The 57,671-nt window shown below is 41.1% G+C and carries 55 protein-coding genes and 1 pseudogene (2 of these 56 cut by a window edge); 13 read left to right on the plus strand and 43 right to left on the minus strand.

Annotated features, from left to right (window positions below):
• The 8 genes from nuoI to ndhC all read right to left on the minus strand — a co-directional run.
• Positions 1-336 carry the 5' portion of an NADH-quinone oxidoreductase subunit NuoI gene (gene nuoI, locus FTV38_RS03340; protein WP_078191099.1) on the minus strand. The gene continues 207 nt to the left of window position 1, outside the view, so the window shows 336 of its 543 coding nt (coding positions 1-336); the start codon lies at positions 334-336; its stop codon lies beyond the left edge, outside the window.
• A gap of 18 nt (positions 337-354) precedes the next feature.
• Complete coding sequence (gene nuoH / locus FTV38_RS03345) at positions 355-1,371, minus strand: NADH-quinone oxidoreductase subunit NuoH (RefSeq protein ID WP_078191100.1); 1,017 nt, start codon at positions 1,369-1,371, stop codon at positions 355-357.
• Between the two features lie 3 nt (positions 1,372-1,374).
• A complete protein-coding gene (nuoG, locus tag FTV38_RS03350; protein ID WP_180021337.1) occupies positions 1,375-4,053 on the minus strand; it encodes an NADH-quinone oxidoreductase subunit NuoG in 2,679 nt (892 codons plus the stop codon).
• Between the two features lie 11 nt (positions 4,054-4,064).
• The gene (nuoF, locus tag FTV38_RS03355) at positions 4,065-5,396 is read right to left on the minus strand and encodes an NADH-quinone oxidoreductase subunit NuoF (protein ID WP_111884890.1); all 1,332 of its coding nucleotides are present in this window, start codon (positions 5,394-5,396) and stop codon (positions 4,065-4,067) included.
• Entirely contained in the window at positions 5,393-5,902 is a 510-nt protein-coding gene (nuoE, locus tag FTV38_RS03360; protein WP_078191103.1) for an NADH-quinone oxidoreductase subunit NuoE, read from the minus strand. Before nuoE ends, nuoF begins: the two co-directional genes overlap by 4 nt.
• 14 nt (positions 5,903-5,916) lie before the next feature.
• On the minus strand, positions 5,917-7,704 hold the full coding sequence (nuoC, locus tag FTV38_RS03365) for an NADH-quinone oxidoreductase subunit C/D (RefSeq protein ID WP_078191104.1): 1,788 nt from the start codon (positions 7,702-7,704) through the stop codon (positions 5,917-5,919).
• Between the two features lie 87 nt (positions 7,705-7,791).
• A complete protein-coding gene (locus FTV38_RS03370) occupies positions 7,792-8,469 on the minus strand; it encodes an NADH-quinone oxidoreductase subunit B family protein (protein ID WP_078191105.1) in 678 nt (225 codons plus the stop codon).
• A gap of 6 nt (positions 8,470-8,475) precedes the next feature.
• Positions 8,476-9,024, minus strand: a complete 549-nt coding sequence (gene ndhC, locus FTV38_RS03375; protein ID WP_078191106.1) for an NADH-quinone oxidoreductase subunit A — start codon at positions 9,022-9,024, stop codon at positions 8,476-8,478.
• Between the two features lie 567 nt (positions 9,025-9,591).
• Here ndhC and FTV38_RS03380 point away from each other — a divergent pair.
• Entirely contained in the window at positions 9,592-9,948 is a 357-nt protein-coding gene (locus FTV38_RS03380) for a hypothetical protein (RefSeq protein ID WP_168378563.1), read from the plus strand.
• 93 nt (positions 9,949-10,041) lie between these two features.
• Here the strand turns inward: FTV38_RS03380 and bfmS are convergent, their stop codons facing one another.
• Complete coding sequence (bfmS, locus tag FTV38_RS03385) at positions 10,042-11,703, minus strand: sensor histidine kinase BfmS (protein ID WP_180021339.1); 1,662 nt, start codon at positions 11,701-11,703, stop codon at positions 10,042-10,044.
• A 45-nt stretch (positions 11,704-11,748) separates the two neighbouring features.
• A complete protein-coding gene (bfmR, locus tag FTV38_RS03390) occupies positions 11,749-12,465 on the minus strand; it encodes a response regulator transcription factor BfmR (protein WP_067764711.1) in 717 nt (238 codons plus the stop codon).
• A gap of 588 nt (positions 12,466-13,053) precedes the next feature.
• On the opposite strand from bfmR, the gene FTV38_RS03395 reads away from it, so the two are divergent.
• From FTV38_RS03395 to FTV38_RS03410, 4 genes are all read left to right on the plus strand, one after another.
• Entirely contained in the window at positions 13,054-15,885 is a 2,832-nt protein-coding gene (locus FTV38_RS03395) for a ribonucleoside-diphosphate reductase subunit alpha (RefSeq protein WP_180021341.1), read from the plus strand.
• Between the two features lie 466 nt (positions 15,886-16,351).
• Entirely contained in the window at positions 16,352-17,635 is a 1,284-nt protein-coding gene (locus FTV38_RS03400) for a ribonucleotide-diphosphate reductase subunit beta (protein WP_078191110.1), read from the plus strand.
• A gap of 168 nt (positions 17,636-17,803) precedes the next feature.
• Positions 17,804-18,412 (plus strand): DUF805 domain-containing protein, encoded by a 609-nt coding sequence (locus FTV38_RS03405; RefSeq protein ID WP_180021343.1) that lies wholly within the window; start codon positions 17,804-17,806, stop codon positions 18,410-18,412.
• Positions 18,413-18,476: 64 nt separating this feature from the next.
• Positions 18,477-19,076 carry a DUF805 domain-containing protein gene (locus tag FTV38_RS03410; protein WP_168378560.1) on the plus strand — a complete coding sequence of 200 codons (600 nt, stop codon included), beginning with the start codon at positions 18,477-18,479 and terminating at the stop codon, positions 19,074-19,076.
• A 40-nt stretch (positions 19,077-19,116) separates the two neighbouring features.
• Here FTV38_RS03410 and FTV38_RS18025 read toward each other — a convergent pair whose 3' ends face one another.
• Both FTV38_RS18025 and FTV38_RS03420 read right to left on the minus strand, forming a co-directional pair.
• Positions 19,117-19,530 (minus strand): TM2 domain-containing protein, encoded by a 414-nt coding sequence (locus tag FTV38_RS18025; RefSeq protein ID WP_257220987.1) that lies wholly within the window; start codon positions 19,528-19,530, stop codon positions 19,117-19,119.
• 93 nt (positions 19,531-19,623) lie between these two features.
• A pseudogene (locus tag FTV38_RS03420) lies at positions 19,624-20,794 on the minus strand (low temperature requirement protein A).
• 297 nt (positions 20,795-21,091) lie between these two features.
• Between FTV38_RS03420 and FTV38_RS03425 the strand changes: the two are divergent.
• On the plus strand, positions 21,092-21,544 hold the full coding sequence (locus FTV38_RS03425; RefSeq protein ID WP_180021346.1) for a hypothetical protein: 453 nt from the start codon (positions 21,092-21,094) through the stop codon (positions 21,542-21,544).
• Between the two features lie 28 nt (positions 21,545-21,572).
• Here the strand turns inward: FTV38_RS03425 and FTV38_RS03430 are convergent, their stop codons facing one another.
• Complete coding sequence (locus FTV38_RS03430) at positions 21,573-22,244, minus strand: HAD-IA family hydrolase (protein ID WP_180021469.1); 672 nt, start codon at positions 22,242-22,244, stop codon at positions 21,573-21,575.
• Between the two features lie 98 nt (positions 22,245-22,342).
• Here FTV38_RS03430 and FTV38_RS03435 point away from each other — a divergent pair, with 98 nt between their 5' ends.
• Positions 22,343-23,110 (plus strand): hydroxymethylpyrimidine/phosphomethylpyrimidine kinase, encoded by a 768-nt coding sequence (locus tag FTV38_RS03435; RefSeq protein ID WP_180021348.1) that lies wholly within the window; start codon positions 22,343-22,345, stop codon positions 23,108-23,110.
• 79 nt (positions 23,111-23,189) lie between these two features.
• On the opposite strand, the gene FTV38_RS03440 is transcribed toward FTV38_RS03435, so the two are convergent.
• The 23 genes from FTV38_RS03440 to acnD all read right to left on the minus strand — a co-directional run bounded on the left by FTV38_RS03440 (position 23,190) and on the right by acnD (position 42,726).
• The gene (locus tag FTV38_RS03440) at positions 23,190-24,242 is read right to left on the minus strand and encodes a DUF1176 domain-containing protein (RefSeq protein WP_180021350.1); all 1,053 of its coding nucleotides are present in this window, start codon (positions 24,240-24,242) and stop codon (positions 23,190-23,192) included.
• 90 nt (positions 24,243-24,332) lie between these two features.
• Entirely contained in the window at positions 24,333-26,768 is a 2,436-nt protein-coding gene (locus FTV38_RS03445; RefSeq protein WP_257228636.1) for an AI-2E family transporter, read from the minus strand.
• A 137-nt stretch (positions 26,769-26,905) separates the two neighbouring features.
• Positions 26,906-27,352, minus strand: coding sequence for a nuclear transport factor 2 family protein (locus FTV38_RS03450; protein WP_218946117.1), 447 nt, complete (start codon positions 27,350-27,352; stop codon positions 26,906-26,908).
• Positions 27,353-27,377: 25 nt separating this feature from the next.
• On the minus strand, positions 27,378-28,061 hold the full coding sequence (locus FTV38_RS03455; RefSeq protein ID WP_180021352.1) for a DUF2939 domain-containing protein: 684 nt from the start codon (positions 28,059-28,061) through the stop codon (positions 27,378-27,380).
• A gap of 188 nt (positions 28,062-28,249) precedes the next feature.
• Positions 28,250-28,585: a YegP family protein gene (locus FTV38_RS03460; protein WP_168378556.1), complete on the minus strand. Its 336-nt coding sequence runs from the start codon at positions 28,583-28,585 to the stop codon at positions 28,250-28,252.
• A gap of 273 nt (positions 28,586-28,858) precedes the next feature.
• Positions 28,859-29,221, minus strand: a complete 363-nt coding sequence (locus FTV38_RS03465; RefSeq protein WP_180021354.1) for a 5-carboxymethyl-2-hydroxymuconate Delta-isomerase — start codon at positions 29,219-29,221, stop codon at positions 28,859-28,861.
• A 162-nt stretch (positions 29,222-29,383) separates the two neighbouring features.
• Positions 29,384-29,725 carry a zinc ribbon domain-containing protein YjdM gene (locus FTV38_RS03470; protein ID WP_180021356.1) on the minus strand — a complete coding sequence of 114 codons (342 nt, stop codon included), beginning with the start codon at positions 29,723-29,725 and terminating at the stop codon, positions 29,384-29,386.
• Positions 29,726-29,882: 157 nt separating this feature from the next.
• Entirely contained in the window at positions 29,883-30,251 is a 369-nt protein-coding gene (locus FTV38_RS03475; protein ID WP_111884822.1) for a DUF488 domain-containing protein, read from the minus strand.
• A gap of 45 nt (positions 30,252-30,296) precedes the next feature.
• Positions 30,297-30,743, minus strand: a complete 447-nt coding sequence (locus FTV38_RS03480) for an SRPBCC family protein (protein WP_180021473.1) — start codon at positions 30,741-30,743, stop codon at positions 30,297-30,299.
• Positions 30,744-31,073: 330 nt separating this feature from the next.
• Positions 31,074-31,460, minus strand: coding sequence for a ribonuclease E inhibitor RraB (locus FTV38_RS03485; RefSeq protein WP_180021358.1), 387 nt, complete (start codon positions 31,458-31,460; stop codon positions 31,074-31,076).
• Between the two features lie 133 nt (positions 31,461-31,593).
• A complete protein-coding gene (locus FTV38_RS03490; RefSeq protein ID WP_180021360.1) occupies positions 31,594-32,529 on the minus strand; it encodes a hypothetical protein in 936 nt (311 codons plus the stop codon).
• 497 nt (positions 32,530-33,026) lie between these two features.
• On the minus strand, positions 33,027-33,692 hold the full coding sequence (locus FTV38_RS03495; protein ID WP_111884818.1) for a pseudouridine synthase: 666 nt from the start codon (positions 33,690-33,692) through the stop codon (positions 33,027-33,029).
• 85 nt (positions 33,693-33,777) lie between these two features.
• A complete protein-coding gene (locus FTV38_RS03500) occupies positions 33,778-34,236 on the minus strand; it encodes a GIY-YIG nuclease family protein (RefSeq protein WP_180021362.1) in 459 nt (152 codons plus the stop codon).
• Positions 34,237-36,044: 1,808 nt separating this feature from the next.
• Entirely contained in the window at positions 36,045-36,302 is a 258-nt protein-coding gene (locus FTV38_RS03505; protein ID WP_180021364.1) for a hypothetical protein, read from the minus strand.
• Between the two features lie 105 nt (positions 36,303-36,407).
• Positions 36,408-36,617, minus strand: a complete 210-nt coding sequence (locus FTV38_RS03510; protein WP_180021366.1) for a hypothetical protein — start codon at positions 36,615-36,617, stop codon at positions 36,408-36,410.
• A gap of 218 nt (positions 36,618-36,835) precedes the next feature.
• Positions 36,836-36,976, minus strand: a complete 141-nt coding sequence (locus FTV38_RS18360) for a DUF2569 family protein (protein WP_180021475.1) — start codon at positions 36,974-36,976, stop codon at positions 36,836-36,838.
• A gap of 128 nt (positions 36,977-37,104) precedes the next feature.
• Positions 37,105-37,680 (minus strand): DUF4126 domain-containing protein, encoded by a 576-nt coding sequence (locus tag FTV38_RS03520; RefSeq protein ID WP_111884815.1) that lies wholly within the window; start codon positions 37,678-37,680, stop codon positions 37,105-37,107.
• A 127-nt stretch (positions 37,681-37,807) separates the two neighbouring features.
• Positions 37,808-38,044, minus strand: a complete 237-nt coding sequence (locus tag FTV38_RS03525) for a hypothetical protein (RefSeq protein ID WP_143221616.1) — start codon at positions 38,042-38,044, stop codon at positions 37,808-37,810.
• A 39-nt stretch (positions 38,045-38,083) separates the two neighbouring features.
• Entirely contained in the window at positions 38,084-38,503 is a 420-nt protein-coding gene (locus FTV38_RS03530; protein ID WP_180021368.1) for a type II toxin-antitoxin system VapC family toxin, read from the minus strand.
• Positions 38,503-38,733, minus strand: coding sequence for an antitoxin (locus FTV38_RS03535; protein WP_078191134.1), 231 nt, complete (start codon positions 38,731-38,733; stop codon positions 38,503-38,505). Before FTV38_RS03535 ends, FTV38_RS03530 begins: the two co-directional genes overlap by 1 nt.
• Positions 38,734-38,830: 97 nt before the next feature.
• Positions 38,831-39,712 carry a hypothetical protein gene (locus tag FTV38_RS03540; protein ID WP_180021370.1) on the minus strand — a complete coding sequence of 294 codons (882 nt, stop codon included), beginning with the start codon at positions 39,710-39,712 and terminating at the stop codon, positions 38,831-38,833.
• A 20-nt stretch (positions 39,713-39,732) separates the two neighbouring features.
• Positions 39,733-39,954 (minus strand): hypothetical protein, encoded by a 222-nt coding sequence (locus FTV38_RS03545; RefSeq protein WP_180021372.1) that lies wholly within the window; start codon positions 39,952-39,954, stop codon positions 39,733-39,735.
• 153 nt (positions 39,955-40,107) lie between these two features.
• Positions 40,108-42,726: a Fe/S-dependent 2-methylisocitrate dehydratase AcnD gene (gene acnD / locus FTV38_RS03550; protein WP_180021374.1), complete on the minus strand. Its 2,619-nt coding sequence runs from the start codon at positions 42,724-42,726 to the stop codon at positions 40,108-40,110.
• Positions 42,727-43,317: 591 nt separating this feature from the next.
• Between acnD and FTV38_RS03555 the strand changes: the two genes are divergently transcribed.
• The 3 genes from FTV38_RS03555 to FTV38_RS03565 all read left to right on the plus strand — a co-directional run bounded on the left by FTV38_RS03555 (position 43,318) and on the right by FTV38_RS03565 (position 47,612).
• Positions 43,318-45,417 (plus strand): multicopper oxidase family protein, encoded by a 2,100-nt coding sequence (locus FTV38_RS03555; RefSeq protein ID WP_180021376.1) that lies wholly within the window; start codon positions 43,318-43,320, stop codon positions 45,415-45,417.
• Between the two features lie 117 nt (positions 45,418-45,534).
• Complete coding sequence (locus FTV38_RS03560; protein WP_257228637.1) at positions 45,535-46,260, plus strand: folate-binding protein YgfZ; 726 nt, start codon at positions 45,535-45,537, stop codon at positions 46,258-46,260.
• Positions 46,261-46,358: 98 nt separating this feature from the next.
• A complete protein-coding gene (locus FTV38_RS03565; RefSeq protein WP_180021378.1) occupies positions 46,359-47,612 on the plus strand; it encodes a YgcG family protein in 1,254 nt (417 codons plus the stop codon).
• Positions 47,613-47,692: 80 nt separating this feature from the next.
• Here FTV38_RS03565 and FTV38_RS03570 read toward each other — a convergent pair whose 3' ends face one another.
• A complete protein-coding gene (locus FTV38_RS03570) occupies positions 47,693-48,877 on the minus strand; it encodes a sorbosone dehydrogenase family protein (RefSeq protein ID WP_180021381.1) in 1,185 nt (394 codons plus the stop codon).
• 207 nt (positions 48,878-49,084) lie between these two features.
• Positions 49,085-49,330 carry a hypothetical protein gene (locus FTV38_RS03575; protein WP_078191141.1) on the minus strand — a complete coding sequence of 82 codons (246 nt, stop codon included), beginning with the start codon at positions 49,328-49,330 and terminating at the stop codon, positions 49,085-49,087.
• A gap of 249 nt (positions 49,331-49,579) precedes the next feature.
• On the opposite strand from FTV38_RS03575, the gene FTV38_RS03580 reads away from it, so the two are divergent.
• The gene (locus FTV38_RS03580) at positions 49,580-50,386 is read left to right on the plus strand and encodes a tetratricopeptide repeat protein (protein ID WP_180021383.1); all 807 of its coding nucleotides are present in this window, start codon (positions 49,580-49,582) and stop codon (positions 50,384-50,386) included.
• Between the two features lie 72 nt (positions 50,387-50,458).
• On the opposite strand, the gene FTV38_RS03585 is transcribed toward FTV38_RS03580, so the two are convergent.
• The 4 genes from FTV38_RS03585 to FTV38_RS03600 form a co-directional block, all read right to left on the minus strand.
• Positions 50,459-51,388: an AEC family transporter gene (locus FTV38_RS03585; RefSeq protein WP_180021386.1), complete on the minus strand. Its 930-nt coding sequence runs from the start codon at positions 51,386-51,388 to the stop codon at positions 50,459-50,461.
• 81 nt (positions 51,389-51,469) lie between these two features.
• A complete protein-coding gene (locus FTV38_RS03590) occupies positions 51,470-52,585 on the minus strand; it encodes an NADH:flavin oxidoreductase/NADH oxidase (RefSeq protein ID WP_180021388.1) in 1,116 nt (371 codons plus the stop codon).
• Positions 52,586-52,596: 11 nt separating this feature from the next.
• Positions 52,597-54,738: a TonB-dependent receptor gene (locus FTV38_RS03595; RefSeq protein WP_180021389.1), complete on the minus strand. Its 2,142-nt coding sequence runs from the start codon at positions 54,736-54,738 to the stop codon at positions 52,597-52,599.
• A gap of 18 nt (positions 54,739-54,756) precedes the next feature.
• Positions 54,757-56,019, minus strand: a complete 1,263-nt coding sequence (locus FTV38_RS03600; protein ID WP_180021391.1) for a carbohydrate porin — start codon at positions 56,017-56,019, stop codon at positions 54,757-54,759.
• Positions 56,020-56,408: 389 nt separating this feature from the next.
• Here FTV38_RS03600 and mutM point away from each other — a divergent pair, with 389 nt between their 5' ends.
• Positions 56,409-57,263 (plus strand): bifunctional DNA-formamidopyrimidine glycosylase/DNA-(apurinic or apyrimidinic site) lyase, encoded by an 855-nt coding sequence (gene mutM, locus FTV38_RS03605; protein WP_180021393.1) that lies wholly within the window; start codon positions 56,409-56,411, stop codon positions 57,261-57,263.
• The gene (locus tag FTV38_RS03610; protein ID WP_180021395.1) at positions 57,260-57,544 is read left to right on the plus strand and encodes a peptidylprolyl isomerase; all 285 of its coding nucleotides are present in this window, start codon (positions 57,260-57,262) and stop codon (positions 57,542-57,544) included. The genes mutM and FTV38_RS03610 overlap by 4 nt, the downstream gene beginning before the upstream one ends.
• A gap of 113 nt (positions 57,545-57,657) precedes the next feature.
• On the opposite strand, the gene mscL is transcribed toward FTV38_RS03610, so the two are convergent.
• Positions 57,658-57,671 carry the end of a large conductance mechanosensitive channel protein MscL gene (gene mscL / locus FTV38_RS03615; RefSeq protein WP_180021397.1) on the minus strand. It continues 418 nt past the right edge of the window, so the window shows 14 of its 432 coding nt (coding positions 419-432); its start codon lies off the right edge, out of view; the stop codon is at positions 57,658-57,660.

Genomic DNA, 57,671 nt, shown 5'->3' on the forward strand with positions numbered 1-57,671 from the left:
AGTCGTAGGACATGCTTCTTCACACATACCGCAGAAAATACAACGTGAGAAGTTGATACGGAAAAATTCCGGATACCAACGACCATCTTCTTTTTCAGCTTTTTGTAGTGAAATACAGCCGACTGGACATGCAACCGCACAAAGGTTACATGCAACGCAGCGCTCTTCACCATCAGGGTCACGCGTTAACACGATACGACCACGGAAACGTGGTGGTACGATGTCTTCCGCTTTAACCTCTGGATATAAAATGGTGTCACGTTTACGTGTCGCGTGTGAGAATACCATCCACAACGAACGTACAATTGACCCAAATCCAGCTAGAAATTTAAACATTTTATTCTCCCTGCTGTCTTAGGCCTGATTCATCAGAATCACAGCACCAGTTACCAGAAGGTTAACCAACGCCAATGGCAAGCAAATTTTCCAACCAAAGTTCATGACTTGGTCATAACGTGGACGCATTAAAGAACCACGAGCCAAGACAAACATCATGACAAAGAATGCTGTTTTAATAATGAACCAGAACGCAGCTGGAATGAATGGAATATCTAGGTTGAAAGGCGCTAACCAACCACCGAAGAATAAAGTCACGATTAATGCAGAGATCAGTACGACGTTGACGTATTCCGCAACGAAGAACATACCCCATTTCATACCGCCGTATTCGACATGGTAACCTTCCGCCAATTCTTGTTCTGCTTCTGGTTGGTCAAATGGATGACGGTGAGTTACCGCAACACCCGCAACCACGAAGATCAAGAAACCTAAGAACTGAGGAATAACAAACCAAACATCACGTTGAGCTTCAACAATTTCACGCATGTTGAATGAGCCTGCAATCGCAACCACACCCATCAGTGAAATACCCAAGAACACTTCATAAGAAATGGTTTGAGCAGCAGAACGTAAACCACCAAGTAATGCGTATTTGTTATTTGATGACCAACCACCGAACAATACTGCGTATACCGCAATACCAGCCATTGCCATGAAGAACAATAGACCGATGCTCATGTCTGAAACACCTAGATAAGGTGAAACAGGAATAACCATGAACGATAGCACCGCAGTTGCCATCGCAACTGCTGGAGCCATACGGAAAGTCAATTTGTCAGCAAATTTTGGTGTCCAGTCTTCTTTGAACATGATTTTCAGCATGTCGGCAACAATCTGGAACATACCGCCCGGACCTACACGGTTCGGACCGTAACGGTCTTGCCACAAGCCGAGTAAACGACGTTCAATAAAAGACATCAACGCAGCGATCAATACCACAACCAGTAAGATCACAATTGCTTGAAGAACTGAATAGGCGATTGGCCAGTTTTCAGCCCACAGCGGCGTTTGACGGATTAATTCTTGTTCCATGAATTACACTCCTACCGCGACTGAAACAGGTTCTGCAAGCGATACTGTAGGTGCTAGACCCACTGGGTAACCGATATAACCTGTAGGTAAGTATTCAATCACTTGAACTGGAAGGACGATTTCAGCATCCCCTGCTTTCACAGCGATACGTTGACCATCTTGAATATTTAAGCGTGCTGCATCTTGTTCACCCACAGCAAACATTGCTTCAGGAATACGTGATTCCATCGCAGGTGTTTTCACTGTAAATTCACCAGAAGCGAAGATGTGATGCATCGGTACAAGACGGAAGCTCTCACCATTAACCGCAACAGGTGCAGGTGCAACGAATGTACGTGCTGGACGTTTCGCTAAACGATCGAATAAACGAACGCCTGCATCACCACCTTTTAAGTGACCACCCACGTTGTCTTGGAATTTGTTCCAAGCTTGTGGAGAGTTCCAACCCGCAGACCAAGCAAATGGTACAAGTGAAGCTGGAGTTTGGTTACCTACATAACCTTCCATAGAGAACGTCAACGCAGAGTCTTTATCGACTGGTTGTTTTGGTTCATGAATAGAAAGTGGTGCGCGCATTGCCGTACGACCTGAGTAACGACGTGGTTCACGTGCCACTTTCAGACCATGTACACGGAAGCCAGCATCTGGTGCTACTTCTTGAATCGCTTCAAGTGCAGGAACGTTTTTCGCCACTGACTCGATCACGTCATCAAGAAGTGTCCAAGAAATGGCTTTGCCTTTCACGCCAGTTTCAATGGCATGTAACCAGCGCCAAGATTCTTTGATCGCAAGTTCTGGTTTGTAGTAGCTTGGGTCATACACTTGGTAGAAACGTTGTGCACGGCCTTCTTGAGAGACAACAGTACCGTCACCTTCAGCAAATGAAGCAGCAGAAAGTACGATGTTGGCTTTCTTCACAGTTTCAGTTTCAGAATGATCAAGTACAATCACTTCTTTACCAGAAAGTGCAGCATTCACCTGAGCGGCTGGTAAACGACGATAAAGGTCATTTTCCACCACGATCACGGTATCGTAATCTTGTGCAAATGCTTGTTCTAAGCTTTGACCACCAAAGATCGCTAAGCCCATTGAGTTCACTTCAGGAACAGTCAATGTTAAGCCCGCATTACCAAGGTTCTGTGCAACTTGTGCAGCAGCTTCCATGATTGATGCGTCTTGCAAGCTTGTACCAGAGATGATTAATGGTTTTTTCGCAGCTTTTAAAGTGTCAGCAATGGTTTGTGCAAATGCTTTTGCATCGTCATCCAAACCTAAGATCACTTCACCTTTGACAGCAGCAGCGACCGCAAAACCTAAACGTGCAATGTCGTTAGGTGATGCAACAACTTCACCTGTTGCAACATCAGCTAAACGTGTTTGAGTTGCAGCAAGGATGTAAATCGGAGATTTGGCATCTTGAGCAATACGTTGTACAGGTTCAGCCAACCACTCTTGCGTACGGCGCTCTGCAGCCATTTCTTTAGCTTTATTTTTCGCAGCTTGGCGAACAGATAGAGCCATACGAGGCGCAGTTTGAGTCAGATCTTCACCCAAAATCAACACAGCATCGTAGCTTTCGATTTCACGCATACCAGGGTTATAAACACCTTCGGTTTGCATAATAGAAGCTGCAAGTTCAACAAGTTTTTGCTCTTTTTGAGACATACCCGTTGAGAAGTTGTCTTGACCTACAAGTTCGCGAAGCGCGAAGTTTGATTCAAGTGATGCACGTGGTGAACCGATACCCAATACTTTTTTGCCTTGGATATTTTCAATTACGGTATCCAATGCTTGGTCTACAGAAACTGTAGTTACATTTGCACCAGAACGGAATTGTGGTTGACGTGGACGATCTTCACGGTTCACATAACCTGTACCGAAACGACCTTTATCGCAAAGGAAGTATTGGTTCACGTCACCGTTAAAGCGGTTTTCTACACGACGTAGTTCGCCATAACGTTCACCTGGAGAGATGTTACAACCTGAAGAACAGCCTTGGCATACGCTTGGCGCATACTGCATGTCCCATTTACGGTTATAGCGTTCAGAGTGAGTTTTATCTGTGAATACACCTGTTGGGCACACTTCAGTCAAGTTACCAGAGAATTCAGATTCTAAAGTACCTGATTCTGGACGACCAAAGTAAACACGCGAAGCGTTTGCATACACACCAAAGTCTGTACCACCTGCATAATCTTTGTAGTAACGCACACAACGGTAGCACGCAATACAACGGTTCATTTCATGAGAAATGAAAGAGCCTAGCTCTTGGTTGTAATGCGTACGTTTTGTGAAGCGGTAACGACGACGGTCATGCTGAGTCATTACAGTCATATCTTGTAAATGACAGTGACCACCCTCTTCACACACTGGACAGTCGTGTGGGTGGTTGGTCATCAAGAATTCAACAACAGAAGCACGGAAATTTTTTGCTTCGTCATCTTCAATCGAGATGTAGGTATTGTCAGATGCAGGCGTCATACATGACATAACTAAACGACCGCGAGTATCTTCAGGATTCGCGTATTGAGTCACAGCACATTGACGGCAAGAACCGACAGAACCTAAGGATGGATGCCAACAAAAGTATGGGATGTCGATGCCAAGGCTAAGACATGCTTGTAGCAAGTTCTCTGAGCCGTTGACTTCATACGATTTTCCATCGACATGAATTGTAGCCATAGTCGAATTCCTTAAGCTTGTTCTACGTTGCTAGTTTGAGCTGCCGCATTTACGACTTTAGCTTCAAACTCGCCACGGAAATGTTTGAGTGCGCCCATTAACGGTTCCATCGCACCTGGAGCATGCGCACAGAAAGTTTTACCAATCCAAAGCTTACGAGTAAGTTCTTGTAAGTGATCGATATCTTCTTTCTTACCTGTGCCATCTTCCAAGGCTTTAAGCGCTTTAACCGCCCAAGGTAAGCCATCACGGCATGGTGTACACCAACCGCAAGATTCACGCGCAAAGAATTCTTCTAAGTTACGTGTCGCAGAAACCATACACTGAGTTTCATCGACTACCATGAGCAAACACGTACCTAAACGTGAACCTGCTTTCATGATGCTTTCAGCATCCATAGGAAGGTCAATATGTTCAGCAGCAAGGAAGTCTGTAGAAGCACCACCCGGTAACCATGCTTTGAGTTTTAAACCATCACGCATACCACCCGCATGATCTTCAATCACTTCACGCGCAGTTGTACCAAATGGAAGCTCCCAAAGACCTGGGAATTTTACTTTGCCTGAAGCGCCATAAATTTTAGTACCTGGATCTTTCGACTTACCTTCAGATAAACCGATATACCATTCAGGACCACGAAGCATAATTGCGGGTAAGTTGTTGTAAGTCTCTACGTTGTTAACAATCGTAGGACGACCCCAAGCACCTGCAACTTGTGGGAATGGCGGTTTAGTACGAGGGTTCGCACGGCGACCTTCAAGCGAGTTAATCAATGCAGTTTCTTCACCACAGATATAACGACCCGCACCAGTATGCACGTGTAACTCGAAGTTCCAACCTGTACCTAAGATGTTTTCACCCAAGTAACCTTTGGCACGAATTTGGTCCAATGCTTCATTTAAGTATTGAGCCGCTTCGATGTATTCACCGCGGATGAAGATATAACCCTGTGTTGCTTCTAATGTATAAGCAGCAATCAACATACCTTCGATCAACTGATGAGGAAGTTTTTCCATCAACAGACGGTCTTTAAAGGTACCTGGTTCCATTTCATCGGCATTACAGATGAGGTAACGAGGACCTGAGTTATCATTTGGCGCCATAAGCGACCATTTGATCCCTGCTGGGAAGCCCGCACCACCACGACCTTTTACAGTCGCAGCTTTGATTACTTCAAGAACTTCTTTCGGTTGCATGCCAACAGCTTTCTTAAAGCCTGCATAACCTTCGAGTGCTTCGTAATCATCTGCACTACGAACGTGTTCCTGTTTGCTCAAACGCCAAGTTAATGGGTGAGTTTCTGGGTTACCGTCGCCATAAATTGGTTTTGGTTCAGTATTCATACATACTTCTCCAATAACTGTTTAATTGAAGTCACTTCAACTAGACCGTGAGTGTCTTCGTCAATCATTAACGTCGGACCTTTGTCACAGTTACCTAGGCAGCAAATTGGCAATAAAGTAAAGCGACCATCTGCAGTCGTTTGACCAAATGAAATGCCTAATTCACGCTGGAATGCTTCAGCAAGTGTTTCCGCACCCATCAAAAAACAAGCAATCGAGTCACATAATAAAATTACGTGGCGGCCAACTGGTTGACGGTAAATACGGTTATAGAAAGTAGCAACACCTTCTAGGTCTGCAAGGCTCATGCTAAGCAATTGAGCAATAGCATTCATCTGTGCATCATCTACCCAGCCATTACGGCGTTGTACACACTTCAACGCATCAAGACATGCTGCGCGTGGGTACGGATAGTGACCAATGTGATGTTCGATATCGTGGATTTCTTCCGCAGTTAAAATCCCTTCAACGTTCACACGTGGTTTTTTGTCAGTCAAAATCATCATAATGCGATTACCCCTTAGCGATCCACGTCAGCCATTACGACGTCAATTGTCGCTAAATAAATGATTAAGTCAGACATTAAGCTGCCGTTAATCACAGAAGGCATTTGCTGTAAGTGCGTGAAGGTTGGTGTACGGATACGTGTACGGTAACTCATCGTTGACTTGTCTGAAGTCAAGTAGTAGTTCGACGCACCTTTTACCACTTCCGCCATTACAGAGCTTTCGCCTGCTGGCATTACAGGACCCCATGACACGCTCAAGAAGTGCGTAATCAATGTTTCGATGTCTTGTAAAGTTTTATCTTTTGGTGGTGGAACAGCCAATGGATGGTCTGCTTTGTATGCACCAGAAGGCATGTTGTCTAAACATTGCTTGATGATTTTCAGCGATTCTTCAATTTCACGGAAGTGAACAAGAACACGTGCATAAGCATCGCCTTCGTACTCTAAAGGCACATCAAAGTCGTAGTTTTCGTAGCCGCTATAAGGACGGTATTTACGAACGTCGAAATCAATACCTGTAGCACGTAGACCTGTACCTGTTACACCCCAAGCCAATGCTGATTTTGCATCATACTGAGCAACATTACGGGTACGACCGATAAACACTGAGTTTTTCAGTGCCGCAGTGTAGTACTCGTTCATACGCTTCGGCATCCAATCTAGGATTTCGCGAATGAGGTGCTGCCAGTTGTTTGGCAAGTCGTGCGCTGTACCACCGATACGGAACCATGCTGGGTGCATACGGTAACCCGTGATCGCTTCGATCGCGTCATAGATTTTTTGACGGTCAGCGAACATATAGAATACTGGGGTCATACCGCCGGCATCCTGAATCGCAGTACCAATGAACAATAAGTGGTTATTGATACGGAACAATTCAGACATCATGACACGGATACATTGTGCACGATCAGGAACCGTAATCCCTGCCATTTGCTCTACGCCAAGAACGTAAGGCATGTTTTGCGCACAACCACCTAAGTAGTCAACACGGTCTGTATACGGAATGAATGAGTGCCATGTTTGACGCTCAGCCATTTTTTCCACACCACGGTGGTGATAGCCAATGTCAGGTACACAGTCTTTCACTTCTTCACCGTCCAACTGCAAGATCACACGGAAGGCACCGTGCGCAGATGGATGGTTAGGACCCAAGTTTAGGAACATGAAGTCTTCATCATCGTTCCCACGCTTCATACCCCAATCTTCAGGTACGAAACGAAGATGTTCTTGTTCGTAATCCTGTTTCGCTTGGTTTTGGCGATAAGGCGTGTATTCGGTCGCACGTGCAGAATATTCTTTACGTAACGGGTGACCTTCCCAATAGGTTGGCAACAAAATACGACGGAGCATTGGATGCCCTTCGAAGTTGATACCAAACATGTCGTAAGCTTCACGTTCGTACCAGTTGGCATTCGGCCAAATGTTGGTTGCCGTTGGAATGTTTACATCATTCTCAGCTAATGCAACTTTGATACGAATATCACTGTTACGCTCTAACGATAACAAGTGATAGAACACAGTGAAGTCAGATGCAGGCAGACCATCGCGGTGTGTACGTAAACGCTCATCAACCGCAGACAAGTCAAACAGCATCACGTATGGACGTGACACCGTACGCAAGAACATTAAAACTTCTTGTACACGTGCGCGCTCAACCCAGACTGTTGGAAAGTCTTCAAAAGTCGTTTGCACGTAGAAGTTCTCACCAAATTTGGTTTTGAGCTCTTCTACAATTGCAAATGCAGGGCGGGAATCAACTGGAGTTGATTCTGGCATAGCAATGTCAGTTTCAGCCATTGGCTTGGCTTCCTATTTAATACAAATTCAGTCAATCAAAACGACAATTACACCCAGTCCGGGTGTATCAATATTTCGTCGCAGAGATTATTTAATTTCATCCATTGAGCGTAAGTTTTTCACTGCAATACGCTGTGCGTTCTTACGGTCACGTTCTGGCATCATCTTTGGCTTATACACTGGCTTAAGATCATCACCAATCACGGCCGATAAAGGACGGCGCTCAAGTTGAATCTGGTCTTGCAATAACATCAATGCCTGAATTAAAGCTTCAGGACGTGGTGGGCAACCCGGGATATACACATCGACAGGGATGATTTTATCCACACCTTGTACAACTGAATAAATGTCGTACATACCACCAGAGTTTGCACATGCGCCCATTGAGATTACCCATTTAGGCTCAAGCATTTGCTCGTACAAACGTTGAATTACAGGCGCCATTTTCATGAAGCATGTACCTGCAACAATCATCAAGTCAGCCTGACGTGGTGAAGCACGAATAACCTCGGCACCGAAACGTGACAAGTCATGCACGCCTGTTAAAGTCGTTGCATACTCTACGTAGCAGCAAGATGTACCAAAGTTGAACGGCCAAACTGAGTTTTTACGACCCCAGTTTACTGCTGTATGTGCAACATCCTCTAAACGAGTCATGAACACATTTTTATTCACTTCTTCTTCAAGCGGATCGGTAACGATTTGACGCTCTTGAAGTGGATATTGATCAGCATCCGGATTCGCACGGGTTAATGTATATTTCATCCCGTCTTACTCCTTGTCAGATGATGCAGTCGGTGACTTAGATTTCACACGACCAGATGATTGCGCTGGAATTTGACCTGTAGGGTCCATAACCAACTCTTCAATAGAGTTAAAGCGTGTGATTTCTGCGATGTCCATATTTGGTGAACCAATTTTCAACGCTTTACCTGCAGCTTTACGCTTATCAGAAGGCGCCCAATCTAATGCACCTACTTTTACCGCGTAAATTAAAGCAATCAATAAATCGACCACAAAAATAACCACGGTAGTAAAACCAAACCAGCCTGCTTCCCGAACAGAAGTAGACCATGCATATAGATAAAGTGCTTCGATATCAAACACGACGAAGAAAATTGCAACTAAATAGAATTTCGCAGACAAGCGAATACGTGCACCACCAGCACCTACTACACCTGACTCAAACTGCTCTTGCTTAGCACGACCCCATGATTTACCCCCAAGGAGTAAAGGGACGGTCAGCATAAAGACGCAAAGGAATGTAACGCCGATCACGAAGGCAATAATTGCCCAATCGTATGGAGTAATGGCACTCATGCGGGGATAACTCCTGGCAGGCCTATTTATTAACAAAGAATGTATGTATTGGCCTTCAAATACACCAAACACAAAATTAATCCCGCCAATTGTACCTGATTGAGGAGGCTTCTTGCTAGCTTATCGGTATTCGTCTTTAGGATGATTTTTTAATCATTTCAGCATTTAAATTGGGTTTACTCCCTTAAAATTAGGATTAATCGCTTAATTAGATTAGATTGCATTTTTTTATTAATTATTACATTTATGTGATTTTATCAGAAAATTATGACTGTTCAGTTTCATCAACAAACCCTTCATTTCTCAGCATACACATTCAAATTGGCGTATTTTTATCAACTGTGTCATTTATTAAATAAATACTCCCCCACCTCAACTTTGTTGTTTCTTTATTCACTTCTTTTGCTTTTGATCTTTTCTTCAAATGAAAAGCCAGCTGTATTGGTTCTATGTAAAAAGACCTTTTTTTAGCTTCTTGTGGCTTTTTTGCAATTCTTTGACACGACCTATAAAGAGTGTGATATTTGTAGTTAAAACACAAAAAGCAATCACAACGGAGAGACAATAATGACTTTAGAATTTACGCATAAACCTGATTATTTTCTATCTGCGCAATTGGTGATTCACCATATTAAAAACTACTTAGATAAGCATCCTGATGCTCAAAATGCCATTTTTGATTTACGTGATATCTATGAGTTATTACGTCAAGATTTAGCTTCTGCAACCACCAACCTTAACGGGATTATGAATATTGCAGATGAATATAAACTTGAAACCCTAAATGGCGACCAAAAACTCATTAGCAATTATTCTATCGATGCTAAAAACAACTCTTTACTCATCGATTTCAATGCAGATGCCCTTGCTGCTCTGAAAAATGGCAAACCCATTATTGAACCTGATGCAACGATTACCGAATAAATAAAAACCTGATGTAAAAAAGTCATTCAAATTGAATGGCTTTTTTATATGTATCATTCGCTAAATGCAGCTGAGCTAGATTTATTAAGCTGCTTAGCTTTCATTGGCACTAAGCTCTTTACCATCTAGCTTCGGCTTATTTTTCTTAAAACGTGTCGCAGGCCATGTCATGGTAAAACGCGCCCCACCCAATGTTGGACTTTCATCAATACCAACTGTTCCACCAAACCAGTAAGCAATACGGCTGACAATCGATAAACCTAAACCATAGCCCCCTGAAGCACGGGTACGACTATCATCTAAGCGTGCAAAGGCATCAAAAATACGCTTACGATCTTCTTCTGGAATGCCGGGGCCATCATCTTCAACACAGATATAAGCCATACCTTCATCATTCACACCACCACTAATCAGCACTTTATCATCACAATATCGCACTGCATTCCCCACCAAGTTTTGTACAACACGGTGTAAATAGCGACGCTCGGTTTCCACAACCACTCCAATTGGTGGTGCTTGCAATTCCAAGGTTTTCCCAGTCTTTAAGGCTTCAGTTTCAATCAGGACCTGATCTAAAACTTCAAACAAGCTGACATCTTCAAACTCTAAAGATGGCATGCCTTGTTCGAGCTTGGCATAAGTCATGATTTCATCAATTAAGGTATTGAGGGCTTCGATATCTTTGTCGATTTGTTCAACTTGCTGCTGACGGTAGTCATAGTCATCTTCATCCGCCATCATTTCTACACCAAAGCGAATCCGCGCCACAGGTGTTCGCAGCTCATGCGATACCGCGCGCATCAACTCACGCTGTGCTTCAATTAAACGCTCAATATGATCTGACATGGAGTTATAGCTCGATGCTAAAGTACCAAATTCATCGGTACTTTCAACAGGCAGACGTACAGATAAGTCCCCACCCTTCATTTTATTTAAAGCATAATTTACTGCACGCAGCTTACGTTGCATCGGCACCAATAGGCCATAAACACCCAAGCTCAAGACAAATAAGCTCAGTAGCGTAATACCTGCTGCCAACTGGAAAGGCATCCAATTGAATAGCGGTACCGGCCCCATAACCAAGACTTCTGAAGTTGAGCTTGGAATTGGCGATACGATCGAAATGGTCGTGCCGCGCTCAGTCGCACTATCACGATACAAAATAATGCTGTGATCTAAGCGTAATCGGCCGATTTGCTCAGGATCTAAAGGCAAACTCTGAACATTTTGAATTGAAATTGGGTAAGAAAAATGATGCTGGATTTTTTCAAGATATTGTTTTTCTTGACCAGGGTAATAAACCAAATAATCCAGTATAAAGACAGGCAACGCCTTCATTTGGCGTTCTGAAATATTATCGGCTTTAATATACAGCAGATGTGCAGGGTCATCTTTTAAGCCAATAATAATATAAGCTGCTGTGGTTTGTGCGTCCCAACGCACTACAGCTTTACGCTCTTCTATACGTTTGGTTTCCGCTCGGGTTAAATCAACCTGATTAGCTCTTACATAATAAATAGGCAACTCAAGTAGATCGGATGCATCTGACACCCAATCTGACTTTTGTTGTTCATTTGGCTGACGTGCAATACCTTCACTTATAATGAAAGCCAAACCGTCAGTAAGCGACTCACGATATTCTTGCGCGCGCTGGTAGTTGATGATCTGTACCAGCAAATAGCCAAATGTAGCGACTAAGAAGACTAATATCAGTAGTCCCGCGTAGACGCGCAAAAATATACTGTGTTTAAACACGTAAAAAGTGTCCTACTTTGCCAAACTGAGGGACGGTATTTTACATCAAATCCCGTTGGTTTCTTTTACGAATAGATAACCTTTACTACGTACGGTCTTAATACGTTTCGGGTTTTCAGGATCATCGCCAATTTTTGGACGAATACGTGAAATACGCACATCAATTGAACGATCTTGACCATCGTATTCAATACCACGCAGACGCTCAAAAATATCTTCACGAGAAAGAATGCGACCCGCATTAGATGCCAACAACCATAAAAGGTCATATTCTGCACTGGTAAAGTCAACCAACTCATTATTGAGTGTGACAGAACGACCACCATTATCAATTACAAGATCATCAAATTCGATGCGCTGTGCAACCTCATCTTCTGGTGCTTTATCTGTACGACGTAATAATGCACGAATACGCGCAAGTAAAACGCGAGGTTGAACAGGTTTTGCAACATAATCATCTGCACCCATTTCTAGACCCAACACTTGGTCCATGTCTTCGGTACGTGCAGTCAACATTAAAATTGGTTGATGGTAGTGTGGACGAACTTCACGACAAATGGTTAAACCATCTGCACCCGGAAGCATCACGTCGAGTAATACCATATCTGGTTGTTCAGCGATAATACGGCGAATCGCACGATTACCGTCTGGTTCTACCCCAACTTCAAGTCCGTTACGGATTAAGTATTCTTGAGTTAAACGAGCAAGACGCTCATCGTCTTCAACAATTAAAATTTTAGGTAACTTTTCTTCTTGGCTCATTGATTGCCCCTTATTTGATTGGGCGTATCCTATTTGAAATCCGATAGATACGCTTAAACATAGTTTGCAATATACACACGTTTACATTGTAAACAAGATGGCATTCACCAAACTGATACATCAATATCGTATTTTGTAATAAATTTTAACCTGCTACATTTTTGCAGCCGTATTTACCAATCATTTCCATGCCCTATTGCTCACAATAGCAACAATTATAAATTTGGATACATTTTCATCGAATAAAAACTGACTGATTAATTCACAACTTTTTAGGCTTTCTGAAGTTATCCACAATGTTATCTATAAGCACTCTTTTTCGACTTTGCTATGCTATGCCCTTGTCGGATAAGGCATATATAACAAAGATAAAAAATAGGGATTTTTTGAGATGGATTTCTGCCAGAAAAGTTCAAAGCATTTAGTAAAATGTCAATATTGATATACCCTGAATTTTCCCGTATCTTGTGTTCAATAAATTTTTAAACCACTAGGTCTTGTGTTTAAACCTCAAACACTGTGGCATAAAAATTGCCCAGTTCAAACGGTCCTAACATAAAAATAGATGACAAATGGAGCTATGCTAGCATGAGCGTAACGAATTCAACCCCTGGTCAAATTCAGGTGATTAAACGCACCGGTGACGTTGCACCTTTTGATGCAGAAAAAATCTCTGTGGCGATTGGTAAAGCGTTCTTGGCCGTTGAAGGCCAGCAAAGCGCTGACTCCAGCCGTATTCATGACCGTATCTCTCAATTAACTGAAATGGTATTGAATACCTTTAACCGTCGTTTACCTTCTGGCGGTACCATTCATATTGAAGAAATTCAGGATCAGGTTGAACTTGCGCTTATGCGTACAGGTGAGCAAAAAGTTGCTCGCTCTTACGTGATTTACCGCGAACAACGTGCCGAAGCTCGTAAACAAACTGGTGCTCACCACCACCCTACTTTACAAGTGACAGGTTCAAACGGTCAGCTTAAACCGCTTGATCTTGGCGCACTTGAGGCAAATATTGTCAAAGCAGCTGAAGGTTTAGAAGGCATCGATGTTCGAGCGATTATCGATGAGACTGTAAAAAACCTTTATAACGGCGTAAAAGAGTCAGACATCTCAACAACCATGATGATGGCAACTCGTACACGTATCGAACAAGAACCAAACTATACATACGTGACTGCGCGTTTATTGCGTAACGACCTTGTTGCTACAGGTTTAGAGTTCTTAGGTTTAGATAGTGACACGAACGAAGGCGACGCTTTAGAAACTTTCTTAAAGAAAGGTATCGAGCTTGATCTTCTTTCTCCAGAACTACTTAACTTTGACCTTGCAAAATTGGCTGCTGCGATTCAACCAGAACGCTCAAACCAATTTACTTATTTAGGTCTACAAACTTTATTTGACCGTTACTTCATCCACTCAGATGGTGTACGTTTCGAATTACCACAATTATTCTTCATGCGTGTTTCAATGGGTCTTTCATTGAACGAAGACAACCGTGAAGAACGTGCAATCGAATTCTACAACTTATTGTCTAGCTTCGATTACATGGCATCTACGCCGACTCTATTTAACTCTGGTACTTTACGTCCACAGTTGTCTAGCTGTTACTTAACAACGATTTCAGATGACCTTTACAACATTTATGGCGCAATGCGTGATAACGCAATGTTGTCTAAATGGGCGGGTGGTTTAGGTAATGACTGGACGCCTGTTCGTGCGCTTAACTCGTATATCAAAGGTACGAATGGTAAGTCACAAGGTGTTGTACCGTTCCTTAAAGTTGCCAACGATACTGCTGTTGCAGTAAACCAAGGTGGTAAACGTAAAGGTGCAGTATGTGCATACCTTGAAACTTGGCACTTAGACATCGAAGAATTCCTAGAACTTCGTAAGAACACCGGTGATGACCGTCGTCGTACCCATGACATGAACACAGCGAACTGGGTTCCTGACTTGTTTATGCAACGTGTATTCGAAGATGCTGAATGGACACTGTTCACACCATCTGAAACACCTGATTTGCATGACCTAACAGGTGCAGAATTTGCTGAACGCTATGCTTACTACGAAGGCATTGCGAAAGAAACCAACATGCTACATAAGAAAGTCCGTGCGAAAGACTTATGGCGCAAAATGTTGTCTATGTTGTTTGAAACTGGTCACCCTTGGATCACATTCAAAGATGTATGTAACTTACGCTCACCACAACAACACGTTGGTGTAGTTCACTCTTCTAACTTGTGTACAGAAATTACGCTGAACACTAACGAAGATGAAATCGCAGTATGTAACTTAGGTTCAATCAACCTTGTACAACACGTTCAAGGCGGTGTGTTAGATCGTGAAAAGCTTGCTCGTACAGTTAAAACTGCTGTTCGTATGCTTGATAACGTAATTGACATCAACTACTACGCTGTTCCACAAGCGCGCAACTCGAACTTGAAACACCGTCCAGTGGGTATGGGTATAATGGGCTTCCAAGATGCTTTATACGAAATGAAATTGGCTTATGGTTCTGATGCTGCGGTTGAGTTCGCTGATGAATCTATGGAAGTGATTTCTTACTACGCGATTCAAACATCTAGCGACTTGGCACTTGAACGTGGTACTTACGAGACATTTAAAGGTTCACTTTGGGATCAAGGTATCTTGCCAATTGACTCTTTAGATATCGTACAAAAAGCTCGTCCTGACCGTATGTTCGAAGTTGACCGTACAACACGTTTGGACTGGGATACTTTACGTACTAAAGTTCAAAAAGACGGTATGCGCAACTCAAACGTGATGGCAATTGCACCGACTGCAACCATTTCGAACATTTGTGGCGTATCGCAGTCAATCGAACCAACTTTCCAAAACTTGTATGTGAAATCTAACCTTTCTGGTGAATTCACAGTGATCAACCCGTACCTAGTACGTGCGTTAAAAGATCGCGGTCTTTGGGATTCTGTAATGGTGAACGACCTGAAACACTTCGAAGGTTCGGTTCAAAAAATTGCACGTATTCCTGAAGAGCTTAAAGCAATCTTCGCGACTGCGTTCGAAGTTGAGCCACGTTGGATTGTTGATGCTGCATCACGTCGTCAAAAATGGATCGACCAAGCTCAGTCTCTTAACCTTTACATCTCTGGTGCAAACGGTAAGAAACTCGATATGACGTACAAAATGGCATGGTTACGTGGTCTAAAAACCACTTATTACCTACGTGCATTGGGTGCGACTTCTGCTGAGAAATCAACCATTAACACTGGCGCATTGAACGCAGTTAAGCCTGCTACTGTTGCAGCACCTGTAACTGCAGTTGCGAAAGAAGAACCTAAAGCTGAAGTTGCTGCTGAAGAAGAAGGTTTTGGTCAAGCAGCTCCAGTCCCAATGGCATGTTCAATTGACAACCCTGATTGTGAGGCTTGTCAATAATGAATAGTGTTAATCCTGATTTAGTTTTAGGTATTTTGTCTATAGTGTTAGGTTTTTCAACAATTATTGTACCTATCGTTATAGTTCTCATTATTGCAATGAAAAACTAAAAAACTCTCTAAAAGGTTGGTATTGAATACTAACCTTTTAGGCTTATCAGAATTAACACTCATTCACTTAAAAAAGGAAACCTCAATGCCACATATGACGCATAACTATCAGTTAGGGCTTATTGCTTTGGTGGTTTCCTTTATTTTGACTTTTTATGTCCCGATCGCCTATTTCTGGTTTAAGGCATATAAATCGCGTAATCAAAATAAGTAGTGGGGATATTTGCTCTACCGAACACTTTTAGAGCAGTGATCGACAAAACTTAATTTTGCTTACACAAATTGAGCGTATAGTAGGACATCTCAGCGACGCTGGATGTCTATAAAAGATATAAAGCAACGAAGAGAGAACTGTTATGTCTATCCTAAGTTGGGACGATTTCGAAGATGATGAACCGAAACAAGCTGCACAAGCTCACCAGCCTGCGCCCGTCGAACCGCAAAAAACGACTGATTCGCAAGTGGTATCTAATGCACAGCACTCATCGCCGAATTTGGCAGCTGCACAACCCGCTCGAACCAGTACAAATCGACCAACAGATCCAACCGATCCGTTGGCAAGAGCATCTAACGCTCTAGAAAATCTAGACGTTGCACCTGGCTTAGAAGAGCTAGAAATGGGTGCTCAGCGTGTTCAAGTTGACGATAAAGCGATGATCAACTGCCGCGCTGACTTAAACCAACTTGTACCGTTCAAATACGAATGGGCTTGGCAAAAATATCTAGACGGTTGTGCAAACCACTGGATGCCGCAAGAAGTGAACATGAACCATGACATCGCACTTTGGAAGTCTGAAAATGGCTTAACCGAAGATGAGCGTACCATTGTTATGCGTTCTTTAGGTTTCTTCTCGACTGCGGATTCATTGGTTGCGAACAACTTGGTTCTTGCAATCTACCGTCACATTACCAACCCTGAATGCCGTCAGTACATCTTACGTCAATCATTTGAAGAAGCGATTCACACGCACGCTTACCAATACTGTATCGAATCTTTAGGTATGGACGAAGGCGAAGTCTTCAACATGTACCGTGAAATTCCTTCAGTGGCTCGTAAAGCAGCTTGGGGTCTGAAATATACACAATCTTTAAGTGATCCTACGTTCAAAACAGGTACACCTGAAAACGACCAAATCTTGCTTCGCAACTTGATCGCGTTCTACTGCGTACTTGAAGGTATCTTCTTCTACTGTGGTTTCAGCCAAATCTTGTCTATGGGTCGTCGTAACAAGATGAATGGTGTTGCTGAGCAATTCCAATACATCTTACGTGATGAATCTATGCACTTGAACTTTGGTATCGACATGATCAACCAAATCAAGATCGAGAACCCTCACCTATGGACTGCTGAGTTCCAAGAAGAAATCATTCAAATGATTCTTGAAGGCACAATGCTTGAAATCGAATATGCACGTGACACTATGCCACGCGGTGTATTGGGTATGAATGCAGGCATGATGGAAGAATACTTGAAGTTCATCTGTAACCGTCGTTTGAGCCAATTAGGCTTACCTGAACAATTTGCTGGTGTGAATAACCCATTCCAGTGGATGTCAGAAATGATGGACTTACGTAAAGAGAAGAACTTCTTTGAAACTCGCGTAACGGATTACCAAACTGGTGGTGCGTTAAGCTGGTAATAAATTTTTCAGCGAAATATCAAAAGCGGAACCAAGTGTTCCGCTTTTTTTATGAAGAATTTCATTCACCCAAGCAAATCTATGCATTTAATTTAATTCATATTCTGCTAATATAAAACGGTATAAAAATACATCAATTAAAAAAATCACATAATAAAAGAGGACAGAATGAAAGGTCAGATATTAGATTATTCAGTACAAACCAATTCAGGCATCATCAGTGGAGATGATCAAAACCGTTATGAATTTACAGGTGCAGAATGGCGTGGCCAAAACTCACCTAAACGCGGCGATCATGTAGATTTCGATATCAGTCCAGAAGGTCAAGCTGTTCAAGTATTCAATGCACTTGGCAGCAGTAATCCTATTCAACAAATTTCACAGCAACTCGATAAAATTTCAAACCAAGACCAAGCAGAATCACAATTCAACATGATTGATTGGTTTGTCAAATGTCTAAAAAATTATGCAAATTTTACTGGACGTGCACGCCGTAAAGAATATTGGTTGTTTGTATTGGTCTATCTTATCGCAATGATTATTACTCTGATTGTCGATTCAGTGCTTAGAACCAAAGGAATATTCACAGGTATTTTCATCTTAGCAATGGTTATTCCGTCCCTTTCTGTTGCAGTACGTCGTTTACATGATATTAATAAATCTGGTTGGTATTGGTTAATACAAATGATTCCGCTCGTTGGACCAATTCTGGTTCTAATTTGGCTTGCAACAGAAACCAAACCTGAAGTAAACCAATGGGGACAACCTGCCAAATAAATAAAAAATCGTGGCTACTATTTATGTAGCCACCCTATCTACAGCACATTAACTCAGGAAAAATATGAAAGGACAAATACTAGATTTTTCGATTCAAACTAATACTGGGGTGATTAGTGCTGAAGATGGAAAACACTATCAATTTGCTGGTCATGAATGGCGCGGTCAAAGACCACCTACACGTGGAGAACAGGTTGATTTTGCTTTGGATGAAAGTGGGCAAGCGATTCAAGTCTATATTGCATTACACCAACAAAGTTTTTCCACGAATACGCGAGCAAACTACAGTGAAGAAGAGGAAAACTATGACTTTTTCGCGTGGTCATTCAAACCACTGAAAAAGTTTGCTGAATTTGAAGGACGTGCTCGACGTAAAGAGTTCTGGTTCTTTTGGCTATTTTGTATATTGGTCACTATACTTGCCTCTATTTGCGATTTCGTTATTGGCAGTGAACCTTGGCTAGAAAATATTACCAATATCGTTTTACTTATTCCTAGCTTAGCTGTTGGCGCACGTCGACTACATGACACGGGACGTTCAGGTTGGTGGCAACTTTTAATGCTCACAATCATTGGGATCATCCCACTGATTATATGGTGGGCTACAGACACCAAAGCCGAGAACAACCAATGGGGTCAACCCGCTAGAGATCTGCAACAATAAAATAAGGCGCACAATGCGCCTTATCTTTTAACAAAAAACTTTAGCCATATTTACGCGCAAAATCTTCATCTGAAGTGCATAGATAAATAATAAATTCAATAAAAGCAACAATGGATGGAATAAAGGTCCAACAGAATAGCAGATACACAATCCCCCATCCAATACGACCCAAATAGAATTTATGTATACCAAATCCACCAAGGAAGAATGCTAAGAGTGCAGCAACAATACGACTCTTTTGACCGTATTGCGTGCCTAAAGCATTCGGCACAGCGACTAAGTAAATATCGGTTGCGTAACCCAATCCACTTGTCTCAAAATCAACAAATTGTCCACGAGCAGGAACAGTTTGTCCTTTCCAATCACTTCCAGAAAATTGATAACGATTCTGATCATCTCCACTGATGATGCCTGTATTATTTTGAACAGAAAAATCGAGTATTTGCCCTTTCATATAATCCTCTATGTTTTATCTTTATTTGATGATTCTTGGACGTTATTTTCATCAGCAATATAACGAATTATTGATGAATATCATATCATTAACTTATCTTGCCAAATAGCATTTTGTAAACATCAATCTCAATGCATATACCACTGCCATCGCAAATATTGCATAACCCGCAGGAGTAATAAACAACGGAATACACAAAACAATCACCACGGTTAAAGGATATAAAAGTTTTCTAAAGCCACTTTGATGATGCAATTCATGGAGTAAATATAAACTTGTCGTATAAATCACGAGGCTGATCGCCACAAAGTAGCTTTCTTTTTCAGAACTAATCAGTACCTCATGCGAAACCACATCGACTGCGGCAGCTAAACTAGCACCAATCGCCGCAATACTAATAAAGACAAAGAAATGTCCATAACCCCAAGTAAATGCCATTTTTCGGCTATTTAGACGCTCTGCAATACTGGTATCAAAATAAGACCACCACATGGTGAACATCATCATCAGGCCGCCCACCATCAGAAAAATCAGTTCAGTACTAAAACGCTGATTTGTTAATGCATCGGTTATGGCAATCGAGCATCCGACAATAGATTCGCCTAAAACGATAATGGTAAGCAGTGAATATCGCTCTGCAATATGATGCGCATGCCAAGGTGTACGGCTTGCAGCTTCTGCAAAAACTGGGATAGACAGTTCAGCAATTGCGAGCAAAATGAAAAGATAAACGGTGAAATGCAGCGGTGAAAAATGAAAGAACAGCCACCCCACTTGCACCAGTATGATGCCAAAAGCATAGCGTAATGCTGTTTTCCGACGGGACAGATCATGCTTTGCAACGCGAAACCACTGCTGTAACTAAGCCCAGACGCATAATGGCATAACCAATCACAATTACGTCAAAATCCTGCTTTTGAAAAGCGCTTGGAATACCTGCAGCAATGACCAAAGAACCAATGATCTGTACGAAAGTTAAGATTCGATAGAGCGCATCATCATTATCATACGCCGAAGCAAACCAACTAAAGTTCATCCACGCCCACCACAAGGCAAAAAACACCATGCCATACAGCGTTAAACCCTGAGCTAAATGATTTTCAACAATGGCATGATGCAGTTGCTGCCCTGCTGTTGCGATCGCCACGACAAAGATCAAGTCAAAAAGCAATTCTAAAGAGGTCGCGACACGATGATGCTCATGTGGATCACGTGGGTGCAAAGGTTTGAGCCACTGGCTAGGGAATAAAAATGATTTGGACATAGCATTCAGCTTTATTGTTTTCTGTCTGAATTTTTTCAAAAGCCTGAAACAGTTACAAGATCGATTACATAAATCAGATGAGAAACAGTTTTCTAGAAAAAGGATAATGGCTTTAAAAACACACTTAAGATTTAGATATTTCAATTGTAGAAGTTAAAAATTCAAAGTGACAAAACTGCGAAAGACGTTTTAAGATAAAAACTCGATAGATCGATGTGTTTTTTATATCTCAGCTATATTTTTCTCTAAATTTTAATGACATACTGCTAGTAATTAAAAAAATAATGAAATCTAAAAGTGATGTTAAAAGAAAAATTAGCGTCTTTTCCTGACGCAGTTTGGGTACAGATCCATTATGATCAAATGCAAGTTTTAACGCGTGATCATCAAATTGTAGCTGAACAAAACTGCCCTCTGGCTTTTATAGAACGTGGAAGTTTTGTCCGAAACTATCATGTTGCAGAACAGTGCTTCAACCAACTCATACAACAGATCCACTTCAAGTGGTATGAGTTTGGACAGCCGGTTATTTTTATTCAGTTAAAAGAACGCTTAAGTGAAGAAGTCAGCGCACTCGAGCTACAAGCCATTCAAGAAATGGCTCTAAGCGCAAATGCACATTTTGTATTTGTCTACGATAAACATGGCATCGCACTCGAAGCAGAAACCATCAAAAATGATGAGTCACCTTTGCTCAAATGGTTTTTCTGTGGGCTGATTTTTCTGATTTTGCTGATTATCTTTAAATAATCAGCATCATTCTCTTGATTAGGTGCAACTACGACACTTTCTGCTGCTGCAATTGCTCAATACTCGAAATCAAATCGTTAAAACGATCAATCACCAGTGCCGGTGCAGCCGTTTGAATTTCTTCTGCACTACCATAACCATAGCTCACAGCAATACTCTGCACTGCATTACGGCGTGCGCCTAAAATATCGTATTCACGGTCTCCCACCATCACACATTCCTTCGCATCCAACTGTTCTTGCTGCAAAATGTATTCAATTAAATCGCCTTTGTTGGTTCGCTCACCGTTCAGTTCACTGCCATAGATCACAGTAAAATATTTTGCCAAATCAAAATGTTCTAAAATTTGGCGGGCATAGACCGTCGGCTTTGCTGTAGCGACGTACAAGTGAAAGCCTTGCTGTTGTAAAGTTGCTAGAGTGTCGGCAACCGCAGGATACACTTTATTTTCAAATAAGCCCGTAACGGCAAAGCGCTCGCGATAACCAAGTAAAGCCTGATCTGCAAGTACATTATGCATATCGACATTGAGGATTTTGGCCAAAGAGGCTTTCAAAGGTGGTCCAATGATCCAATCGATATTGGTCTCATCCGAAATAGGATGTCCAATTTTCGCCAGTCCATAGCGTGCTGAAGTGGTAATGCCAACTTTTGGATCTGTTAATGTTCCATCGAGATCGATCAATATATTCTTAATCACAGCTTTTACCTTATCCATTCACTTCTGCAAAAATACTATCGAGTGTTCGCTCAAAGTTGCCTATACTATCGCAAATTTTGTGTAATAAGGACATCATTGTGCGCCCTACTGTACTGTGCTTTTCAGGTCTTGACCCTTCAGGTGGTGCAGGACTGCAAGCGGACATTGAAGCCATTGGTCAAAGTGGTGGACATGCTGCCATTGCGTGTACAGCATTAACCGTTCAAAACTCACAACAAGTGTATTCGTTTGAAGCAACCTCTCGCGAGTTATTGTTGGCTCAAGCACATGCTGTCGTCGGTGACCTCCCTATTCGCTGTGTAAAATCAGGAATGTTAGGAACAACTGAAAATATCGCGGCTCTCGCTGAGTTTTTACGTGAACATCCCGAATATCATTATGTTCTCGACCCCGTTTTAGTTGCCAATAGTGGTGGTTCTTTGGGCGATCAAGCAACTTTGGTCAAAGCCTTTGCGGAATTGATTCCGCTTGCCACTGTGCTTACACCTAATACCGTAGAATTACGTGCGCTCACAGGTGAAGAGGATATCTCTAAAGCAACTGCGCAACTTTTTGCGATGGGTGCTCAAGCGGTATTAGTAAAAGGTGGGCATGAAAATACGCCTGACTATATTCAAAACTCGTTATATGTTCAGGGTGAATTAGTCTCTGAAACCCGTTGTCCACGACTGGATGGGGAATATCATGGTTCGGGCTGTTCATTGGCGAGTTTTATTGCAGGGCGTTTAGCCTTAGGTGATGAGCTCAAAACGGCTGTTCATCATGCCGAAACATGGTTATTTGGTGTGTTGAAAATCGCTGAATCACCGGTTGTCGGTGGACAAAAAATACCAAAACGTTTTTAAAGTACTCGGTTATTTATTTAAACCCCATAGAATAAAACGCTATATCATTTAAAGCCCTGAATATCAGGGCTTTTTCAAATTAAGAGTCGAGTTGAACGCGATAGACCAAGGTTGGAATTTCCCACGCACCACCAGCAAATCCTTTGCACTGTGTGGTTTTTGCCATATAGGTTTGGATAAAACGCTGACCATTCCATGACCACTCCCCCGTACTATGACAGTCGCCAATGCCTCGTCCACGTTGATTGGAGAAAATCTGCCCTTCGCTAAAACCACTTCCGGAAAAGGTCACGGATTGTTTGATTTGCTTTAAATTTCGATCCATCAGCCAATAGCCATTACCACTATTATATGCCCCACGCCAACATGGCACTTCGACCAAGGCATTTTTCCCATTGATTGGAAACACCACGACCCGATCATCCTCTAAGAAATTTGCATCAAAGAGTTGAGGACAATCTTCTACTGTCGTTTTCTTCTTTATCAATCCAAACAATTGTTTGGCTGTGGGCGCATTGACGGCATACCGTGTTTGTAAGCCCTTACTATAATTTTGAATATTCACTTTCGGAATACTTTTCGGTTTGAGTACATTGACCGAACTGTTATTGGCTTTACGCAATAATGCCGAATTTGTCCCTATGCGCTTTTGAAAATCATCCATACGGAGTAAAACTGCACTAGCGCCCTGCACGGACAATAACCATGTTTTGTTGTTGCCTTTCCACACAATTGGTTGGTTGGCTTGTAAGGCTTGAATCAGTTTTTGAGTTTGAGCTGCACTTAACTGACCCTCCGCGGTTTTGGCATCAAGCTGCACAGTTCCCTGATTTTTACCTAAAATGTAAAGTTGAAGTGGTTTATTTGCCGCATTGAAGGTTTCAGGATCGAGTTTTACTCGTGCGCTGACTTGCGCTTGAGCTCCCGCAGCACGTTGTAATAACACAGAAATAGCGGGCTGATTGCCTTCCGCTTGATAACCTGCAACGCGACATGTCCCCGTATTATCACAAGCGATTTCCCAATCCTTATGTGAAAAATAATTTCCTTGAATTTGAGCAAAACTCACACTACAACCCAATGCAGCAATGTAGCCCAATAAAAGTTGCCAGATGACATTATTTTTGTTCATGTCTTTGGCTCAAAATAATTATATTAGAGCCATCTTAGAATGCTTTTCACTGAAACTCCAGTTTAAATGGATCTGCTACATGATTTAAATTTATAGAGATGAATCATTCAGTTGCTGTATCTCTTCACATTTTTTTCGTTTCGCATTTTCATCACTGAGCGTATTCATCAAATCTGCCGCTAGGCCTTTTAAAAGACTCATATCATCATCGGTCATTTGATTCGGCTGCCGATCTAAAACACAGAAACTTCCCAAGGCCACCCCATTACGGTCTCTAAGTGCAACGCCTGCATAAAAGCGAATGCGGTTATGCATCAATTCAGGTAAATGAGCAAAGCGTGGGTCACGTTGTAAGTCTTCAATAATCAAGCGTTCATTTTGATATACCAAATGGCTGCAGATTGAGTCTTGTTTCGACTGGCGCACCTGCATCGGTTGCTCGGTAGCCTTAGCCAAAGGGCTACCTGGAGTATAGACCCAATCTTGCTTGACCCAAGAAATTTGTGCATATTTCACATCGAAGGCTTGTCGGGCTTCTTCAATATATTGTTCATAAATCGGTAAATTCCGCTCATCCAAAACATTCAGTTCTTCTAATGCTTTTAAGCGCTGTGCTTCAACGCTAGGATCAGGCTCATCCAACCAAGATTCACCATGCGTCAATTGAAAAGCTTCAATGGTTAATATCAAATCATTCATATTATTGACCACAGCATCGACGGTGAAATTTTCTTTGATCGCATCTAATTGCTTTACTTCATCACAGCTCCACAGTGCAAAAATCATTTTTTTATCTGGAAACTGTGCCTTAAAAAAATGGCTTAATAGACGGATTTGAGCTTCAGGTGCTGTATGAAAAATCGAAATACATACGATCTGAATATCCTCTTGGATATCACCCATATTTTGATGCTGATTCTGGATTAAGACATCGCTAAAAGCCTGAGCCTGAATACCGCTTAAGCTTAGGCCATGCGCCAACATAGCCGATACTTGAACATCTATTTCCCAACGTGCGCCGATACACAAAACCTCAGTTTTCTGATCCTGCTGTGCCACTGGATATGCCCGTTGAAAACTATGATTAAACAGTTTTAATCCCTGATGTAAACGTAGTCGATGTTCAGCACTGGCCTCGGTGTTGTGGCCTCTCGAAAAAATCCGTATGGCTGGAATCGCCACTTTTGCATAAAACGCATTAACCCGACGTGCCTTGATTTCATCCGTCGCATCCTTCGGTAACTTTTCAGCAATAAAATTTTGTGCGACATCCACGGCATCTTGCACATCATCAGCGACTAATCTCTGATAAAAGCGCTCATGCGGTGCCAATGCAGGTGTACTACCGATCAGGGTTTTAATAAAACCTAAGGATGGTACATAGCTCGAAAGCACCAATAAACATGCGGTTAAAGGCGTCGATAAAATTAAACCAATCGGCCCCCACACAGCCGTCCAAAACATGGCGGCAATAATAATGGCTAAGGTTGAAAGTCCGGTACTTTCCCCATATAACCAAGGCTCAATAATATTATTACTGACCAATTCCACGAGCAAAATTAAACCCACTGTCCATAGCACCATATTCCATGTGGGATCTACCGCAAAAGCCAATGCAATGGGGAAAATCGCAGAAATCATTGGGCCGACATAGGGAACAAAGCGCATCACAATCGCCACCATTCCCCACATAATTGCTGCCGGCACCCCAATAAACCAAAGTCCCAAAGCCATCGGAATACCGTAGGTCACATTCACCATCAGCTGCATACGTAAATATTTACCGATACGATTGGCCGCTTCATCTAGTGCGTCAGTTCCAATATTTAAATTACCGCCCAGCAGCTTAAGGAAACGATCATGCAAATCTTTCCGATTGACCAAAATCAGAATCACAAACAAAAAAACAATACCCGCAGTTGCCAAGGGATTGAGCACCCGCTCGCTCCAAGCCATGACCGCTTCAGCCGTGGTTTGTTGTTGCCCCACCACTTTCACTTGTTGCACTTTAGGATTTTTCTCTTCTGGCACCACATCATCTATCGAATTTTCAACGGTATCTATGGTGGTTTTTGCGCCATCCCAAACACTCGGGCCGCGTGCAAATTGACGAATAGAATCCATTTTCTTTTGAATCGTGCCCTGATATTGCGGTAATTCTTGGCTTAATTGCCCCAGTTGATAACCCAAATAAGAGGCCGCGCCGGATAAAATCGCCAAAGCCAAACCGACCACAATAAATATAGATGGCATCTGCGGAAGTCCCCAACCGCGTAGTTTCATCACCAAAGGATCAACTAAAAAAGCCAATAAAATTGCGAGTGCCAATGGAATAAAAATATCTTTGCCAAGATATAAGGCGGCAATCAGCAAACTGCCGATGATAAACCCTGCTGTGATTCGAATCACTTTATGTAAATCTGCAGGGGGCATTTGCTTCGATGCGTTCAGGTCTTGCAAGCCTTGCTTTTGACCTGATGGTGATGATTCAAATTCTTGCGCTAATTTATTATTTTTATGATCCATTTTCTTATCCTGAACGATGGTCATTATTTTTTAATTTAGGCTGAAGTTTTAGGGCTGCATACGCATTTCATGTAATGATTTGCAAAGAAAAAAACAGAGCTTTATAGCTCTGTTTTCATACTGCGTTTCGAGAGGAATTAAAAGGTAATCACTTTACTTTGATGAGTCACAATATCCACGGGAACAGAAATATGTTGATGAACGATCTTCCATTGAGACTGCGTTTTTTTCATCCCAATGGTATTACGACACCACGAGATCCCCGGCGTCGGTATCCCGCTCTGATCATCAATTTTGGAATAACAGTGCAGAAAGGCAATATCAGGATCTGCATGGATGACCAATTCCCGCCTAAATACCTTTAAGCCTTCACGAAAATACTCCCGATAAAATTCCCACATTTTTTGATATGCCATTAAGCCACGCATTTCACAACTGGCATCAAAAAAGTACACATCTGCTGCGCAGGATTCAGCAATATTTTCAATTTTCAATTGGCAGATGACCTCATCCCAATTGGCTAAAAATTGCAGAATTTCGTCAGCGGCCTGTTGGTCACCAACTATTTTGATTTTATCTTGCATCTCTGGCACCTATTTATTTTATTTTTTATGAAGCATTGTTCTGGGCGGCGTTTGGAAGTTGAATTGCAACGATCTTCCAGCTCCAACCGCGGCGTTGCATACTAAATACGGTATATTTTTCTTCGCTTAGGCCTTGGAGCGGCACATACAGATCAAATCGATTCCAAGCGCTATAGCTGGCTTTGGGTTCAAGTGGCTGGCTTTGCTTTAAAGCAACAGCGGTTGCAGTTTCGTCATTTTTGGATAGTGTTGACGCATAAGGTTGTTCTGCGACCTTATTTTCAGCATGCGTGAATAGTTCAATCCCTGGGCTAATCATGCTCGGATTGGTCAGTTTGGTTATTTCTGGTAGTTGGATCGACTCTTTTAATGCTTTGCCTTGTAAAAGCAGCATGATACTGGTTGGAGTGACCAGACTGTCGACTAGCGTTGCACTGAGGACTGTGCTGAGCTGCCCACCCCAAGACTGGGCAAATTCGGGTAAATGCTGTAGCCCAGTTTTCTGTTGAATGAGGTCTTCAACTTGTGGTTTTAGACTCGATTTGACTGCCGCAAAATCGATATATTGAGCAATTTTTTCAGGTTGATTGTGCTCATAGGCTTGACGTATTTGATACAACACCCAATACGGAGACGCAATCATACACCCCATGACGATGATCAAAATCGTAATGAGCCCATAATACAAAATATGATTCTGCTTATTCATCGTTCACCACTCTAGCCAGTGAAGTTGTGGTACTTCCTTGTACCGTCAAATAAGCCTGATCTAGATTGAAGAGCATCCAACCCAACAGCGCTTATTTGAGAACCATATTGCTTTTGATCTTGTGATTTTGACGAGCCTTCAGGTTTTGTTTATCCCGCGTTGACTGTCTCGATCAGGTTGTTTCAAATTTAAGCAGTTAGATCTTTAATTTGGGTACTTGCACCATTGGTTTTAACTGATTCAATGCCTTTATCGCGTGATTGCTCACTGGCATAAAATTGGCTGGTCCCAATAATTTGATGGTTTGCCGCTTTCAAATTAAAATATGGTTTGCCATTTTTGGCCGTCAGTCGTTCAAAACGACTGTCATCTGAACTGTTCTTTTGTACAGACTCAATCCCGTTTTGGGCTGATGCTTTCGCTTTATATAATTCACTCGTTAAAATGATTTCACCGTTCCCTGCTTTTAATACAAAACGAAACTGCTGATCATTAGAATGACTGATCTCGTACCATCCCGACATATGTTACCCCTTCATTTTCATTGTTTTATCTATTATTCGATCAGGATTTGTTGTTGGAAATTCAACCTGATCTACAGAATATAAATGAACTCGGTCACATTTTTCAATGTCTTTTTTGATCAGTGTAAAGGCTTAAAATTTAATCACTAAGAAAATGATTTTTAATAAATAATTCCAATAAAAAAGAATCCGACCGAAGTCGGATTTCATCATTCTTTCATCATGCTGTATTTGTGAATAGCGGTACATTGCTCAACGCATTGAATAAAGGCCTTAAGGACTCACGATCTGCTTCGAATAGGTTGCTTTATTCATTTCTAAAATTTCTACACAAAGTTGCACTTCTATTGCTGAAGCTGTGACATGTTGTTTCAACACGTCCAATAACAACAATGAAATTTGCTTTTGAACTTCAACCGTTCGACCCGTCAATAATGAAACTTTGGCATGCATATACGCATGTTGAGCGTGTTCATCCAAGCCCACAACAAAATCTTGCTGAGCGACAGCACGGCTCTTAATATCATTGATGGCACTGACATGACCCGATTCAAATAAGGCCTTGTTTAGCGATTTAAGTAAAGGACGAGCCTCCAGCTCAAGGTTATTGGAATATTCCAAATGAATATGCGGCATAGTAAAGACATTTCAAACCTGTAATGCTTCTATTATGCAGGCTGAAAAGTAAAATCTATAGCGAATTAGTTATCTATTTCATGTTTAAGTAGACATCCTAAGCCAAGTGTTGACTTCGCTTAGGATGATTGAAATTTGCTTTGGAGCGAACAAAAACGAAACTTAAACTTTTTTCACGTATTCAGATTTGAGCTTCATTGCCCCGATACCATCAATTTTACAGTCAATGTCATGACTATCTGTTGCATCGACTAAAAGGCGAATATTTTTAACTTTGGTACCAACTTTCACCACTGAAGATGAGCCTTTAATTTTAAGATCTTTCACCACAGTAACCGTGTCGCCATCAGCCAATACATTGCCATTGGCATCTTTAATGATTACCTGCTCATCAGCAGAACTTTCGCCTTCACGCCATTCATGTGAACATTCAGGACAAATCAGTAAATCGCCATCATTATAGGTATATTCAGAATTACATTGGGGACAATTGGGTAAAGACATAAAAGACCTCAAAAAAAGATGGATGCAAAAATCCATAAAATCTTAATATAACATTTTTATGTATTTCATAAACTTAAAAACCATAAATTTCGTATGGTTTAATCACCTTGTGAAGGTCGTAAATTTCACAACGCTACAGCACTTGAAGGTTTAAATTTTAGATCTCTAATGAGGTATTTAATATTAACGCTTTTAAGATATGCGCATGATTTTTATCCGTATGTTTAGCCGCTGTGAGTAAGGTTAGTGGCTCCTCTTTTTCCCATGCCCGCAGTTGTTCCAACTCGGCTTGATGTGGCTGTATTTCTTGCAAATAGCGCTGTTTAAACTCGTCCCATCGAGAAGCCATTGCCTCATCTTGATGATACCAACGACGTAAATCTGTAGATGGCGTCAATGCCTTCGGCCACAAATCTAGCTCTGCGCTCACTTTACTGATACCACGCGGCCACAAGCGATCGACTAATATGCGTTTACCGTCGTCTGGGCTTATCTCATCATAAATACGTTTAATGTGTACAGTCATTAAGCCCTCCTTCGCCTATTTGCAGTTTTTCGATCATTCTTCAGATTATTCATCGGGGATCGCTGGATTCACTAAAAAAGCCAGCAACTGTAAAGACTCCTGCCAACCCAAATAACAGGCATCAGGTGGAATAACGCTCGGCAACCCTGCCTGTACAATCGTCACTTCGGTTCCTACTGATACCGCTTTAAACTCAACAGTGACTTCGATTTCACCGGCCAACTTAGGCATATCAAATTGGTCTGTATAGCGCAGTAAATGATTGGGCACGACTTCATGATAATCACCATGGAAAGCGTGTGTGGTTCCCGTTGAAAAATTTTGAAACGACATGCGGTACGAGCCACCTACACGCACATCCGAATGTTCCACATGGGCAGTAAATCCATGCGGTGCCATCCATTTCACTAAAGCATCTGGCTCCACAAAGGCACGATAAACACGCTCTACAGGCGCACTAAAAACACGATGTAATCGAACAGTATTGCTTATGATGATGTCCTTGTGTCATTGTTTTCACTGAATCATCCACATGCATTCACCCTCGCTTTATCGTCCATTTTTATCACACTGAAACGTTCTAAATGAGACAGCCTTGAGACGTGCGAGAAAGGTCATTGCTGTTCAATACTATAGCGAATCCTACAGATTGATCCCATCACTTTAACGCAATGCCGTGTTATGTTTTGTGAGCTGCATTCATATTGATTTTGATTAAAAATATTGAAAAATCAAAATTTTACACAATTTTTATAAAATTTAAATAATAAAAAACCCAGTTAAATCACTGGGTTCTTATTGCTAACGATACAATAGTGAGACTTAGCTCAATTGTGCTTCATCTTCATCCAAATCATCATCTTCATAGATATAAGCCATACAACCCCAACCGTCATATTCGCCCGAATGTTGTTCCGCAATTTTAATAAACCACTGCTCTAAATCAACGATATCTTCATAATCAGGTTCCATATAGACATAGACCGTGATAATCCATTCCTCGCGATCTGATTCTTCATCTTGGAACAACGAAATTTTTTGCTCTTCTTTCAATAAATACAATGCACACTGTTCAGCCTGCGCTTCGTTCGAAAAGGCAATTGAATATTCGATTTCGTGCGGCACAGATAAATCATCACCATCTTGCTGCATCTGCCACAGCACATTGCCATTATCATCATCTGGAAATTGTTTAAAATCACGAGTCATTGTACTTTCCCTTATCGTTTATGAATTTTATTCTGTTGACTTAGATTAACGGATAATTGTTGCAATTTGCATTAGCTAAATCTCTTTAATCAGAAATAGACCGCCGAAGTGATCTTTCTGATAACAATTCAAATTAAACCACAACATCCATGTGGGCCTGAGTTTCTTTGAGATGTAAAACCAAAGCTGCCATTTTCAATTCTTCTAAGCGTAATTGTAGATAACTGTCGAGTACCCGTGCCTGACTAAAATGTACACCATGCGCATTGAGCAAGGTGAAATCATCCGCCAAAGCCTGCAATAGCTCACCTAAGTTTTTGGTATTTAATTGGGCCAAATACAAGTCAGCACGACTATTAAACACCAATGTAAATAGTTGCATCGCAGCCAAACGACGCTCTTCATCGACATAGTTACAGTTTGCAGTCGATTGCTGCTCCATCGCATCAATCATTTTGCAACGCACCGCAGTCAAATTTTGCTTTGCCGCAGATTCATTCATGCCATCCATCAGCTGTTCTAATACACTCTGTAAAGGCAAAAAGAACGCTGACTGATAGCCCTGTATTTTGTTGTCCAAAGCACGGTTAATATTTTCCAAATGCTGTTGATCCAGCGCTTGGCTATATAAACCTTTTAACTCGGCACGGGCTTGTTCCTGCGTTTGTAATTTGGCTTTTTCTTGATATTTGCTCAAATACTGACGCACTTGTTCGATCTTGGCGCGAATATCATTCAACATGATATCTGCATTGGCTTTGGTGACTTCTAACAAGCCATCTGCCTGTAAAGTTCGATACTCAACATATTGTTCAATATCCACAATATGTTGATATTTCGCTACTTTATCGACTTGGATTTTTAAGCCACTGTTTTGAATGCGTAATTGACTGATTTCATAATTCAGTTCATCTTGTTGCGACTCTGTTTCAGCCAGTTTTAACCGCGCACGATCGAAGTTTTCCTGCAGTGAACGTAGGGTTTTATCATTTTTCAATTTGCGGTTATAAACAAAAAGGAGAGCCACAATTAATAGGATGATAAGGACGATTAAAGCAATATTGATCATTTGCCAATCCTCAAAATAAGCTTCAACAATTTAAGTTTATTCCCCAAAACAAACCTAATTTATAAAAATTAAAATCAATAATTTATTTCATATTAGCAGAATAAATGCAAAAAACTGTATTTATCTGACCAAATACACACTTGCACACAATTTAACTAAAATGCTGTTTTAAATAATTTTAATAAAATATTTTTATATTAAAAAATTAATCATTCAATATTCATTAGAAAATATAATAAAACCTTAAAAATGGCGTTTATTTACTAAAAGCTACAAAGAAATTTAATATCAATCTTTCTAAATTTTTCACATACTTTATAGAGATATTTAAATTATTTATATATCCCCAGAATTGGGGATATAGTGTATATCATGAATCATTTTTAAGCAGAAAAACCTATTTAAAGCTGTAGATATTCTGCGCTTTTTACGAGTCCCAAAGGTTTTAATTCAATGCAGCAGTTTTTATGAACAATGAGCATTCACATGAATATGCTTTAAAATTCTGCCGCGCAATGAATATGAACGGCTTGTTGGGTTAAGGGCTGGGTAAATGCCAGATCGCAAGCATGTAACGCCATCCGTCCGAGTGAGCTCTGTTTTGCATTCGGGTGATACAGTTGATCCCCTGTAATTGGGTGCCCAATATGCATCATGTGTACACGTAGTTGATGAGAACGCCCTGTCACTGGTGTTAATAATACTCGGCTAATGTCCTTGCTTGCGTCATAGCTAATGGCTTGATACAAGGTTTTTGAGGGTTTGCCCAATTCAAAATGCACCATCTGACGTGGGCGATTTTCCCAGTCCGTAATGAGGGGCACTTCAACACTGCCCTCACCTTCAAGTTTGCCCTGAACTAAAGCCACATATTGCTTTTGAACCGTCCGCGCTTGGAACATTTTACTCACTGCCACTTCTGCATCGCGGTGTTTCGCAAACATCAAAATGCCTGATGTTGCCATGTCTAAACGATGGGTAATCTTTGCTGCTGGATACTGTTGCAAAACTCGAAGATAGGCACTGTCATGATGCTCAGGCAAACGTCCCGGAACCGACAGCAATTCCGCTGGTTTTTCGATGACAACCAAGTCTGCATCTTCATACAAAATACGTAGAGGACCTTGAGGCGGCGCATAGACAAAGTTGGGATCTAAAGGCATGGACAGACTGTGTACTGGGAGAATGTCGGCAAAATAACAACTGACTAATTCGCTGTCAATCGACTTTGACCGATCAGGTTCTACCCTAACGATTATTGGTCCCCAATTTACCAAAGGCAGGTGCTAATGAATGAGATAAATCATCCTCCAGTAATTGTAAGATGCTTGAACTCGTGGTTAATGGATACTGATGTAGTGTGATGCGATATTCGCCCTGAAACCACTGCGACAAATGCAAGGCATAGGTTTGTTTAGGCCCAAAACCTAAATGTTGTTTTAAACGATTCTTTATACCTGTCCGTGATGATCCAACATACAGAATGTGATTGGGTTGATTTAACTTGGCACAGGCATGGGTTTTCAATGACTTAAATGCAGCATAGTCCTGATATGTCTGCTGTATATCGCCACCAACCTGCTCTATCACATAAATATAATGTGCGTGTTGAGCAAGATCATCAAAACTTGAAAACTCAAATATACGCTCAGCTTTAGTCTGCTGTGCCTGTAGACAATCCTGTATCAATTGATCAAGATAACCCATAACAAAATTATTTAAAATTTAGATAGTTAAGCATAACAACTTTGTGAAAAAGGACAATCCGAAGCTTAGATTAAGTTTGAGTTGTTCTGCGTGATATTTATTACATCAGCAATAATCAAAGTGTGTTGGGAATGAATGCGAAGTTTGAAATTTTGAAAAAGATGGAAGGATTTATTATTCGATTGAATTCTTAAAAATTTTTTAGGGTGTAAGAGAAAACAGTGTTGTTTACTTCAACTATCGTCACTTTGTAAGTCATGATCTTATAGCCTATAAACTTCTGGTTTATAGCGTCCTAAGCTGAATCGAGACCTTTTGGGTGAGTACTGTACTCGTGTTTTGCACCACTGACAGCATGCTACTCTTTTCAATCTCTATCACACCCTTGAGATATATAGTAGTGGTATTGATGAGGGATTGTTTCCCTGAAAATTACTGTTTTGGGCTTATTTTAAAAATATTTTTCACATTTAAAGATATATTGAAAATTATTTCTTCTCGTATCATTTTTTAGCATTTTTTCCATCTTATAAATGAATTTTTACGAAAATTTACGCTACAACTTAGCGTTCAAACACAGAGTTCATTTGAATTTCAAACAAGACGGTTAGCCAATGAGAACATATATTGAAATGAATGTTTCAACTGGATTCAGAGTCAACAATCTATGCCACAGCGAGATTTGAAAAATCGTGATCTGTTCGAAAAAAGTAGTAAGAAGCACAGAAGCTATTCAATATGATGAAAATGAAGTTCGTTGAGAGTTAAGGCTTGGATTAGGACAATTTGCAAGAGAGATGCCTGACGATCTTTGAGCTTGTGCTGATTTAACTGGTGTGGTTTGTTTTGTGCGGATTAAAGAAGTAATGATTTATTATTGTTTTTTATTTTGGCTTAAATTTTTGGGGTGGTATAAGAGAAAACAATGTTGTTTACTTCAACTATCATCACTTTGTAAGTCATGATCTTATAGCCTATAAACTTCTGGTTTATAGCGTCCTAAGCTGAATCGAGACCTTTTGGGTGAGTACTGTACGCGTGTTTTGCACCACTGACAGCATGCTACTCTTTTCAATCTCTATCACACCCTTGAGATATACTTTAACCAAAGGGCATCGGGATTAATTTCCTAAGTTTTTCTAATTTTCTGCAAATTCAGCAAATTTTTTCAGCCATTTTAGGTTTGGCAGGATATTTTATCTTTTCAGCTCATTTCAGCGTTTTTTATCTGCAGATATGGTCAATTTTAAGAAAATTTTCTTTCACAACAGACCAAACGTGCAAACACAGGGTCAAAATTAAAATATATCGCCGCTGAACATTCCCCCTACGCTTCAATTATCTACATTGATTATGACTCACAAAACACCGCTCAGTGAGTAACTAATGATCTAGATCTATCTTTGTTCTACTTATTGAACTGATGTTACGCAGTAACATCAGAAGCGCAATTTGCTTCAAATAAATGAACGATACGCGGTAACGTCATCCGCAAGTGTTTGAAACAGAGCTACTTTTAATCAAAAATGTTTTTGCGATACTTTAGATAATTAGACGCTAGTGAACGAATTTTGCGGTGAGGAGCATTGCTCCGCAAGATGGTTTCCTTGCGAAGCTTCGCTTCTCATTTTGCCGAATGAGAAACAACGTTTCGTAAAAGTACCTCCAGCCGAAGGCTAATCCCTTTATTCAATCCCTAGATATAAGACGCCGTCGAATAGAATTAAAAATCATTTAAAAAATGCAAAACTACTTTTAAGTGTGTAACATCAGTTATTTAATTCATGATCAATTCAACGATTTGTTAGTCAATGAACTAAATAGCTTTGTACCCACTGTGCGCTAAACCACCAACCACTACATGCCGCCATACCACAGAGTAAATTGGCCAAAATTTTATTCATTCGACTGAGGTCTGATGTATATATTTTGAGATTGATCAGATAAGCAATCACGGCATAAACCAGTCCAATCGCACCACCAATGATGATCAAGATCAAAGGCCATGCTGCATAGGCATGCGCCTCTGCTGGATATTTTGTAGAACGGATGGTTTCTGTGGTCATGCTGTATATCCTGTTAATAACGCGATTACCTGTTTTAGTTAGCAATTTCTGCGCCATTTTTCCTGGATATACAGCGTTATTTCAAGGTTAATGCATATTGAATTTCTAGCTTTGACTACAGCATTTATCGCAACCAACAACTTTTTCTGTTGGCCAGCTCATACGTGCACGCTTATAAGCGAGTTCAAAATTGGCAAAATAACCAATCAATATTTGCTGCTCAAACTGCGGCATGTCTACACATCCTTGCGTACCATTGTGAATTAAATGTGAGCCATTCGTTAAGGCATTTTCATCGACTATAAATTTAATCATCTACCATTCCCCTCATTATTTTTTATAAAATTCAAAGATTAATAAATCCATATAAAAATTATGTGATTTATAATCACATACTAAAATTATGCCTTTATTGTTCAAAAATCAATCGCAATTTAAAGATTTTTTTAGTCGTCTCTTGGATAACTTAAACACAGAATGATGTGCTCTTTTAGGACGGATAGGTGAAATTGCTCGATAGTATTTTTTTGCGCTTAAGCCGAGTGCTTTGAATGTTGAGTAAAGGTATTTTTCACTCGAACTGACATCAACAAATACGGCGTCAAAATCAGATAAACCACAATATTCGTCGCTAACAGGATGATGGTAACTGTATCAGTAACACTTCTTATAATTTTTTATAATCTTTATCAAACGCTGCCAAAAACTCAGTTTCGGATTTTTATTTCTATATTTATTAAGCAAACACGCAGATCACTCACTCTAAAAGATGGATTCATTTTAGAGTGAAATGTTGATTGGTTTATAAAGGGGTATCGACCTGTACAGTTCGTTTTTGGCGTATGCGGCGAACCAACCAGATCACGATTGCAATCACTAAGATCACCACGAAAAATGGGACTAAAAAGGCCAATACTGACAAGACTGCAGCACCAATCCACTCTCCAGTAGATAAGATGGGGTTTGCAACGCCACCTGTGGTTGCGGTAGATACACCACGCGCAGCGACAGTACTCATTTGCACTGCTGTTGCTGTACCACCACCCACGATAATTGCTGCCGCCCAACTGGCAAACTGTGACATTTCACCTGAGCTTACTGCCATTGTGGCGATGGTCCCTGCGATCATGGCTGCAGGTGTTGAAATGGTGTCGAGGGCATTGTCTACCCAAGGAATATAGTACGCGGCGATTTCACAAACCGTCGCAATTGCTAAGCCGATACATACTGCAGGCATAGACAACCATTCGAATCCTTTCATTGGTTCGAATAGTCCTAAAATGGAAGCAACACTCATCACCAATAAAGGTACAAAGACACGGAAACCACAAGCAGCACTTAAGCCAATACCAATACATAGTCCTAATATTGTTTCCATGGGCTTCTCCGAACAGTTAAATGTGCAATTTGTTTTTATATATGCTGTGTTATACGTTAGCAAAAAGCCCTATCGAGTGATAGGGCTTTTCTTTCTAAACAGCGGATAACTGTTAGTGTTTTGCAGCTTAGGCATTCTTATTGTTAAATTGATTGCCTTGGCATTTGGTACACGGTGGTAAACGATCAGTACCAATTTCTAAGTAGACGCGGTGTCCGCATTGAACACAAAAATAGAAGCCTGTTCCGGGTTTTTGACCAGCAGTAACCATTTTTGTTCTCCATGTGTTTTTAGAAATGGTAGATTCAGTATAACCCTCTTGTGATGAATGTCTATTGGTCATTTCGACAATTGATAATGGCATTTAGGCAAAGCATAATTTCGAATGGAAATTTTGGTGGGTTTACAGCGATTTGCTGAGCCAGTTTTCTACTTGCAGTTCGTCTACACGCAGAAATTCTTTTTCATTGTTTGTGACCATGACCCAATTATTTGATCGTGCATGAGCAGCTAGCCATAAATCGTTATTGCCAATTATTTGCCCCTGAAGCGCTAACTGTTTTCGAATTTGAGCATAGTGTACGGCGGTGTGTTCATCTAACTCTATAACAGGAATGATTGAAGTTAATTCATCAATCACTTTGAAAGCTTTGTCTTTCCATTGGCTTTTTTCCGCACCAAAGCGAAGTTCACCTAAAGTAATCACTGAAATAAAAATATTGCCGTCAGGTAAATGTCTTTCAAAATGCTGACGTACAATTTCGGGTTGATGCTTGGTGATATAGATACAAATATTTGTATCCAATAAATATTGTGTTGGCATCAGAACTCTTCTCGTTCTTGCGGTGGTTCATCCACTCTTGTTTCTGCATAAAAGTCGTCTGGCATTTGTGCCAAAACCTTAAATAACTGATCTGCTGTGACTGGTTTTTCTCGCAGTATAACCTCATCACCACGGCGGAAGATTTCAACTTCTTTACCCTCAAAGCGAAACTCTTTAGGTAAGCGTATGGCTTGACTACGCCCTGTCATAAAAACTTTTGCGGTAGTCATAGTACTACTCCATCAGTTTTGATATATATCTTATGATAGGTATTTATTGTATTATTTTCAACCAAAAATATTAGTTAGCATAGCTTAATCCAAGCTTCTACCTTCTTTTATGTTCTGTTCTAACAGCAATATCTGGGATCGATTCTGCTGGACTAATAACCGTTTGTATTTTCACTCGATCACCTAATTTTTTATTTAACATGTAAGTAAATGATTTACCCTGAGCTTGAGCTTCCATCTGAATTTCATAAAGCTCCTCTCCTGAAATTGGATGATCACTCATATCGACAAAAGTAGAAAAGTGATAAGTTGCATCATCTTCATTTTCAGATGGAGAAGCCAATTCTATAAGTTTCTCGGGATCAACATTCACAGCATCCTGCATACCTGAACCAGCCACACCAAAATTTTGCACAACTCTAGAGTTGTTTCTTAATTTTAGTATTTCCACGTCTTCTGTTGAAAATGGCACATGAAATTCATTAAAATTTATAAATGGCCTGCCATCAATCCTCATTTGAAAATGATAATGTGGATATTCAATTTGACTGCCTTTATGCCCACTAGCATCATTTTGTGAACAGTCAAAAGTCCATTCAATATTTTTCCACTTAATAGTCGAAGATAAAACTTTTCTATCGGATCTTTCACTTTCTAAATCATTAATATTCGACAATAGTTTTTCTTGATTTGCGCACCACCTTAAAAAAGATGCAATATTATGATAACCAAACTTTGTATAAATTAATTTGAAATCATTTTTCTTAAATTTACCTCGGCGTAACAACCAGTGTAAGCACGGCTGCTCTTTACTAATTGTTTTAAAATCTTTACCACATAGATAACATTGTTCTTTCTGATAACCATCTTTAAAAGCATCAACTTGACGTATGTGCTCTTCGTGTTGTTTCTCATTAATTTCATTAATTTGAGCTTCTGTAAGACTATTTAGCCATGTTCCAAAATTTTTATCGCCCATTAATCACAATCTCTTTTATTTCAATCATATAAATACTTAACATTTCGCATTATGTATGAGTTTAATCCATCACCTGATTTGGCTAATATTTTCATTCTATCTACGTGAAGCCTTCCTGCTTTTCCAAAGTAACTATAGGTATAAATTTTGGCAGTACCATTAAATTTGACCCTAATATAATTTTCTCCAATTTCGTAATGCGTTACATTAGAATCATTATCAATATCTTTATAGATTTCCAAAGTTATACTCCAATAAATAAAAAACGCCCCAATTCACATTAGAGCGTTTTTTAAACAATATCAATGACTTTAATCTCCCCTAACCCCTCTTTATAAAAGAGGGGTACTCCCTCCTTTGAAAAAGGAGGGCTGGGGAGGATTTAAAGAATTACATCAAGCCACATTCCCTTCCAAGAAATCCTGTGCAAAACGCTGCAATACACCGCCCGCTTCATACACATGCACTTCTTCTTCGGTATCCAAACGGCAAGTCACAGGCACTTTAATGATTTCATTTTTGCCGTCTGCTGTTGAACGCTCAACCACCAAAGTCAGGTCAGAACGCGGTGCAATATTACCAATCACGCTATACAGCTCAGTACCATCCAGCTTCAAGGTTTTACGGTCAGTCCCTGCTTTAAACTCAAGCGGCAGCACACCCATACCCACCAAGTTGGTACGGTGAATACGCTCAAAACCTTCCGCCACAATCACTTCTACACCTGCAAGACGCACACCTTTGGCTGCCCAGTCACGGCTAGAACCCTGACCATAGTCTTTACCTGCAATGATGATCAGCGGCTGCTTACGGTTCATATAAGTTTCAATCGCTTCCCACATGCGCATCACTTCGCCTTCAGGCTCTACGCGCGCTTTTGAGCCTTGCTTGATGGTACCGTCAGAACGCACCACCATTTCATTAAACAGTTTCGGGTTCGCAAATGTCGCACGCTGCGCCGTCAAATGGTCACCGCGGTGAGTTGCGTATGAGTTAAAGTCTTCTTCAGGCACGCCCATTTTATGCAGGTACTCACCCGCAGCCGAATCCATCATGATCGCATTCGATGGAGACAAATGGTCAGTGGTGATGTTGTCTGGCAAGATCGCAAGTGGACGCATATTTGCAAGTGTACGTGGTGCAGCCAAAGCCCCTTCCCAATACGGCGGACGGCGGATATAAGTACTTTGCGGACGCCAGTCGTATAGTGGGCTTGCCGCTTTTTCACGCTCACCCAAATCAAACATTGGTATATACACTTTCTTAAACTGTTCAGGCTTCACCGCTTCTTTTACCAGTGCATCAATTTCAGCATCAGACGGCCAAATATCTTTCAAGTAAATTGGATTACCGTCTTTGTCATTGCCGAGTGAATCAGTTTCGATATCAAAACGAATCGTTCCTGCAATGGCATACGCCACAACTAAAGGCGGAGACGCCAAGAATGCTTGTTTTGCGTATGGGTGGATACGGCCGTCAAAGTTACGGTTACCTGAAAGTACCGCCGTTGCGTACACATCACGGTCAATAATTTCTTGCTGAATCACAGGGTCTAGAGCGCCTGACATACCGTTACATGTGGTACATGCGTAGGCTACGATACCAAAGCCAAGTTTCTCTAAATCACCGAGTACACCTGCTTCTTCGAGATATAAAGCAGCGGCTTTAGAACCCGGTGCAAAAGATGATTTCACCCACGGTTTACGTACCAAGCCCAGCTCATTTGCCTTACGTGCCAACAAACCTGCTGCCACTGTATTACGCGGGTTTGAGGTATTGGTACATGAAGTAATTGCAGCGATGATCACCGCACCATCAGGAATTAAACCTTCTGCTTCTTGCGCACGTGCTGCATCTAAGTTACCTGCAATACCTTTTGCTTTTAGGTCAGCCGTAGATACACGTGCATGTGGGTTCGATGGACCTGCAATGTTACGGGTTACTTTCGATAAATCGAAACGCAGTACACGCGGATATTCCGCCGCTGTCATATCCGACGCCCAAAGACCAATTTCTTTGGCATAGGTTTCAACCAATTTCACTTGATCCGCTTCACGGCCTGTTAATGTCAGGTAATCAATGGTGTTTTGGTCAATGTAGAACATCGCAGCCGTTGCGCCATATTCAGGGGTCATGTTCGAGATCGTTGCACGGTCGCCTACAGACATACTGTCTGCACCTTCACCGAAGAACTCTAAATAAGCACCAACCACACGTTCTTTACGCAAGAATTCTGTAAGCGCTAACACGATATCAGTTGCAGTAATGCCCGCTTGACGCTGGCCCACCAGTTCTACACCAATGATGTCTGGCAGACGCATCCAAGATGCACGGCCGAGCATCACGTTTTCAGCTTCGAGTCCTCCGACACCGACAGAAATTACGCCCAAGGCATCAGTATGCGGCGTATGTGAGTCTGTACCCACGCAAGTATCTGGGAATGCGACACCTTCACGGTTTTGAATCACTGGAGACATTTTCTCCAAGTTAATTTGATGCATGATACCGTTGCCCGCAGGGATCACATCGACATTTTCAAAGGCTGTTTTGGTCCATTCAATAAAATGGAAACGGTCTTCGTTACGGCGGTCTTCAATCGCGCGGTTTTTCTCAAATGCGTCAGGGTCAAAACCGCCGTATTCTACTGCTAGAGAATGGTCAACAATCAGCTGCGTTGGAACAACAGGATTGACTTTTGACGGGTCGCCGCCTTGGTCTGCAATCGCATCACGCAAGCCTGCAAGGTCAACCAATGCGGTTTGACCGAGGATGTCATGGCACACCACACGTGCAGGGTACCAAGGGAAATCGTGGTCTTGTTTACGGTTAATCAGTTCTTTTAAAGACTGTTCTAAGATTGCAGGGTCGCATTTACGAACCAACTGCTCTGCAAGGACTTTAGATGTATATGGGAGTTTTGCGTATGCGCCTGGCTGAATATCTTCTACGGCTTGACGTACATCGAAGTATTCTAGCTGGGTGCCTTGCAGCGGTTTACGGTAGTTGTTGTTCATAGCGTTCCTGCCCTCGGTCTTTCATTTTTTTGCGTTGTCTTTTTCATAGACAATTCATCTTTGTTCGATAGGCATACTACACTGCCGAAAACCCATTTCCCAAATCTTATATATTTCATAGAGTTAAATATAAAAATAGGGGTTTTTGAAATATTTAGTTACACTAACTTTGGAATATTCGCTCTAAATGTGAATTTTTTTGAGAAATAGCTGCAAATCCGCCTCATTCTTTAGTCTAAGGTAAATTGCACTGCATAATATTTAATCTAAACAGCAACCAATTTGGTTAAAAATCAGTCTTATCAATTTTAGTATTTAATAATCAAGGCATTAAATTACTTCATTAGCTCATTGCGCCTTAAAGCCATAATGTGAATCAAAACACGGTTTTATTATTTATTTTATCTTAATTCTCAATTTATCCCTATTTGCAGGGATAGCGTCGAATCACCCCTCTCTCAGATAATAAAAGCACGACATACAAGAACAGTAATTCGCTGTACTCGCCAAAATAATCACAATATTTACAAAACCTTAGCTAAATAAATCAGCGACTACTGTTCTACCGTCATTATGCTTTGGGGAAAGATCATGACAAAATTTAAAACCATCATTGGGGCTGGCTGCCTCTTAAGCTGTCTCAGCTTCATTGCCTGTGGCGACAACGACCAATCGACAACAGATTCGACGATTCAAGAAGAGGAAGTAGACTCACCGACTGTCATCTCGAATCCACCACGTTTGAAAGCCAATGCACAAGGTGAGCATGAACTGCTGATTGCCTATAAACGCCAAGCCTTATACGACCCTGAAACGGGTGAAAATGACCTATTACAGGTCAGAGGCTATCTGACTAAACCTGAACTCTGGAACTCGAAAAATAGCGATGGCAGTGTTTCTGATGTACTGGTTGGCCCACAAATTCGTGCGAAACAAGGTGACAATTTAAAAATTCATCTGGTCAATCATCTCCCTGTTGAATCGACGGAGACCTGTCCAAGTCCAGTGACCAATATTAACCAAGGGAACTGTTTTAACACCACAAATTTACATACACATGGTCTCTGGGTTAGCCCGCAAGGAAATAGTGACAACGTATTTTTGAGCTTAAAACCTCAGCAAGATTTTCATTACGAATTTAAGATCGAACCGAATCATCCTGCGGGAACATTTTGGTATCACTCGCATGTGCATGGTTCAACCGCGATTCAGGTCTCAAGCGGCATGGCTGGCCCTTTGATTATTGAGGGAGAGCGAAAACCCGTCATTCGACAGGGGCAAATTCAGCAGACTGGAGATTTGGACATCTTATGGAAAAATCAAAAAACCCAGCAGTATGACCATGAAAAAATCATGCTGTTCCAGCAGATTCAATACAATGAAGATTGCGACAGCAATTTAAGCCAAGTGAATGGTACACCCTGCATCTATAGCTTAGAAGATTATTCAAAACTCGATATACCCACCTCATGGGCGGATGAAAATCGTTTTACCAGTATCAATGGCAAAATGTTTGGTGAAATTAAGGTGGATCAGAACCAATACCACCGCTGGCGCATGATTCACGGCGGTATCCGTGACACCATTGGTTTGACCATCAAAGAACTGCCTGATTCTGCGCTCTTTACCGCAGAGCAAACCCTTAGTGAATGTCAAAAATATCAAAGTAAGTCGATGTCTTCACAGTTTAAAACGCTGAAAACATTACCGTTGTATACCCTTGCACAAGACGGCTTGACCATAGGAAAAATCCAAAAGCAAGGGATTGAAATTTTTCAGCCGGGTTATCGCTTTGATGCCATGCTCTCTTTCCCGACCACCAATAAATACTGTGTATACGATGCCAAGCTGAATCTAGAAGATGAAATTAATGCACCTGAATCAAGTCCGCTACTGCGTCGCGCACCGGAAGAAAAACTTAATACACAGCTCCTCGGTTGGGTCAATGTGCAAGCAACTCAACTACCGCAGCAAACGCCGTTTAACTTCTTAAAAAGTCAGGCCACCCAACTAAAACTGGCACCAGAAGTGATTGCACAGCTCGAACAGGGTGATTTATCAGCCTTTATCTCGCATGCGAGTTTAATGACTGCTGAAGTCGATGAAATGCTCAAAACGATGGCGAAGCAAATCACCAACTTTGACATTCTGTTCAATACAGATGGCAGCTTTAAATTTGGTATTCGTCATGCCGAAGAAGGTACCTTGATCAGCTTTGGCGATGCCTACCATGATGAAGACCATACCCACCATAGCTATGTCCGCAAGCTTCCAATCGGGCAAACTCAAGAGTGGGAGTTAAGCAGTAATGTTGCCAGTCATCCCTTCCATATTCATGTCAATCCATTCCAAGTCGTGAAAATATTGAATGAAAATGGTGTCGATGTCAGTGCGATCGGCAGCTCAGATAAAGATGGTGCGGGAAATATTGACTCGCAATATCATGGAATGAAAGGCGTTTGGAAAGATACGCTCTTTGTTAAACAGGGCTATAAAATCTTTGTACGCAGCAAGTACGAAAAATTTGAAGGCGACTTCGTGCTGCACTGCCATATTTTAGACCATGAAGATCAAGGCATGATGGAAACCGTACGTATTTGTGGCGACCAATATGATTGTAATAGTGAACCGCCTTCACATCATTCCTCTATGGATATGACTGCAAGCGATATGCCTACACACAATCACTAAGACAGATCTCTGCTGTACAAAAGCCCATATCAATATGGGCTTTTTGTTTGCCTAACACTGCGGCTTGCTGCAAAATAACATGATTAATGATATCTAAAATTTATACTGAGGCTGGTCATGACAACGTCTATGGCATTCACATCTTTTTCTCTCAACGGTGTCGATGCACAAAAATTTCTACAAGGGCAAGTTACTTTGCATGTTGAACGCCTTGAAGAAAATGCAACACGTTATACCGCAATCTGCGACCTCAAAGGCCGTATTCACTTTGGTTTATGGCTCACCAAACACAGTGCTGAAAGTTTTTCTATTGTCACAACAGCAGATCAAGCCGAAGAATTTGCCAAACATATTAAAAAATTCGGCGCTTTTTCAAAAATGAAACTGGAAGAAGCCGGTGCAGTTTTTCCAAGTTTAGCCGGTGATGACACGACTTTTGCTTCGGCGCCGACGGATATTGCAGCATGGGAAGTTCAAGCCATTCAAGCGGGTCAGGCCTATATTGACCAAGCGCTTGAACATGTGTTCCAACCGCAAGAGCTACGCTTACATCAGCGTGAAGGTGTACACTATGACAAAGGCTGTTATTTGGGTCAGGAAGTGATTGCACGTTTATGGTTTAAAGCCAAACCCAAAGCTTGGTTGCATGCGATTTCAGGTACAGGCGCTGCTCCTGCACAAGGCGAACAGCTGAATAAAGGCGTGCAAGTGGTAAATAGCGCGGCTGTTGAAAATGGTTACGTGGCTTTAGTTGTGGCACGCCCAGAAGCTTTAGAAGAGTTAGATGTAACTGTTTTAGCCTTGCCTGAAGCATTAAATGGTGATGTGGCACGTCCTGCTTAAGCATCTTAATTTTTAAATAAGAGCCAAATTACAAAAGCTGTTTGGCTCTTATTCTGATTACTATTTAAAATTACAACAAACTATAAAGATTTATAAAAATGCTCATCCCTTTCCCATTTCGCTTTTTCTTATTGAATTGCCTCATTCTCTTCAGTTGTTTTATATCGCCAAATATTTATGCCGAGATAAATTCAGCGGTATTGGAAGAGCTAAAAAATAGCAATGTGGTCGATCAAACCAACTCGCTTTCCCGCGATGAAATTGCCCAGTTAAAAAAGCAAAACGAGCAGCTTTATCAGCAAAAGCATGTCGACTTTAAAATTTTGATGATTCCCTCGACCAATGGAAAACCTATTGATCAATATGCACTTGAGATATTCAATAAACTTAAAATTGGCAATGAAAAGCTCGATAACGGCTTACTACTTTTGGTTGCAAAAGATGATCGTAAAATGCGGTTCGAGGTAGGTTATGGTTTAGAGGGAGATTTCACTGATCTAGAAGCTGGGCGCATAATTCGACACACACTCGCTCCAAATTTCCAAAATAATGACTATTTTAATGGCTTTAAAGAAACACAAAAAAAGTTACTAGATAAATCAATTACTCTTGGTAAACCTAAAAACGAAGATCAAAAAATAGATCACATTCTAAAAACAATAGCTGGAATATTTCTATCATTCTTATTGTGTATCCCACTCTATTGGTGTTACACAAAAGTGATTATTAAATTTGGTACTAATGGTGCCTTAGGTGCTTTTATTGGACTCCTTATCTTTGAAATTTTTATTCATCTTTTGATTTTTGCTTATTTAAATTTTGGAAAAATTGCATTTTTACTTTGCGCATCTATTCCTCTTTATGCCCCTTTTATGTTGACTATATTTCTTCCCTTCAATGAACCATACAGATTACTTAAAACTATTTTATACAGCTTACCACTTCAGATTTTTGCTTTATTTGGCTTCGGCATTTTTTACTTCATCGAATTCTATCCTCAAATATCATTCATTATATTAACATCCATAACCACTTGTTTTATTTTACTTTTATTAAGATATGCAGTGTTTTTATATCGATTCAGAGCAGGGACTGAAAATACCTATCTCACCGCTTTTTATAATCAATATTTACAAGAAAAAGCACGTCAAAAAATGTTGGATGAACAATATGAGCGTTTAAATCCTTTCAATAAAACGAGCGAATCAAGTCAGTCTTCTTCCTCTAGTTACAACTCTTCATCGTCAAGCAGCAGTTCTTCATCAGGAAGCAGCTCAAGTAGTTCTTCCTCATCTTCCTCACGAGATTCAGGAGGCAGCTCAGGCGGCGGCGGCGCATCGGGTTCATGGTAATACCTAAAACGACGTGACGATTAAAGATTAATTTTTTAAAATCCAATCACTCAAAGCCAAAGCCTAAAGACTTTGGCTTTTTAATCACTCATTTTTTCCCTCACATAATAAATCACCCCTGCCCGATCATCCGAAAAATAAAAAGATTTTTCATCGATCTTATAAATATCGGCAGGCCGCCCATTTACCGCTTTACCAACTAAAAAACCATCCATAAAGGTTTCAAGTTTTTGCCCTTTACGCATAATTGCAATTTGATAGCCATGGCCAATCGCTTCGTCGGTTGAGCCATGCAAAGCCACTAAAAAAGAATTTTTGATGGTGTCATCTGTGTCTAGATGATCAAAATAATCAAAACCCAGTGCTGAGGAATGCGAAAGGAAATAAGCATAGGGCGATGGAACATTTTTACAGCCTGATGCACGTTTAAATTTAGAGTCCGCCAAGACTTTGCCCTGCCATGAATAACATGCGGGCCAGCCATAATCGGCATCCCGTTTTAACGCATAAAAAGTTTCATCTGGCTTTTTACTTCCCAAATGATCAGAACCTTGATTGGTCGCAAATAGAAATCTACCGATCCATTTTAGCCCAACAGCATTACGCAAACCTGTCGCATAAATCCGTTGCTCTGAACCATCAGGATTCATCTCAATGACGGAGGCTCGTACTTTTTCTTTTTCAACACAGGCGTTACAACTCGAACCAACCGACACATAAACTTTTCCATTTCCACCGATAGCAATCGTCCGCGTCAGATGCCAACCGCCGTATTTATAACTCAAACCATAATCAGGAAATGTCGCTAAAACTTCAGCCTTACTCGAAGGCTGAGTTTCTCCTCTACTAAATTTTTGCCGTGTCAGTTGGTCCGTTTCCGCCAAATAGAGCCAATCCTGTCCTTGAGCATCAGTATAAAACTGAACTGAATTTGGATTTCTCAAACCGGTCAGATAAGGAATGATTTTGCCAAATTTACCGGTGTCAGCATTCCAATCATCCAATATATATACAGTACCTTTTTTATTATCTGTTAGATCATACATATCCGTGACAAACATTCTGCGATCAGGCGCTTGCGAAAAAAAGCGTACCCGTTTGAGACCTTCAGCAGCAGGAATGATCTCGAAATTTGCAGGCAAATTTAATGAAAACTGCTTGCCATTTTTTAAATGGATTGGATGAGGTACAAGCTTGGGTTGTTGAGCCCAACTGGTCATTGAACAAACGAAACTAAGGATCAAGATGGCACTTATTTTTATCATATTTAAATACATCTCAATGAATCATGTATATCTGTATTCATCATAGACGCCTTGTATCTATTTTATTCAATTTATATTTTTAGAAAATATTATAATTTTGAAAATTAAGGTTTTTTAAATCACATACGCTGGTGCAGTACACAACAAACAAAAATAAGGAGGAACTTTATTCCCCCTCACTTCTTCGTTTTTAAATCATGATTTTAATCAAAATCCATGAAACAGCTTATTCATGTCTTTGCATACATATTCTTTAAAATGATAGGCGCGCGCATGTTTGGCATCAAATTTAGCTTCTAAATCGCCTTTTTTGAAAATATAAACACGATCCTCTTTACTGACTAAAAACTCTGCACCCAGTTTCATCAAAAGCGCATCGATTTTATCTTCATCTGCAATCGATTCATCTGCATTAATTTTATCGTAATTGCGTTTAATGCCTTTAATAAACATCGCGCTGCCTCAGAGAAAATAACAATGCGCGATTAAATCAGAGTCCTGCTTTTTTGCAAAGGCTTTTGATGCAATTAAGTCATGGCATTTAAAGCGCTAAGGGCAATCAACATTATTTTATAAAAACGCTTTAAATCACAATTCCTCACTTTACATTTACGTAAATCTACCTATGATGTAAAAACCGACAAAAATAACCACCAAAACACATAAATGGAATTATGTGTATGATTTACAAAAGGTTTCAAGATGAAAAAAATCCTACTCGCAAGCATTTTAGCAATGAGCGCTCAATTGGCTTTTGCTGAAACTAAAACAGATGCCGTCGATCCTGAATTTGCTAAAGTGGAAGCTATGGTCAAGGCCAAAGATATGAATGGTGCCTACCAAACACTGAGCAAGCTTGCAGCAAAAGGTAATGCTCAGGCCATTTATAATTTGGGCTATCTTACTCAAACAGGTCAAGGCGTAGCGAAAGATGAGAAAAAAGCCATCCAACTCTATGAACAGGCTGCAGCCAAAGGTTACCCAGTTGCTAACTATGTTTTAGGTAAAAATTATGCAACGGGCACACTGGGCTTAAAACAAGATACCAACAAGGCCAAACAATATTTAGAACGCGCATCTTCGGCAGGTTTTGACGATGCCTCCATCGACTATGCCATTTTACTTTTTGCAGAAAATAAACCTGAGTCAGATAAATTGGCACTCAGTAAACTTGATCCGCTGATTAAAAAAGGCAACTACCCTGCGATTCATGCCAAAGCGCTTTATGACATCAGTGCTGGCTTTAAAGCTAAAAATGAAAAGCCTATTCAACAAGGTCTAAATAGCATTCAAGAGTTAGCAAAAAAAGGCTATGTCCCTGCATTGATGGCGGTGGGCAATATGTTTGTAAATGGCAATATCATCCCGCAAAATTTGCCTGAAGCTAAAAAAATATTTAGCGCATTAGCCAAAGAAAATATTCCGCAAGCGAAAGAATCTTTGGCAACCGTGGATAAAATGATTGCTGAACAAGCCAAAGCACCTAAAACCAATGCGAAAAAGAGTTAATTGAGCATTAAAAAAAGCCCTGCACATGCAGGGCTTTTTCATAGGTTTAAGCAAATCTTGAGCTGATTAAAATCACGCCCACCACAAACTGATTAATACGCCCGTTACGACAAAACCCAAGATGGTACTCATCAATAAAGGCGTTAAGGTCTTTTCATTTAAGCCATAAACTTGTCCAAGCATGGCAAAAATCGTCGGCATCGGTAATGCGGCAATAATCGTCCCTGCATATAACATCTCTTGGCTGACATCGGTCAAATAACGTAAGCCCAAATAAGTCAGTAAAGGCATCACCAAGTTGCTTGAAATCACCAAATAGAAGCTCTGAGCATTCACATACTTTAAGCTCATACCGACAATCCCACCACCAATTGCAAACAGCGCCATTGGTGAAGCCGTTTGACCTAACATCGCCAGTACATCATTGATTTGATGAGGTAAACGAATTTGGAAAATTGCAAAACCAATCCCTAGCATTACCCCTGCAAAGAGTGGATTTTTTAACAGGGTCAATAAGGTATTTTTGATGATGTCGCCAATATTGGCTTTTTGCTGTGAACTTCCTAATTGCGCAAGGACCAGCACCGTTGGAATCAGCAGCACACTTTCAATGATGACGATTAATGAGGTATAGGTCATCGCATTTTGACCGACCAATAAGCTTAGGACTGCAGTGCCAATTAAGCCTGTATTTGACATGCCAGCGCCTAATGACAGTACCGCTGTTTGCGACATATTATTTTTAAAATGTGTCGACAATAGCCAATAGGTCATGCCATACAATAAAAATGTGACTCCGGTATAAACAAAGAAATAGCCGGGATACCAAATTTGATGCAAATCTTTAGAAGCTAATGACTGAAAAAACAAAGCCGGCAGTGCAATTTTAATCACAAATGCACCAATGGTTCCGACCTGTTCTTTACTCAATAAACTGCATTTTACAGACAGATATCCCAAGGCCAAAAGAAAAAAGATTGGACCAATCACCTCAAAGACCATAAGAAATATCCTGTGTAATAGACTCTTCTATCCACACCCTCAACCTGAGAGTGTAGATCGGCCCGTTATAAATTTTGAAAATTAGAAAGCCGTAAATTGACTTCTTTGTGCATGTGGCTGACAGCGTAAATACTGCGGAGAAATTTTTAGGTTTTCACCGAGTTCAGCAGCGGCATGCCATGGCCAACGCGGGTCATATTGAATTGCACGAGCAAGACCAATCGCATCTGCCATACCATATTGTAAGATGCCTTCGGCTTGCATTGCTTCGGTAATTAAACCCACAGCAATGACGGGAACCTGAACGGCTTGCTTTATGGCTTCAGCAAAAGGCACTTGATAACTGGCTTGTAATTGAATTTTTTGCGCAACATCTAAGCCGCCACTAGAAACATGAATATAGGCTGTTCCTAGTTGTGCAAGCGCTTTTGACAAGCCAACAGCCGAGTCTAGATCCCAACTCGGTGCTTCAGTATATTCCATCCAGTCGGTTGCGGAAATACGTACCCCTATTGGATAATCTTCAGGAACGGCATTTTTCATGGCTTGGAACACTTCAAGCGTCAGCCGAATGCGATTTTCCAAACTGCCACCATATTCATCGCTACGCTGATTCGACAATGGCGACATAAATTGATGCAGCAAATAACCATGTGCAGCATGTAGTTCAATTAAGTCAAAGCCTGCATCTACCGCGCGTTTTGCTGAATCGGCAAAGTCTTGAATGATCTGCTGGATTTCATCTCGACTTAAAGCATGGGGTGCATTATCTGTGGCATTAAAGGGCAAATCACTGGCTGAAACAGTTTGCCATCCTTGAGGATGATTTGGAGGTAATTGTCCACGACCTGCCCACGGTTTATCTGTCGATGCCTTACGACCCGCATGTGCCAGTTGGATAGCAAATGGCATAGGTGAAAGTGATTTCACCTTGGCCAATAGTGCCTTCATCTGTGCGCGTTGCATATCATTCCAAAGGCCGAGGTCTGCATAGCTAATGCGCCCCTCTGCCTGTACAGCCGTTGCCTCGACGATACAAAGTCCGGCACCTGACAAAGCATAATTCGCCCATTGTTGCTCATGCCAATAGCTTAACTCCCCTTGCTCATTGGCAGAATATTGACACATGGGTGCAATCACGATTCGATTACTCAGCCCCAATGTTCCAAACTGAATTGGTTGAAATAACAACGCCACATCACTCTCCTTTAGAAGGCTTTGGTCACACTTAATCCTGCACTCCAATTCAAACCATCTGCGGGTTCAAAGAAGCGTCCGTTTCCATCATTGACGATCACTGAACCGACATAGTTCTCATCAAACAAATTATCTGCACGTACATAGGTTTTGACTTTCCAATCTGCTTGTTTCCACACATAACCTGCGTTGGCAGAAACCACGGTATAGCTCGACGCGGCATCACTGTTGGCATCATCGACATAGACTTTATCCATATAGCGAACATCTAGGCCGGCATTAAAGCCAATATCTGGCAGCCAATTCAGTGTGGCAAACGCTTGGTTTTTGGCAATACCCGGAATTTTCGCACCCGATCTAATAGATGACGCTTTAGGTTTCGCTGGATCTGCAGGATTCGGTATTTCTGGAACAAAAGCATCAAATGTGGCATCGATATAACTGTAACTTGCTTGCGCGCTTAAATCTCGCCATAGCTGTTTATTCCATGAAAGCTCAACACCTTCACGTAAGGTTTTATCGGCATTTCTATAGGTTGCACGCCCTTCCTCTGTCCCAGCAGAGACGATGTCATCTTGAGTTTTGCTTTGGAACACCGCTGCAGTGAAATTCCCCCATGCATTTTGTGATTTAAGCCCAAGCTCGTAGTTATCGCTACTGGCTGGTTTTAAATCAAAATTCATGCCGTCATCTTTAGAATAGGCCATTTCTGTAAAGGTCGGTGTTTCAAAACCTTTGGCATAACTGGCATAGACATTCAGTTGAGGCGCAATATTCAAGCTTACTGCTGCTGAAGGTAAAACTTTGTCATAGTCAGTTTTACCGCTGTCATCCTTATTTAAACCCACGACATATTTATCGTCAGATTCATAATGAACATTGCTATATCGTAGCCCTGTATCTAAAGTCCAATTGGGTAAAAAATTCCACGAAGCTTGTACATAGGGATCTAAATTCCACAAGGTGTTATTTTCATTTCGACGAATATTGCCTTTCTTGCCAAAATTTCCATTGGCATCAAAATTTTCGTAGCCTTTACGATCTTCATCCATATAGTCAAGGGCAAGGCCTACTGTCAAACGCGTATTCGGTAAGAGGTCTTTGCCTGTCCAGCGAATATCTGTTCCATAATAATCACGGCTAAAATCAATCACACCGCCTGCATGGCGCACATTATTTTGTGGATTATTGGGGATGGACTGATACTGCACCACATCACGTTGCCCCATATACACCATTGCATTGAGTTCATGCTGCTCATTCAATGGTTTTTTCCACGTCAACCCAGTTTGAGTTTGGCTAATTTCCTTACGTACATCATAGGTATTATTGGCATCATTAACTTGTTTTGGATTTTGACGCAATTGCTCCCGATTCAGACCTTGTGGATCATCGGCATTGATATCCACATGATTCACAATCCAATTGACCTTAGAACCATCATCCAGATCCCAAGTCAGTTTTGCATTGCTAAGTACCTTATTTGCGGAACTATGATCACGGTAACCATCAGTTTCAAAATAAGAAGAACTCACGACATAGCTAGGCTCATTGGCCCGTTCTGAGCCACCTTGCAGCACAATATCAGCACGACTTTTATGATGACTGCCGCCCGAATAGCCGAGTTCGATAGAGTCTTTTCCAGTACCTTGCTTGGTTGTTGTTAAGATTGCCCCACCCGAAGAATTACCGTATAAAGAGGAAAATGGCCCACCCAATACCTCGATATGATTTAAGCTACTCATATCGATATTTGATGTCTGTCCCTGACCATCCGGCATGGTCGCAGGGATTCCATCAACATATAAACGGATACCACGCACACCAAATGTTGAACGTGCGCCAAAGCCTCGCATAGACAGTTGCAAGTCTTGTGCATAGTTTTCACGGTTATTCAGTTGTAGTCCGGGCACACCTTTTAAGGTTTCGGACAGATTCACACCCGTATTGTTATTATTTTCAGCCTGCTGTACACGGTATACCGATGCCGGTGTTTTTAACCATGTGGTATTGGTTCGTGGTGCTTCAATGGTAATCTCAGGAAGTAAAACAGGTTCCGTAGAACCTGTTTCTGCATACAACTGTTGGCTAATACATGCCGTCAGGCAAAGTAAATGTGTCTTAAATGATGTGACGTTAAATTTACTTTGCATAGAGCACCTATTTTAACATTAGAAGATTACCTTAGAGCTTAAACCAATTAGGAAAGCATCATCAACTCGATTTGTTGAGCCTGGGTTAATCACATATTGTAAACTTGGACGAATCATCAACCATTTTGTCGGGTTATGGCTATAGTTCAACTCGACATTATATTCTGCACTTGCATCAAATTTTTCAGCAGAAAGTCGATCATTGACATGCACACGGTTCACGCCCAAGCCAACCATATCGTTTGGTAAACGATCGGCCAATCCAATGTATTTCAAACCCAGCTGCTGTGAGTTATCAACTTTTGTGGTGACACGATCATGCCAAGTAAAATTGGCAAAGCTATGCAAACCACGTTTGCCTTCACCTGTAGACGTTAACTGTTGCTCAATCGCGACCCAACCACCAAAGGTACGATCTTGTGCTTCGCCCGAAATAATGTCTTTTTGATTTTTGACATTATCTGCGGTGTTGTACATCGCACCAAAACGGTAGCTCCCCGGTAAACCATTGACAAATGATTTTGGTGTCCAAACCAATTCTACGGGAATGGTTACGCCATCAGCATGATCTGTATCTAGACTCCAACCTTGACCTTCTGCTTTGGCATTACCATTGTCAGGGTTAAATTCATAAACACCGACTTGTGCCGCAAGTTCTGGCGTTGCTTGGTATTTCACACGTCCACCCCATTGTGAAACTGGAGTATTCATCCACATAGAACCTTGCCATTTACCCATTTGCGCAGCACAAAATGCGGTGCTGGCAAAGTCACATGCCATCACGTTAAAGTCCATACCTAGACCTAAACGACCTGCTTTTACACTAATACCTTGTTCTTTAAAATTCTTTTCAATCGATAATTCAGTTAAACGACTGTCCTGATTACCACGACCAAAATTGGCTTGTGCATTTGCCAATTGAGGAACATCCCCTTGCAAATCACGAACTGAAGTACTTTGACCTTGACGAGCAGTCATTACAGCACGCACAGTCACGCCATCCCAACCTGCAAGTTTTTCCATATCAAGCTGTGTACCTAACCACAATTGGCTGGCTACCGTTGCTGAATGTCCCGAATTACGACCGCCATCGGCAAGATAGGCAGCATCAGCAGCAATATTGGCCTCAAACTTCACACCTTGTTGTGCAAGTTCGGTACGTTTACCATCCCAATCCCCGAGCATGTACTGACCTTTAGTGTCGAATGCTTCTGCGGCGTGAACATGTGTCATGGCTGCTGCAACAAATGCAGGTAGAAGAGCTAGATTGTATTTTTTCATGGTAAAACCTAAATCTGGAGAGAGTCTCTAGACAAGCCACATGGCTTGAAATCTAATGTCACAAAAATTACATAATTTTTCACGTTCTATCTCAGCATTATTTTTATCATTCACAAAACTTTAATTTATCAATAAGTGATTTTAAATAAATCTATTGTTATGCAATATTTTTAGTGATTATTTTTCAATATCTTATATATCTATTAATTCAATTGTTTAACTTCTGATCGCTTATTCAAACTCATTATTGTGACTTGTTGGTTTATTATTCTCACAATTAATAATCAATAACCTATTCATACATTCCCTTAGGCCGTGATGAAACTTGCATTCTGTAGGGCTAGACCCAATAGTATGCATAACTTGACTGATCCATTGCTTCGACCTTTATGCCTGAATTACCAGAAGTAGAAACCACTAAAACCAGTTTATTGCCATTATTGAATGAAAAGGTTCTCAAAGTTGAGGTTTTTCAGTCGAGTCTGCGTTGGCCAATTCCTGACGACATTCAAAAACTCGTCGGACAAAAGCTGCTTCAGCTCAGCCGTCGATCAAAATATATTTTGGCTGAATTTGAACAGGACAGCATGTTGTGGCATTTGGGCATGTCTGGCAGTTTTCGGATTTGTGAAGGTCATGAAGCATTACGAAAGCATGATCATCTGGTGATTCATTTTGAAGATATGCAATTACGCTATCATGATCCGCGCCGTTTTGGCTGTATTTTATGGTTAGATGCATCATCTCAAAGCAAACTGATTGACACGCTTGGCCCTGAACCGCTGAGTGATGCGTTTAATGCTGAATACTTATTCCAAAAATTTAAAAATAAGCAGACCGGTATCAAAGTATCGATCATGGACAATCATATCGTAGTCGGTGTCGGCAATATTTATGCAACGGAAAGCCTGTTTAACCTCGGCATACACCCTGCGCAGCCAGCATCGAGTTTGAGTTTTGAACAAGTTGAAAAAATGGTCATCGAAATCAAACGTATTTTAAAACAGGCAATTGATTTAGGCGGTTCGACTTTACGTGATTACACCAATGCGATGGGCGAAAATGGTTATTTCCAACAAACTCTGCTCGCCTACGGACGTGCCGGTGAAATGTGCATCAACTGTGAAACCATCTTGCAAAATATCAAACTAGGGCAACGTGCATCGGTGTTTTGCCCAGAGTGTCAGCCTTTAAAAAAGGTTAAAATGCTGACTGAGAAAACCGTGAAAGGAAATAACGCATGAAGTCTGCGATTGTTCGCCACATATTAGTCAAAGATAAAGAACTATGTGAGCAACTAAAAAAGAAAATCAAAGGCGGTGCGGAATTTGCCAAAATTGCAAAGCAGCATTCGACATGCCCTTCGGGTAAAAAAGGTGGCGAGCTTGGCGACATTAAAAAAGGCCAGTTGGTTGGCCCAATTGATAAAGCGGTATTTACCCTACCCGAACGTGAACTTCATGGCCCGATCAAAAGCCAGTTTGGCTGGCATTTGTTAGAAATTAAGTTTCGGATGGATTTTTAATCTCCTAAATCCCTCCTTTGAAAAGAAGGAATTCCCCTCCCTTTTTAAAAGGAAGGTCGGAAGGGATTCAATAAAAAACGGCACTTCAAAGTGCCGTTTTCACTGCTAAAGGATTAACCTTTACGTT

This window comes from Acinetobacter sp. YH16044, from assembly GCF_013417145.1.
Lineage (GTDB): Bacteria > Pseudomonadota > Gammaproteobacteria > Pseudomonadales > Moraxellaceae > Acinetobacter > Acinetobacter amyesii.

Coding starts and splice junctions, on each gene's coding strand:
- nuoH (WP_078191100.1), bottom strand. CDS start 1,371: ATGGAACAAGAATTAATCCGTCAAACGCCGCTGTGGGCTGAAAACTGG.
- nuoG (WP_180021337.1), bottom strand. CDS start 4,053: ATGGCTACAATTCATGTCGATGGAAAATCGTATGAAGTCAACGGCTCA.
- nuoF (WP_111884890.1), bottom strand. CDS start 5,396: ATGAATACTGAACCAAAACCAATTTATGGCGACGGTAACCCAGAAACT.
- nuoE (WP_078191103.1), bottom strand. CDS start 5,902: ATGATGATTTTGACTGACAAAAAACCACGTGTGAACGTTGAAGGGATT.
- nuoC (WP_078191104.1), bottom strand. CDS start 7,704: ATGGCTGAAACTGACATTGCTATGCCAGAATCAACTCCAGTTGATTCC.
- FTV38_RS03370 (WP_078191105.1), bottom strand. CDS start 8,469: ATGAAATATACATTAACCCGTGCGAATCCGGATGCTGATCAATATCCA.
- ndhC (WP_078191106.1), bottom strand. CDS start 9,024: ATGAGTGCCATTACTCCATACGATTGGGCAATTATTGCCTTCGTGATC.
- FTV38_RS03380 (WP_168378563.1), top strand. CDS start 9,592: ATGACTTTAGAATTTACGCATAAACCTGATTATTTTCTATCTGCGCAA.
- bfmR (WP_067764711.1), bottom strand. CDS start 12,465: ATGAGCCAAGAAGAAAAGTTACCTAAAATTTTAATTGTTGAAGACGAT.
- FTV38_RS03395 (WP_180021341.1), top strand. CDS start 13,054: ATGAGCGTAACGAATTCAACCCCTGGTCAAATTCAGGTGATTAAACGC.
- FTV38_RS03400 (WP_078191110.1), top strand. CDS start 16,352: ATGTCTATCCTAAGTTGGGACGATTTCGAAGATGATGAACCGAAACAA.
- FTV38_RS03405 (WP_180021343.1), top strand. CDS start 17,804: ATGAAAGGTCAGATATTAGATTATTCAGTACAAACCAATTCAGGCATC.
- FTV38_RS03410 (WP_168378560.1), top strand. CDS start 18,477: ATGAAAGGACAAATACTAGATTTTTCGATTCAAACTAATACTGGGGTG.
- FTV38_RS18025 (WP_257220987.1), bottom strand. CDS start 19,530: ATGAAAGGGCAAATACTCGATTTTTCTGTTCAAAATAATACAGGCATC.
- FTV38_RS03440 (WP_180021350.1), bottom strand. CDS start 24,242: ATGAACAAAAATAATGTCATCTGGCAACTTTTATTGGGCTACATTGCT.
- FTV38_RS03445 (WP_257228636.1), bottom strand. CDS start 26,768: ATGGATCATAAAAATAATAAATTAGCGCAAGAATTTGAATCATCACCA.
- FTV38_RS03450 (WP_218946117.1), bottom strand. CDS start 27,352: ATGCAAGATAAAATCAAAATAGTTGGTGACCAACAGGCCGCTGACGAA.
- FTV38_RS03455 (WP_180021352.1), bottom strand. CDS start 28,061: ATGAATAAGCAGAATCATATTTTGTATTATGGGCTCATTACGATTTTG.
- FTV38_RS03460 (WP_168378556.1), bottom strand. CDS start 28,585: ATGTCGGGATGGTACGAGATCAGTCATTCTAATGATCAGCAGTTTCGT.
- FTV38_RS03465 (WP_180021354.1), bottom strand. CDS start 29,221: ATGCCGCATATTCATTTGGAATATTCCAATAACCTTGAGCTGGAGGCT.
- FTV38_RS03470 (WP_180021356.1), bottom strand. CDS start 29,725: ATGTCTTTACCCAATTGTCCCCAATGTAATTCTGAATATACCTATAAT.
- FTV38_RS03475 (WP_111884822.1), bottom strand. CDS start 30,251: ATGACTGTACACATTAAACGTATTTATGATGAGATAAGCCCAGACGAC.
- FTV38_RS03485 (WP_180021358.1), bottom strand. CDS start 31,460: ATGACTCGTGATTTTAAACAATTTCCAGATGATGATAATGGCAATGTG.
- FTV38_RS03490 (WP_180021360.1), bottom strand. CDS start 32,529: ATGATCAATATTGCTTTAATCGTCCTTATCATCCTATTAATTGTGGCT.
- FTV38_RS03495 (WP_111884818.1), bottom strand. CDS start 33,692: ATGCCTTTAGATCCCAACTTTGTCTATGCGCCGCCTCAAGGTCCTCTA.
- FTV38_RS03500 (WP_180021362.1), bottom strand. CDS start 34,236: ATGGGTTATCTTGATCAATTGATACAGGATTGTCTACAGGCACAGCAG.
- FTV38_RS03505 (WP_180021364.1), bottom strand. CDS start 36,302: ATGACCACAGAAACCATCCGTTCTACAAAATATCCAGCAGAGGCGCAT.
- FTV38_RS03510 (WP_180021366.1), bottom strand. CDS start 36,617: ATGATTAAATTTATAGTCGATGAAAATGCCTTAACGAATGGCTCACAT.
- FTV38_RS03520 (WP_111884815.1), bottom strand. CDS start 37,680: ATGGAAACAATATTAGGACTATGTATTGGTATTGGCTTAAGTGCTGCT.
- FTV38_RS03525 (WP_143221616.1), bottom strand. CDS start 38,044: ATGCCATTATCAATTGTCGAAATGACCAATAGACATTCATCACAAGAG.
- FTV38_RS03530 (WP_180021368.1), bottom strand. CDS start 38,503: ATGCCAACACAATATTTATTGGATACAAATATTTGTATCTATATCACC.
- FTV38_RS03535 (WP_078191134.1), bottom strand. CDS start 38,733: ATGACTACCGCAAAAGTTTTTATGACAGGGCGTAGTCAAGCCATACGC.
- FTV38_RS03540 (WP_180021370.1), bottom strand. CDS start 39,712: ATGGGCGATAAAAATTTTGGAACATGGCTAAATAGTCTTACAGAAGCT.
- acnD (WP_180021374.1), bottom strand. CDS start 42,726: ATGAACAACAACTACCGTAAACCGCTGCAAGGCACCCAGCTAGAATAC.
- FTV38_RS03555 (WP_180021376.1), top strand. CDS start 43,318: ATGACAAAATTTAAAACCATCATTGGGGCTGGCTGCCTCTTAAGCTGT.
- FTV38_RS03560 (WP_257228637.1), top strand. CDS start 45,535: ATGACAACGTCTATGGCATTCACATCTTTTTCTCTCAACGGTGTCGAT.
- FTV38_RS03565 (WP_180021378.1), top strand. CDS start 46,359: ATGCTCATCCCTTTCCCATTTCGCTTTTTCTTATTGAATTGCCTCATT.
- FTV38_RS03570 (WP_180021381.1), bottom strand. CDS start 48,877: ATGATAAAAATAAGTGCCATCTTGATCCTTAGTTTCGTTTGTTCAATG.
- FTV38_RS03575 (WP_078191141.1), bottom strand. CDS start 49,330: ATGTTTATTAAAGGCATTAAACGCAATTACGATAAAATTAATGCAGAT.
- FTV38_RS03580 (WP_180021383.1), top strand. CDS start 49,580: ATGAAAAAAATCCTACTCGCAAGCATTTTAGCAATGAGCGCTCAATTG.
- FTV38_RS03585 (WP_180021386.1), bottom strand. CDS start 51,388: ATGGTCTTTGAGGTGATTGGTCCAATCTTTTTTCTTTTGGCCTTGGGA.
- FTV38_RS03595 (WP_180021389.1), bottom strand. CDS start 54,738: ATGCAAAGTAAATTTAACGTCACATCATTTAAGACACATTTACTTTGC.
- FTV38_RS03600 (WP_180021391.1), bottom strand. CDS start 56,019: ATGAAAAAATACAATCTAGCTCTTCTACCTGCATTTGTTGCAGCAGCC.
- mutM (WP_180021393.1), top strand. CDS start 56,409: ATGCCTGAATTACCAGAAGTAGAAACCACTAAAACCAGTTTATTGCCA.
- FTV38_RS03610 (WP_180021395.1), top strand. CDS start 57,260: ATGAAGTCTGCGATTGTTCGCCACATATTAGTCAAAGATAAAGAACTA.